Source organism: Comamonas kerstersii, assembly GCF_008801935.1.
GTDB lineage: Bacteria > Pseudomonadota > Gammaproteobacteria > Burkholderiales > Burkholderiaceae_C > Comamonas > Comamonas kerstersii.
The window spans coordinates 222,936-278,258 of record NZ_VZOT01000001.1 but is presented as its reverse complement, the minus strand read 5'-3'; the positions used below and the strand labels follow the sequence as shown (position 1 = coordinate 278,258).

Below are 55,323 nucleotides of genomic sequence, written 5' to 3'. Positions count from 1 at the left end.
TGATATCCGGCTGCCTCTGAGAGCTTGCGCCCCTGCGGCCTGATACGCCACAGGGGGAATGCGGAGCAACTGTCGCCTAGGTGCCTGATGTGCGTCAGTTGTTCATGGCATCCAGCAGCTGCTGCACCTGGGCTTCCAGTGCCTGCACGCGGGCTTCCAGCTCGGCCATGCGTGCGTCCTGATCGGCATTGGCCGGGGCGCTGGCTGCCACAGCAGGTACGGAAGGCGCACCGCACAGCAGTTGCGCCCAGCGTGCCTCGCGTGCGCCCGGTGCCTTGGGCAGCAGCTGCACCAGCGGGCCACCTTTTTCTTCGCTGCGCGATTGCAGCTCGTCCAGAAAGGCTTCCACCGAGCCGGTGTCGGCAAATTTGTGCCAGCGCTCGGCATTGGTGCGCAGCTCAGCCGCCGTCTGCGGGCCGCGCAGCATCAGCAGGCCCAGCAGGGCGCTGGCCTGGCTGGGCACGCCAAAGACGCGCTCAAAGTTGTGCTCCCAGCGCATGGCACGTTGACCGCTCACTTCCATCACAAGGGAGCGCTCGCGCAGGCTGTCCAGCGCGCTGAGGATCTCGGCCTCACTGAGGCTCATCACCGGGTCGCGGCTGGTCTTCTGGTTGCAGCCGCTGGCCAGACTGTTGAGTGTCATGGGGTAGCTGTCCGGCACGGTACGGGCTTTTTCCATGAGCGTGGCAAGCACGCGTGCTTCGGTCGGGGACAGCGGGTGTTTGTGGAGGTCAATGGTCATGGCAGGGATAATCGCGGGGCAATGAAAAACATCGTGATTTTGATCTCAGGCGGCGGCTCGAACATGGCAGCCATTGTGAAAACAGCCCAGCAGGAAAACTGGCAGCAGCGCTATGGTGCCCGTGTGGCCGCTGTGATCAGCAACAAGGCTGATGCCAAGGGGCTGGTGTTTGCCAAGGAACATGGCATTGCCACCGAAGTGCTGGACCACAAGCAGTTCGACAGCCGTGAGGCCTTCGACGCCCAGCTGGCCGAGGTCATTGACCGCTACGAGCCCGCACTGGTGGTGCTGGCCGGTTTCATGCGCATTCTCACCTCCGGCTTTGTGCAGCATTACGCAGGCCGCATGGTGAATATTCACCCTTCGCTGTTGCCTGCATTCACTGGCCTGCATACCCACCAGCGTGCGATTGAGGCGGGCTGCAAGTTTGCGGGCTGCACCGTGCATGAGGTGACGGCGGAGCTGGACGTCGGCCCGATTCTGGACCAGGCTGTGGTGCCTGTGCTGCCGGACGATACGGCCGATACGCTGGCCGCACGCGTGCTCACGCAGGAGCACATCATTTATGCACGCGCCATTGCCGCGTGGCTGGAAAAGCACTGAGGCGGTCTTAATCCGGGCGCATGGCATCGCCCAGCAGGGGCGTGCCAGCAGCGCTGACGGTCTCGGCTGCACTGCTGCGGTCTTCGGCGCTGCGGTTCTGGCTGAGCTTGAACTTGGCCTCGATGCGCTCGATCACGACCTCGATGCCGACGATGTGGGCCAGCATGGCGTCCAGATAATCCGGCGGTGCATCCTTGATCTTCCACGGGCCTGCAGCCTGGGGCAGGGCAGACTGGGCGTGAGCTTCGTGCGTGCGCGTGAGCTTGCCAACGGCGCCGAGCACCCACTTGCGGTCATCGTGCAGGCACACCGTGCCGTGCACATGCACCACGCGGTAGTTCCAGGTGGGCACCTGCCGATGCGTAGTGTGTTTGCTCGGATACCAGTTGGGTGAGACATAGGCCTGCTCTGCCTGAAAGATCACCAGCACCGCCGCGCCATCGTGCAGCTGGGTGCACAGCGGATTGGCACGTGCCACATGGCCGATCAGGCGTGCGGGGCCGCCTTCGGGCATTTCCAGTTCCCAGGGAATGTGGTTGGCATCCAGCCCGCCGCTGTGCAGATGCACCAGCGCACCCAGCGGGTACTGGCGTATCAGTGCAAGAGCATCGGTATGGCTGGCGGCAAAGTGGGGTGGCAGGTACATGCGGGCAGTCAAGCAAGTGCCATGCCGCAAGCTGTTACTGCGGGTCAGCCGTGACGGACAGGCTGTCCGGCCCACAGTGCGTCTGGTCCTTGGCATTGGTGGTGCAGGTGATGCCTGGCATGTCTTCCAGCTCCTTGATCACCTGTTTTTCGTGGGCAGTGCAGGCTGCCAGCAGCAGCGTCAGGGGCAGGGCAAGCACAAGCGTGGGGCGCAGCATAAGAAATCCTGTTCAGTCAGAAGATGGGCAAACCAGCTGCCAAGCGGGCAGCCGTGGCTGGCATGGTATCAAGCTGTAGCTGCGTCACTGTCGGCGCAGCGCGCAAAGCGGGGCTGTTCTACACCGTCAATCACCACGGTTTCATTGAACATGGCGGCTGGGCGCACCCACAGGCCTCGCTCGCCGTACAGGGCGCGGTACAGCGTCATGGGCTCCAGTGTTTCGCTGTGGCGCACGGTGTCCATCACCTGGTACAGATTGCCTTTGTAGTGGCGGTACAGGCCGGGCGGGGTGACGATCAGGGGCGGCAAATGGGCGTCAGACATAGAGTGCTTTCAAATTAATAGCTTCTAGCGCTTGTGTAAAAAGGGTTTTACATAGAAAACCATTCAAAAACAAGCAAATACAAGCGCTGGCAGCTATGTTTATAAGAGAGGTGCAGCATCCAGCGCCGTACCGGGATTTGGCAGCAGTGGGACAATAGGGGCTATGCATCCCAAAGCCCTTCTCGACGCTTGCGCCGAACTGGTCAAGCTGACCCTCCAATTCCAGCACCCGGCAGACGCCGTGGTGTCTCGCTATTTCCGCGACCACCGTAACCTTGGCCCCCGCGAACGTGCCACGCTGGCGGAGACCGTCTATACGGTGCTGCGCAAGAAAACCCTGTTTGAAGCACTGGCCCGCTCCGGCTCCGGCCCCAAGGAGCGCCGTCTGGCCATTCTGGGCTTTCACGCGCCCCGCAACTTTTTGCAGGCTGCGCTGAGCGATCAGGAAGCCAAGTGGCTCAAGGACTGCGACGCGGTCAAGCCCGAAGAGCTGCTCCCCCAGCATCGCCACAACCTGCCCCAGTGGATGGCCGACAAGCTGCAGGCCCAGGTGGGCGATCAGTTCGACGCACTGGCCGCCAGCATGCTCGAGCCCGCGCCGCTGGACCTGCGCGTGAACGCGCTGAACGCCAAGCGCGACGCCGTGCAAAAAGAACTGGCTAAGGAAGGCATCAAGGCCGAAGCCACGCCTTTCTCCCCCTGGGGTCTGCGTGTGCAGGACAAGCCTGCGTTGACCAAGCTTGAAGCCTTCAAGGAAGGCCGCATTGAAGTGCAGGACGAAGGCTCGCAGCTGCTGGCCCTGCTGCTGGACGCCAAGCGCGGTGAGATGGTCGTGGACTTTTGCGCCGGTGCCGGTGGCAAGACGCTGGCCATTGGGGCCCAGATGCGCAACACCGGCCGCCTGTATGCGTTTGACGTGTCCGCTCACCGCCTGGAAGCGCTCAAGCCCCGCCTGGCACGCAGCGGCCTGTCGAACGTGCACCCCGCAGCGCTGGCACACGAGCGTGATGAGCGCGTCAAGCGCCTGGCAGGCAAGATTGACCGCGTGCTGGTCGATGCGCCTTGCTCCGGCCTGGGTACCCTGCGCCGAAACCCTGACCTGAAGTGGCGTCAGGACGAAAAAGCCGTGGCCGAGCTGACGGAAAAGCAGCTGTCCATCCTGACCAGCGCCGCGCGCATGGTGAAGTCTGGCGGCCGTCTGGTCTATGCCACCTGCTCCGTGCTGCCTGAAGAAAATGAACTGATTGCCGAAGCCTTCCAGAAAGCGCACTTTGACTTTGTGCCGCTGGATGCGGGTGAAGTGCTGGACAAGCTCAAGGTGGAAAACGCCGCCGCTCTGTGCGCCGGTGGCGAAACCGGTACGCAATATGTACGCCTGTGGCCCCATGCGCATGAAACCGATGGTTTCTTTGCCGCTGTGTGGCAGCGCAAGTAAGCCAAGTCAATCCGTGCTGACACCGCAGATGTGCGGACGGCACTGAGCCAAGATCCCCGTGACCTTCTGGGTGCGGGGATTTTTTATAGGAAAGCGGCATGACCACTCAATACGAAAACCTGGCCACGCTGGATACGTGGAACGACTTTTTCAAAGTTGCTCCTGCAGAACTGCCCGCAGAGCCCCTGATGCGCGCGCGGCGCATGTCGGGCTTTATCCGTGGCCATGTGCTGCCAGAGCCTGCAGCAGCAGAAGTGCCCGCCAGTGATGCCACGGCAGGCAGCAGCAAAAAAACGGTGCGTGTAGCGCGCGAGTGGGTGCCCGCGCAATGGGGCTTTGTGCCCAGCTGGGTCAAATCTGCCAAGGATGCCAAGCTGCGTGCCCCCAAGCTGCTGGTGGCGCTCAATGAAACCGTGAGCACGGCGCAGGCCTTCCGTGAGGCCTGGCTGGCCGGGCAGCGCTGCATCATTCCCATGCAGGCTTTCTATGTGGATGACATGCGCACCGGCAAAGCCATTCCCACGCGCATTGCACGTGTGGATGGGCAGCCCATGGGTGTTGCCGGGGTGTGGGACCGCTGGGTAGACCCCGAAACCGGGGCTGAACTGATGAGCTATGCCGTGCTGACCATCAACGCCAACAGCCATGCGCTGATGCGCCGCTATGGCCCGCAAGGGGCAGAGCGCCGCATGCCCGCCATTCTGGGGGAAGGCACGTATGACGCATGGCTCACCGCGCGCCAGGAAAAAGCGCGTGAATTCATGCGTGCCTATCCGTCCAACTGGATGCTGGCCAATCCGGTGGAAAACAAAAAAGACAAATAAACGCAGCAGTGCTGGCGTCTAGGCGTCCTGCCCATCTTCCTTGCCGCGCAGGCGCTGCAGACCGGAGGTGGTAGAGCTGCGTACCTGCGAGGCCGCGTTCTTGACGCTGTCTGCCGCAGCCTGCGCCGTGCTCAGCACGCCCTGCTTGATGCGGCCATAGACGGCCTGCGTCACCTGCGAGCCCGATTCCTTGACGATAGCGCCCAGCAGCTGCGCCGCACGGCGTGTGCTGCTCTGGCGAATCTGTGCGCGCTGTGGCGTGTGCTCGGGGGCGCAGTAGGCATCGGCAATCAGGCCAACGCGCAGCGTCAGAAACGCATTGGCTGCGCCGCTGGCCAGGCTGTTGGTCAGCAGATTGCCCATGGTGCCCAGGCCGGGAATGCTGCCCAGCGCCGCTGGCGTGGCGGACTGCACGATGGGTGCGGTCAGCTCTGCAAAGTCCACATCTTCCAGGCTGCTGGCAATCAGCATGCATGCGCCCACATTGCCGTACAGATAGCTGATCTGCCGCAGCGAGGGGCGCAGCCCATAAATGCGCGCAATGCGCCATACCAGCTGCACCTGGCTGCACAGCACCACCAGCGCATCAAGCTTGCCGTTTTGCAGCAAGGCGGTACTGACCAGCACGCTGGCTGCTGTGCGGCGGGTCTGCGCTTCTGCATCCGCACGCAGCAGCTGCAGCGCCTGGTGCACGGCCTCTTCAGAATCCAGTGCCACGCCAGACAGGCGCGGCAACCGGGCCAGGTGGGCGCGCAGGCGTTGCTGGTACTCCTGTGCCGCAGCCAGATCGCCCTCGCCGGGATAGCGCAGCGCCGCTGGCAGGCGCAGCAGCCAGATGCTGGGCAGCAGCACCGTGGCCACCAGCAGGGCCAGCAGCACCCAGAACAGCCCGATGCCAGCGCCTGCGTGCAGGCGGTCCGCAGCATCGGCCAGCTGGCTGATCATGGCAATGGCAAAAACGCCGCACCAGCCCACAAAGAGCAGGGCGCAGCAGACAAGCAGGCGAGAGGTCCAGGAAGGCATAGCAGGCAGTGTAGCCAAGCATGGCCGCGTGCGTGTGCGCCGGGAAACTGCACCAAAACCCTGTGTCTGGAAAGACATTGGAGCGTGCGCTCACTGGTGTGATTCGTGCTTCAGGTACGCTGTTTCCTCGTTTGACAGCATCATGACCATGTCCATACCTTCTGCACTTGCTTCGAAGCTGGCGGCAGCGTGGCGGCCCTGCGGCGCCAGTTACGTGGCGGTGTATGGCACCTTGCGTGCAGGCGCGACCAATGACATTGCCAGCCTGCGGCCCGGCATTGCCATGGCCGGACACACCATCCTGCAAGGTACGTTGTATGACTTTGGCTGGTATCCGGGGCTGCAGCTGCAGGGCCAGCAGCCAGTGCTGGCCGAGGTCTATCCGCTGGACCCGGTGCTGGAGCGTGTGCTGGATGCCTATGAAGGCGTATGGCCCATGGATACCGGTGAATACATCAAGCGCCTGGTAACGACCGATGTACAGCTGCTGGCAGGTGGTGTGCAGCGCCTGCAGGTACTGGTCTATGAAGCGCAGGCTGAGGGCGCAGCCCATCGGCCCACAATTGATGCCAGCGACTGGCTGAGCTGGAACCGGGCCCGCCAACCTGAGGCCGCAGGCTAATGCTGCTTTGAAAAATGAAGCGGTTAGCGCTTGGAAATACTGGTTTTCAGAGGTATTCCATTCTGAAAATCAATAAACACAAGCGCTGAAAGCTATTAATTTGATTGTGTCAGCGGTTTCAAGGCTTGGGCGCAGGGTGGTGCTGGCGAAAGAAGTCCCACTCATCCACTTCACGCCCATCGGGCAGGATGCACAGCATGCGCTCGCCTTGCGGTGTCTTTTCCATACGCAGCTTGCCACCTTGCTGGATGCAGAACACCGAAGCCGGGTTGGCAATCTTGACGGGCTGGGGTGCCGCCGGTGTCTGCGCAGGTGATGGGTTGCCGCCTGATGCACAGGCGCTGAGCAGCAGGGCGCTGGAGGCAAAAACATAAATGGCTGGGCGCACGGCGCAGGTCTCCATAGGACAACAAAAAAGCCCGGAGCCAGTGGCACCGGGCTGCTGATGGTCAGCGGCGCCTTTGCGCGCGCGCTGCTTCATACAGGGGAAGCACCTTGGGTACATGGGCTTCCAGTTCCCGGATGCGCTCTTGACCTGCCGGGTGGGTGCTCAGAAAGGCGGGGCCATTGCTGCCGCCACTGGCCTGCAGCATTTTCTTCCACAGCGAAGAGGCATTGCGCGGGTCATAGCCTGCGCGGGCCATCAGCTCCAGACCAATCACGTCGGACTCCAGTTCCATGGAGCGCGAATTGGGCAGGTGAATCAGCATGCTGGAGCTGGCATCCATCAGCTCACCGGGCACACCGGTGGCCGCGGAAATGGCGCTGGTCACCAGCCCAGTCAGCGCCTTCTGGGATACCTGTTCGCGGGAATGTTCGCGCAGCGCGTGGGCAATCTCGTGCCCCATGACGGCGGCCAGCTCATCGTCTGTGAGCTTGAGCTTGCGCACGATGCCGGTGTAGACGCCAATCTTTCCGCCCGGGGCGCAGAAAGCATTGATCTCGTCAGAGTCAAACACATTGATTTCCCAGTCCCACTTCAGCGCATCGGGGCGGAAGACGCCGACCTGCGCAATCAGATCCTTGCCGATATTGCGCACGCGCTGCGTCAGGGCAGCATCGTTGTTGAGCTTTTGCTTGCTGCGTGCATCGGCCGTCAGCTGCTGAAAACCTTTGGCTGCCTGGGCATTGACGGTGTCGCTCGAGACGATCAGCAACTGGCTGCGGTTCAGGCCAATCGCACCACCGCTGGTGGTGTTGGCGCAGCCTTGGATGAACAGCGCAGTGAGCAGCAAGCCTGCCCAGCGCAGCAGGGAGGAGGGGGCCTTCCAGACCATGTGTGATTCCTTTTTAACGTGCCAGAGCATGGCGCGGATTCAAACACAGCTGGCTATCACAGACAAGCAGCAAAAAGCCGCCAGAGGGCTGGCGGCCTGCCTATCAAAAGCTGCGCGGCGGCATTACTCGATGTTCAGCGTCACCGCCTTGTCCACGGGCTTCTTGCGCGCCAGGGTCAGCGTCAGCACGCCCAGGTCCAGCTTGGCGCTGGAGGCCGCCACATCAATCTCGTGGGGCAACTCCCAGCTGCGGCGCACCTGGCGGGGAGCATCTTCCACGCTTTGCAGATACACCATGTTGTCCTCCAGACGCAGCTGCAGCTGATCGCGGCGCAGCCCGGGCACGTCTACGGACAGGATGGTGGCTTCCTCATTGCTGGAGAAGCTGAAGTCACCATTGAGCTGCTGTACCGCTGCATTGGTGGCAGCCTGCATGAAGCGCTGCAGGGCAGCGTCAGGACGGGATACGTGACGGATGATGGGGGTTGCGAGAAACATGTGAAAACTCCTTTGTCTGTGTGGCGCTATCCGCGCTGTCATGCTTCCCAGATGTGTACCTCGCAGGGCATTTCAAGCACTTTTTTCGAAGAAAATTTTTCGCTAAAAGCTCTTGAAAAGATGGTAAGTGTCGCTATTGGCTGCTAATTTTTATGGGTGAGCGAGTTGTAAGTTGGTGGGTAGGCGTTTTGCATTGGGATACAAAATGTGACGATGTGCGCCATCATGCTTAATATCCAGGCAGTTTCATACAGCTACCATACCCTAGCAGTCGCACACAGCGTTTGAAGGTCAGCGGCTGCAAGGTGGCCTGTGAGTGCCCGGGTGGCAACTTCGCTGGTGAGTCTGTCGTGCAAGAAATCCACAATAGTGATCTCAAAACCATCATTCATTCCAAACGAGCAAACATTTACTTGCTTGAACACTGCCGTGTGCTGGTCAACGGCGGTCGTGTGGAATATGTGACGGATGCAGGCAAAAGAAGTCTCTACTGGAATATCCCCATCGCCAACACCACCAGCATCTTGCTGGGCACTGGCACCTCTATTACCCAGGCCGCCATGCGTGAGCTGAGCAAGGCAGGGGTCTTGGTTGGTTTTTGTGGAGGTGGCGGCACACCGCTCTTCAGCGCCAACGAGGTGGATGTGGAAGTGGCCTGGTTTCAGCCGCAGAGCGAATACCGCCCCACGGAATATTTGCAGGCTTGGGTACGGTTCTGGTTTGACGATGCATTGCGGCTGCAAGCTGCACGGCAACTGCAAACCTTGCGCCTGCAGCGCATCCTCCAGCAATGGCAGACACGGGCACTTTGTGATGCAGGCTTTGCGGTAGATGGCCATCGCCTGCAAGCCCTGGTCGAGCAGTTTCAGCCACTGATTCAGCGTGCTCCCGATGTGATGAGCTTGCTGACTGACGAAGCCCGCCTGAGCAAAGCCTTGTTCAAACTGGCTGCAGATACTGTGGGCTACGGGGAATTTATACGCGCCAAACGAGGCACAGGCACCGACCCAGCCAACTGCTTTCTAGATCACGGCAACTATCTGGCTTATGGGTTGGGTGCCACTGCGACATGGGTGCTCGGTTTGCCGCATGGACTGGCTGTGCTGCATGGCAAGACAAGGCGCGGCGGGCTGGTGTTTGATGCTGCAGACCTAGTCAAAGACGCCACTATCTTGCCGCAGGCCTTTATCTCTGCCATGTGTGGCGACGATGAACAGCAGTTTCGCCGCAGCTGCATCGAGGGGCTGACCCGCTCGGAATCGCTGGACTTCATGATCGACAGCCTCAAAGCCATCGCCTTGCAGATGGGGCGTCTAGTGCAGGCCAAGGCTGTGCAGGAGTCGCAGCCATGAATGTGTTGTTTGTCTCGCAATGCACCAAGCGAGCCCTGACCGAAACGCGCCGCATCCTGGATCAGTTTGCAGAGCGACGAGGTGAGCGTACCTGGCAAACCTCTATCACCCAGGCGGGGCTGGATACTGTGCGCAAGCTTCTGCGGCAGACTGCCCGTAAAAACACCGCCGTGGCCTGCCACTGGATTCGAGGCCGTGACCACAGTGAGCTGCTATGGGTGGTGGGCGATGGCCGTCAGTTCAATGCGGAAGGAGCTGTCCCCACCAATACCTCCAGCCACGATATTTTGCGCAGAGCGGATGAAACCACTTGGCATCACCTTCCCTTGATCACTGCGCTGTCTGCGCTGGCAGCTTTGCTGCATGACCTGGGTAAAGCCACCCAAGCGTTTCAAGACCGTCTGCGCAAGCCCAACATGCGAGAGCGCAGCCACTATCGCCACGAATGGGTGTCAGTGCGCTTGTTGCAAGCCTTTGTTGGCGGTGAGGACGATGCGGGTTGGCTGCAACGACTGGCAGCCTGTGCAGAAGATGAGCAGGACGCGCAGTCATTCGAGGCGCAATGGCTGCAAGGTCTGCATTGTGATGGCATCACAGATGCACGCTGGACGGCAGCTCAGAAACGAGCTGCCAACCCCTTTGCTAGTCTGCCACCTTTGGCACAAGCCGTGGCGTGGCTGGTGCTGACGCACCACCGATTGCCGTGTTTGCCCAACCGGCAAGGTAATGACGTAAACGATGCCGAGCACGATGCAGAGCGGCGCATCTTCAGACCATTTGGCTCCAAGCCGGCGAACGTGGCTAACGCACAATTGCAAGACCTGCTGGCGCAGGTCGATGCGGATTGGAACGAGCCACGCGAAACCGTGACCCAGGCAGCACGTGCGCAGTACTGGCGTTTTCCGCACGGCTTACCAGTGTCACAACTGGCATGGCGCAAACAGGCTGCGCGTTATGCCCGCAAGCTGCAAGCATTAGCGCTGCACTACGGGACGCAGCCTGTTTTGCATGATCCCTTCACCATGCACCTTAGCCGCATGTGTCTCATGCTGGCGGATCACCATTACTCCAGCATCACGGATGAGGCGCGGCGCAAGCCTTACCGCAACAAAGACTACCCACTGTTTGCCAATACGGCTAAAAGTCATAGCTACGAGCGCTTGATAGATAAGGCCTACAAGCCAATTTTTAATCAAACCCTCGATGAACACCTGCTGGGCGTGCAGGCCCATGCCTGCACCATCACCCATGCGCTGCCCAGCCTGGCGCGCAGCCTGCCCGCACTGCAAAACCACAAAGGGCTCAAAAAGCGCAACCAGAACACAAGGTTTCAGTGGCAGGACAAAGCGGCAGATTTGGCAGCCAGTGTGCGTCTATCAGCCGCAAGCCAGGGTGCATTCATTGTCAATATGGCCTCGACGGGCTGCGGCAAGACGCTGGGCAATGCGCGCATCATGAACGCACTGGCCGATCCGGCACTGGGCATGCGCTGCGCGTTTGCCATTGGCCTGCGCACGCTGACCATGCAGACCGGGCGCAGCTTTCAGCGCGATCTGGGTCTGAGTGACGAGCAACTGGCCATCCAGGTCGGCGGTGCAGCCAGCCGTGAGCTGTTCGAGTACTGGGAACAGCAGGCAGAGGCCACCGGCTCGGCCTCCAGCCAGGCGCTGCTCGATGAAGGCGGGCAAGTGCTGTATGAGGGCGATGACCGCCATCCCCTGCTGGAGCGCCTGACCGATGATGCCAATGCCCGACGCCTGATTGCTGCGCCGCTGCTGGTCTGCACCGTGGATCACCTCATACCTGCGACAGAAAGCCTGCGCGGCGGGCGGCAGATTGCCCCCATGCTGCGCCTGCTGACCAGTGACCTGGTGCTGGACGAGCCGGACGACTTTGACATGGCCGATCTGCCTGCGCTGACACGGTTGGTGCACTGGGCGGGGCTGCTGGGCTGTCGTGTATTGCTATCATCGGCCACCTTGCCACCGGCTTTGGTGCAAGGGTTGTTTCTGGCCTATTGCGCAGGGCGGGCCGTGTTTCAACAGCACCGCAGCGAGCGCCCACATGAAGCTGTCAATGTGTGCTGCCTGTGGGTGGATGAGTTTCAGCAGACCGCTGTGGTGTGTGCAGACCAGAAGCAATTTGCTGATGCACACACCAAGTTTGTGCAAAAACGTGTGGCCCAGCTGACCAAAGCCGATATTCGGCGCCAAGCGCGTATCGTGCCGTTGCCTGCGCAGTGGTACGGCATGGAAAAAAACGTGCGCCGCACAGCATTTGCCCAATTTGCCTTGGAGTCCGCATGGAAGCTGCACCAAGACGCTCAGAACCATAGTGTTGACCCCAGCAGTGGCAAGCAGGTGAGTTTTGGCCTTATCCGTATGGCCAATATTGATCCGCTGTATGCCGTGGCGCTGGCCATGTATGCGCAAGGTGCACCCGCGCCCAATGTGCGTATCCACCTGTGTGTGTATCACTCGCAGTTTCCACTGCTGGCACGTTCGCTGATTGAGCAGCACTTGGACACCATACTCAACCGCAGAGGCGCAGACCACGGCGCTGACCCCGCCTTGCAGCACCCCAGCATCCGTGCATTGATCGACAGCCACCCCGAGCAGCACCAGCTGTTTATCGTGCTTGGCTCCCCAGTCACTGAAGTGGGCCGTGACCATGATTACGACTGGGCGGTGGTAGAGCCTTCGTCCATGCGCTCGCTCATCCAGCTGGCAGGCCGTGTGCGTAGACACCGCAGTGCGGCAGTGGGTGGTGTCAATGTGGCGCTGCTGGACAGCAACTTGAAGCACTTTGAGCGCCACGGCAGCCATCAGGCCGCATTTTGCAAGCCCGGTTTTGAAATGGACCGGCATGACGACGGGGGCAGTGACGCATCACGCAGCTTTAGTTTTGATGCTCACAGCTTGCAAAAGCTGCTTTCACGCCAGCTGAAAGAATGGGCGCAAGACGCATGGCCAGTCGATGCCCGCCCACGTATTGCTCGCACAGAAAAAGACCTCAAGCCCCGCCGCAACTGGGTGGACCTGGAGCATGCCCGCATGCGCGATGCCATGCTGCCGCGAGACCCTGAAAGCAGTACCACCACGGCTTTGCAACGCGCAGCATATGCCTGCTGGCATGCCGTGCCGGATGCTGTGCCTTACAGCGTCACCTTGACAGGCGTTCTCCCCCAATACCAGCGCTTTCGCGAAGACCCACAGCGTCGCGTGGATGTCGTGTTTTTGCCGGATGAGGATGAAGAAAAACTGCTGCTGCACCGCGTGGACGATAGCCCGCTCCATAGGGAATCGCTGTATGTCCGCGTCCAAGACAGCATGGTGCACGCTGTGCCAGACACCCAGCTACGCCCCACACCTACGCTCAGCGTCCAGCCGTGGATGCAGCTGAACTTAATGGATGCCTTGCGCGATCTGGCCCAGGACCTGACGCTGGAGCAATGTGCCAAGCGCTATGCCACGGTCAGCCTGCCTGATACGCAGCAAGGCTGGTGTTGGCATCCGGTGTTAGGTTTTAGTAAAGCAGAAAGCAGGTAAGTCACTACAACCAAGCCAAGGAGGAGAGCCAATGGCAGAGACGGAAAAGGTACCGATTCATGACAGTTTCCATGCTGCGGTACGTGGGTTTATTCAATTGCGGTTGCAAGCAAAGCTGGAAAAGCTCAATCCTGATGATCCCAAAAGGCAAGAGCTGATCGCGCAGCATGAGCCTGCAATATGGCTGGAAGATGCGGCCCGCCGTGTTCAGCAAATCCAGGCCGTCACCCACTCTCTCAAGCCTATTCACCCAGATGCACGTGGCACCAATATCTATGTGGAGCCCGCACAGCTAGCGCCGCTGCAAGAGCTGGGTAGCTATGCGTTGGGCCATGACTTCGCCAGTGATGTGGTGGGCAATGCTGCCGCACTGGATGTGTACAAATTGCTCAAGCTGCAAGTGGGGGGCAAAAGTTTGCTGGCAGCTTTGCTGGTCAACGATGCCTCGGCCCTGCAAGCCTTGCACGAAGATATGCAGCAGGCACGGGTGCTGCGCGATGCCTTTATTTCCATTACAGCGCCGCGTACAGGTGGTCCCAGCAGCCATACGCGCGCCAAGCAGCTGTATTGGTTAGTGGGTGACGATGCCAGCGACGACACGCAATACGAACTGCTGGCACTGCTCTATGCCACCTCGCTGGCGCATGCCGTGTATGGCGAAATTCAAGAGCACCGCTTTGGCGAAGCCAACAAGGCAGCCCGGCTTGCGCGACGCGAGCGCAAAGCCCATGACGGGGTGTTTCACGATTACCCCGGCTTGGCCGTGCAAAAGATGGGGGGCACCAAGCCGCAAAATATTTCGCAGCTCAATAGCGAGCGGGGTGGGGTTAACTATCTGCTGTCCTCTCTGCCCCCGGTGTGGAAACTCAGCGCCGTACGCTTGCCTGTTGGAGCCAGTTCCATCTTTGACAAGCTATTCATCGCACGCCCAGAGGTGCGTAGCACGCTAAAGGTCTTGCGCAAGTTTCTGGAAAGTGATCCCGCTCCCAACCTGGAAACACGGGAACAGCGCGAAAGTCTCATCGATACCTTGGTGGACGAGCTGGTGGCCCTGGCTGGCGAGTTGCAACAGGTCATGCCTGCAGGTTGGACCCTGGAGACACAACGCTTTGGTGAGCTGAGCCGCGAAGAGCAGCTATGGCTTGACCCACTGCGTGCAGAGCTGGCCGAACAAGATGATTTCGCGCAGGAGTGGTTGCGCATGGATTGGCCTGCGGAAATCGGCAAACGCTTTGGCCGCTGGCTCAACCAGCAGTTGCAAAACCGTCTGCCCGTTGGCGATGTGGAGGCGCGTGTGTGGGCCAAGGAACTGTTGGCAGATGAAGATGGTTTCAAATCACAACTGCGTGAGCTACGCCATCGGCTTGAAAAGAACGGAGCCTACGCATGAGCCAGCCACAACCCCAAGCCATTTTGACGCTGCCGCATCTGCGCGTACAAAACGCCAATGCCATCTCCAGCGCACTCACGCATGGCTTTCCTTCCATCACTGCGTTTACAGGCCTGATGTGGGCCTTGCAGCGCAAGCTGGCACAGGCGTGCATCCCGCTGAAATTGCTCAGTGTGGGCGTGGTGTGCCACCACCATCAGGAACAGGTCAGCCAAGGCTATGTGCGCACCTTTAGCCTGAGCCGCAACCCGATCGACAAAGACGGTAGTACTGCAGCCATTGTGGAAGAGGACCGTATGCACCTGCAGGTGTCGCTGGTGTTTGGCGTGGCCCTGCAGCCGGGCACCGCAGCCAGTGCTTTGCATAGCGACGAACAACAAAAAGAATGGGCAGCGCAAATCAGCGACATCGTTGCGCAAATGCGGGTGGCGGGTGGCACGCTGCTGCCTTCCCGCCCTATACCAGGCAAAAAAGTCAGACCATGGATGGCGGTCATCGCTGAAAGCCCAGAGCAAAGGAAAAAAGACTTTCGCTTCTGGCGCAGGCAATGGTTGCCAGGCTTTGCGCTGGTAGCGCGGGACGATGTGCTGGCAGATCGACTGGCCTGTCTGCGCCAGAGCCAGCCTGATGCCACGCTGCTGGACGCCTGGTTGCACGCCGCACGCTTTAACTACCAGCCCGTATCAGACGCACAAGTGCCTGACGGCAAAGTGGAGTGGCAAGACCCGCAGCGCGGCAAAGGTAGTGGCTGGCTGGTACCTATTCCTGTGGGTTATGCCGCCCTCACGCCACAGCATGCGGCAGGCACGGTTGCCAATGCGCGTGACATGCACACGCCTGTGCGCTTTGTGGAGTCGGTGTATTCCATGGGCGAGTGGATCAGCCCACACCGCCTAGAGGACGTGCAACAACTGCTGTGGTGGGCCGATACCGATGCCTCCACCGGCTTGTACCGCTGCCGCAATGGCTACAGCGCGCAGAGGTTGGTAATGACTGCCAGCGATGGCCCAACCGACGATGAATGGGACGAGGAGGACGACGACTATGTCGATGACTAGACCGTGCTGTCCGCACCTTCTCTGTATGGCTTCTTGATTTTTTTGAACCTATCACCCAAGGAAATTCACCATGTCGACTACTTTGAAAACCGCATCCGTCCTGGCTTTTGAGCGCAAGCTGGACCCCTCTGATGCCATCTTCCGTGCAGGCCGCTGGGAAGCGCGTGCCGCTTCTGACAGCTGGGCCCCAGTCAAAATCAATGAAAAATCGGTGCGAGGCACCATCAGCAACCGCCTTAAAGCCAAAGACCAGGACCCAGCCAAACTGGATGCCGCCATTGAAAACCCCAATCTGCAAACCGTGGATGTGGCCGCGCTGCCTGCCGATGCGGACACGCTGAAAGTGCAGTTCACCCTGCGCGTGCTCGCCGGTGCGGGCGTGCCATCAGCCTGCAATAACGCGGACTACCAGGCCAAACTGCTGCAAACCGTACAGGGCTATGTGAATCAGCACGGCTTTGCCGAACTGGCCAACCGCTACGCAGCCAATCTGGCCAATGGCCGTTTCCTGTGGCGCAACCGTCAAGGCGCCGAAGCTGTAGAGGTACAGGTGGCATTGCTGCATAACGGCAGTGTTGAAAAATCATGGTCTTTTAACGCTCTAGCTCTTAATCTGCGTGCACTGACAGCTATTAATAGTGACGTTCAGGCGCTGGGTGCTGTCATTGCCGAAGGGCTGGCTGGAAAGCGCCATGTACTGCTGCAAATCACGGCCTTTGTGCGCATAGGGGCAGGCCAGGAAGTCTTTCCCTCGCAAGAACTGATTCTGGACAAGGGCAGCAGCAAAAAGAGCAAAACGCTCTATCACGTGGATGGCATGGCTGCCATGCACTCGCAAAAAATCGGCAATGCCATTCGCACCATTGACACCTGGTATGAAGGTGCTGACGAGCTGGGCCCGATCGCCGTGGAACCCTATGGTTCCGTCACCACCCAGGGCAAGGCTTACCGCCAACCCAAGCAGAAAATGGACTTCTACACCTTGCTGGACAACTGGCTGCTCAAAGACCAGATGCCTGCTGTCGAGCAACAGCACTTTGTGATGGCTGTGCTGATTCGTGGTGGCGTGTTTGGTGATGCAAGCTAAGCGGTGGTGCCACCATGACTACGCATTACCTCGACATCACCATCCTGCCAGACCCAGAGTTCAGCCACGCACATCTGATGGGCTCGCTGCTGTCCAAACTGCATCGCGCCCTGGTGCAGCATGGCAAAGGCGATATTGGCGTGAGCTTTCCGCTGCATGTGGATGCTCTCGCCACCAAGCGGACGCTGGGTTCTATCGTGCGTCTGCATGGCACACCACAGGCACTGCAAGCGCTGGAGGCGCTGAACTGGCTCAAAGGCATGCGTGACCATATTGCGCTGGGTAGTGTGCTGGCTGTGCCTGCAGGAGCCAGCCACAGGCAAGTGCTGCGTCGCCAGTTCAAAACCAGCGTAGAGCGCCTGCGCCGCCGTCGTATGCAGCGCAAAGGGGAAACGGCCGAGCAAGCAGCACAGGCTATCCCAATGCATGTGGAGCGCAAGCCCAACCTGCCTTTTGCCAATCTGCGCAGCCTGAGCACAGGGCAGATTTTTGCCTTGTTCATTGAGCATGGACCGTTGCTGCCACAGCCTGTAGATGGCAGCTTCAACACCTACGGCTTGAGCCAAGGCGCCAGCATCCCCTGGTTTTGACCCTTTTTTCATGCCGTGATCGCAAGGCTTGAAAAACAAGGACTTAGCGAATCCCCTTGAAAAAAGGTGGTTCGCTAGTTTTGGTCGAAAGCTCATTAAAAATCAATATTTGAAGGCGTTATGCTCTTGTTCGCTGCCGCACAGGCAGCTCAGAAAATGCGGTCGGCCAAGGTGCTGACGATCAGCGTGTTCGCTGCCGCACAGGCAGCTCAGAAATCAACATTGCAGCAAGTAGCAGGCAAAAAGTTGTTCGCTGCCGCACAGGCAGCTCAGAAACAGAGAAAGAGGCCAAAGAGCAGGCCGCAAAGTTCGCTGCCGCACAGGCAGCTCAGAAACTGCCCTATAACGCTCAAACAGGTAAAGAGTAGTTCGCTGCCGCACAGGCAGCTCAGAAATGACAGTACCGGGATTGTGGTTGCCGGTCAGAGTTCGCTGCCGCACAGGCAGCTCAGAAAACCGGAGAACGCTATGCCTTCGCGCACTTATTGTTCGCTGCCGCACAGGCAGCTCAGAAATGCTGCACCTTTTACAACCTCAACATTGCAGCGTTCGCTGCCGCACAGGCAGCTCAGAAAGGTCGTGTGCAGTCCCCAGCCGTTCGCTTAGTGTTCGCTGCCGCACAGGCAGCTCAGAAAAGCTTTGCCCGTTCTTCTGGTGATGCCTTCTCGTTCGCTGCCGCACAGGCAGCTCAGAAAGCACGGAATGGGCGCGAGAACGGCCCGTAATAGTTCGCTGCCGCACAGGCAGCTCAGAAAAATTCGTGACGAAGAAGGCAAGCCAAAGATGGGTTCGCTGCCGCACAGGCAGCTCAGAAAACGCTTTCCAGCTTGGGGCACCAGTCCTGTTTGTTCGCTGCCGCACAGGCAGCTCAGAAATGACAGTACCGGGATTGTGGTTGCCGGTCAGAGTTCGCTGCCGCACAGGCAGCTCAGAAAAATGGATAACGGCGTAGTTTTGAGGCTTCAATGTTCGCTGCCGCACAGGCAGCTCAGAAAAACACCGGCAGCAGCTCCGACAACCGACGCACGTTCGCTGCCGCACAGGCAGCTCAGAAATTCACGGCTTTTTTCCGAATAGTAAAAGTCGGGTTCGCTGCCGCACAGGCAGCTCAGAAAAGAGCCACGAGTAAGGGCAGAAGCTATAGAACGTTCGCTGCCGCACAGGCAGCTCAGAAAATATTTGGCGGCCCGGCGCGAATGGAACGAACGTTCGCTGCCGCACAGGCAGCTCAGAAAAAGTCCAAGCGGGTGATCTTTCCATGCAATTCGTTCGCTGCCGCACAGGCAGCTCAGAAACTCTTGGTCATCGTCGGTCGCAATGTAGATGCGGTTCGCTGCCGCACAGGCAGCTCAGAAAGTGCCCGGCAGGCCGCCGAGGCGGCCGATCAGGTTCGCTGCCGCACAGGCAGCTCAGAAAACAATGGGTTTGCTGCCACGGGCGGCAAAAATGTTCGCTGCCGCACAGGCAGCTCAGAAATTGTAGAGCGCGTGCAGGATCAGCCCTACCAGTTCGCTGCCGCACAGGCAGCTCAGAAACACTTCTGCGGCGTGGCCCTGATAAGTCACCACGTTCGCTGCCGCACAGGCAGCTCAGAAATTAGCCATCTTTCGCAACCCATGTGCGCAGATGTTCGCTGCCGCACAGGCAGCTCAGAAACAGACCAAGCCGAAGCGCCGCAAGGTCGTCTTGTTCGCTGCCGCACAGGCAGCTCAGAAATCGAAACGAATCTGCGCCCAGTTCTTTAAGGCGTTCGCTGCCGCACAGGCAGCTCAGAAATCGTCCACGCCCGTCACAGGACGGCCGAGAACGTTCGCTGCCGCACAGGCAGCTCAGAAAAGTCATCGACGAGCGCACAGCCGCCGCCGGAGGTTCGCTGCCGCACAGGCAGCTCAGAAATCACTCACAGCAGATCAGGGCTGGCTCATTGCGTTCGCTGCCGCACAGGCAGCTCAGAAATTCTGCACGCTGCGTAGCGATTCGCTCACCAGGTTCGCTGCCGCACAGGCAGCTCAGAAAAGTGGCCCAGCTCATGCAGCGCGGTGGCGTAGGTTCGCTGCCGCACAGGCAGCTCAGAAAGTTCGGTTCCGAGGGCTACGCCCGCGAAGAATGTTCGCTGCCGCACAGGCAGCTCAGAAATGCTATCAACTTCACTTGTGGCCACTTTTCTTGTTCGCTGCCGCACAGGCAGCTCAGAAAAGCAGTGAACTCGCGTATCGCTACGCGGGAATGTTCGCTGCCGCACAGGCAGCTCAGAAACAGCACATCGCCAAGCATGACGTCATCCCCTCGTTCGCTGCCGCACAGGCAGCTCAGAAAATCCAGTGGTGGATGCAGCAGTCTCAAGAAGCATTCGCTGCCGCACAGGCAGCTCAGAAATTAAATCGCTCGGCTACACCGTCGAAGACATGGTTCGCTGCCGCACAGGCAGCTCAGAAATCGCACCCGGTGACTGCGAGGATTCCGGCGTAGTTCGCTGCCGCACAGGCAGCTCAGAAATCTTGGCGTGACTGGCAGCAACGGACAGGAGAGTTCGCTGCCGCACAGGCAGCTCAGAAAGTGACCGGCAGGCCCTTGCCGCCGAGGTACTGGTTCGCTGCCGCACAGGCAGCTCAGAAATCACCAAAGAGCTGAGCACCTTTCTCATACACGTTCGCTGCCGCACAGGCAGCTCAGAAATGATCGACGCCAACGACCTACCCGAATACGACGTTCGCTGCCGCACAGGCAGCTCAGAAAAACAACAGTGCGACCGTCACAGGCGTTGGCACGTTCGCTGCCGCACAGGCAGCTCAGAAAGCACGGAATGGGCGCGAGAACGGCCCGTAATAGTTCGCTGCCGCACAGGCAGCTCAGAAATTTACCAGTATATTTCCCCAAAAAATAATCAGGTTCGCTGCCGCACAGGCAGCTCAGAAACAGACAACAACAACGACCACAACAGCAAAAAAGTTCGCTGCCGCACAGGCAGCTCAGAAAACGCCGTGCCCAGTGCAGCGACTGCGCCAAGCGTTCGCTGCCGCACAGGCAGCTCAGAAAATCAACAACCTCGCTGCTGCCTGCGTTGCCCTGTTCGCTGCCGCACAGGCAGCTCAGAAACTCTTGGCGTTTTAAGGCATGCACCTGCTTTTCGTTCGCTGCCGCACAGGCAGCTCAGAAAAATAGTGCCTCATCCTTTGCGGTGAAGAGGTAGTTCGCTGCCGCACAGGCAGCTCAGAAAAGCCCAGTCGCCAGCCACGCCATCATTCGTAAGTTCGCTGCCGCACAGGCAGTTCGGAAATGATTGATTGGTAATAGAGGCTTTGCTGATGGGTGGGCAAAGCTGGTCATAGCAATCTAAATGTGGGAGGTGTTGGTAGAGGGGGGAAGCAAGAGCTGCTGCGGTACAAAAGCCTAAAGGCCTACAGCGTCAGGGCGCGTTGCGCATAAAGGCAGGGCTGGAGATAAAGATGTGGCTGGTATCCCGGACAGGAATCGAACCTGTATCTATTTCTTAGGAGGAAATTGTTCTATCCATTGAACTACCGGGACATCGGCGCAGTTGATGCTGTGCAGCAGCTTGGCTGCAGCAGGATCAGGGCGGTATTGTAAATGCCGTGGGCCTGCTGCCAGCCAAGTTTGTGCGTCAGCGATCAATCCTTGACCCGGGTGTAGATCAGATCGACCGCGCTGTTTTCGCCAGTCTGGGCGCGCAGCGTCAGGCGGCGTGAGAGGTCGTAGAAGATAAACAGCGTGCCCATGGCGCCGTTCAGGCTTTGTTCATAGGCCACATACAGGTCCTTGGACAGGCGCTTGCCCACGGTCAGTGCTGCGCCGCGTTCGCCGTCTTCGCTGGGGCCGCTGAAGCCAATTTCGTCAAAGCCCAGCTGGGAGGCAAAGTTGCCGCCGCTGCCACCACCGCTGAGCATGGCCAGTGCGGCCTGTTGCAGCAGTGCCGATTCCGCACCACCGCCCGAGGCACCGCGGCCCATGACAATCCAGGAGAGCTTTTCCGCATCGGACATCTCTGGGTCAGAGAACAGGGTGATGCGCGGGTTGTTGGCGCTGCCTGTGACCTTGACGCCGGCACGCACGTCGATGTTGGGGCGAATGGCCACGATGTCCAGCGCCGGGTTGTCATAGGGGCCGTTGAAGCGGATCGTGCCTTTTTCCACGTCCATCAGCTGTCCCCATGCGCGGTAGCGGCCATTGACGGTGTGAATTTCCCCGGTGATGCGAGGCCCACCGGAAATACTGAGTTCGCCCTTCAGGCGTGTGGTGATGCCGTAGCCCTGCAGCGCGAAGTCATCACCCAGATTCAGCTGCACATGCAGGATCGGTGGCTTGCTGACTTGCACGGAGCCTCTGGCCTGGGCGGCTTCGCGGGCGGCTTTTTCTGCTGTGGCCTTGCGGGTAGCGGCCGAGGTGATGTGCACGTCATCCCCCAGGCTGGGGGCTGAGTCGCTGGCCAGAATGATGGCTGCGCGATCAATGGTGAGCTTGCCATCCAGTGTGAACTGACCTTGCTCCAGCAGGGCCTTCAGGTCGCCACTGACGCTGAGCTGGCGGTCTGCACGCACCAGTACCTGCAGGTGGTCAGCTACGGCGCGCAGGTCCATGCGCAGGCCGGAGCTGCCTTCCGGAGCCAGTGGGTCATATTCAATGACGCCAGAGCCTTTGAGTGTGCCGCCGCTCTTGGGCGCTTTCGTCAGGTTGCCGCTTTGGCCGGTGATGCGGGTGCTGCTGCCTTCTCCGCCTTGCAGATAGATGTCGGTGATGTTGATGCGTGAGCCCTGCAGCGTGGCGCGCAGGTAGCCATCTTTGAGGTCAACGCCATCGAGCAGGGACTGCACGCTGAGCTTGTCTGCCTCGATCTTGCCGCGCCAGTCGGGGGCCTTGCGGGTGCCGAACAGGTCAAGGTCTGCCATGAGGCTGCCAGAGACACGCCAGCCGGGTGGTGCAAAAAAGGCCCAGACGCCCAGGTTGGGCAGCGCGGCATCGATGGTGCCTGACAGTGGTGCACTGTCCGGCCAGACAATGCCAGCAGATGTGGTTTGCACCTTGCTGCGGATGTCTGCATGAATCTGTCCGGCGCGCTCGGTACTCCAGTGCAGCTGGGCGCGCACGTCTTTGTCATTCGCATCGAACAGCACGCGCATCTCCTGCACGCGTGCGCGAACGCCACGGCCAGCCGTGAAGGCGCGTGACTGTACCTGGGTGGAGTTGGGGCTGCGCTGCTCACTGGCGCCAGAGCTGCGGATGATGGTGACGTTGGCTGCATTGCTGTCTTCGGCGGTGAAGCGGATGTCGCCGCTGGCGCGTTCGACCAGGGCATGGGCGCGCAGCTTGCCGCCAGTGGTGTCTACATCCCATTCGCCCTTGAACAGCAGATCGCCGCTGATGCCGATGGCGGCCAGCGGTGGGTGGTCGGGGTTCAGCACATCGGCCCACATCATGGGCAGATCGTGCAGGCTGCCCTTGCTGCGGATGGCCCAGTTGCCCTGCGCACTCTGGCGCAGGAGGACGGGTTCCCAGACGGCATAGGCCGCAGCTTCACCGGCATGTGCTGGGGGCTGTACGGTGAGCTTGCCCGCGCTGGTTTCGATGCTGGTGGTCTGCGTAGGGTTGCCGGTGGTGCGCTGCTGGATGCTCAGTGGCTCTGCCAGCTGCGCTTTCCAGGGCGTGGCGTCGCTGGGTGTCTGCCACTGTGCCTGCAGCTGGTTGATGCGGGCATACCAGTCCAGGGGATGGGCTTTGGCTGCTTGCTGCAGGCCCAGCACGGCCGTGGTCTGCAGGCGCAGGCTTTCATTGCCGACCTTGGCCTGTGCGCTCAGCTCGGTCTGCAGGGATTCAGGGCTGCCATCCAGTGTGAGCTTGAAATCTGCCAGGCTGGAGGTTGAGCCATCAGCGCTCTGGTAGCTCAGCTGTGGCACCTGCAGCTGTGCGTTCAGGTGCATCTGGCTGGCTTCGCGGGCAGCAGCAGGGTTCTGCAGCCGTTGCTGCAGCTTGCCCCAGCCGCCTTTCCATTGCAGTTTGGCCTGGGCATGGCCTTGCAGGCTGGCACCACCGAGCAGGTCGTGCATGCCGGTCAGTTGCTCCAGCCACTGCGTTAGCGTCTGCACGGCCTGGATGTTCAGCTGCAGCTGGCCCTGGCCTTCGGTGGGGCTGGTGTTCAGTGCCAGATCTGCCTGTGCGCCGGGCAGCTGGGCCTGCAGCTTGCCTTCGATGTGCTGGGTGTCGGTGTTAAAGCGGACGCTGGGGCTTTGCAGTGTGGTCTGCAGGGCTTGCAGATACAGCTGGCGCACCTGCAGCTCTGGTGCTTGCCAGCTGCCTTCCGCACGCGCAGCACCCAGATGCAGAGCGCCGCGCTGGCGGGCGTCAGGGGCCTTCAGGTCCAGCTTGAACTGCACCTGCTGGCTGGTGTCGCTGTGGGCCTGCAGGCTGCCAGACAGGGGGGCGCTGTCCAGTGTGCTGTAGAGCAGTGCGGGGTTGATCTCCGCAAACTGCACCTGGCCTTCAAACACCTGGCTGCTGGTATTGAACTGTCCCTGCGCCTGTACGTGGGCCGGGCCTTTGGGGCCAAGGTCGATACGCGCCTGCTCCAGTGTCCATTGCTGCTGGCCGTCAAACTGTGCCTGTGCGGTCAGATTGCGCACGGGCAAGGCCTGCTGGTCCCATGGCCCAGCCAGCGGGTTTTCTACGCTGGCCTGCAGTGCCCAGCCATTGTCCTTGGGGCCAGCCTGCAGGCTGCCGCTCAGGTCAGTCTGCGGCCCATCGGGCAGGAACCAGGCGATGTTGATGTGCTGCAGCGTGGCATCTGCCTGCTCCAGCACCTGGGTGCTCCAGGGGGCAATGGTGGCGGAAATGTCTGCGGTAGAGGCCGCCTGTGCAGCATCTGAGTGCTGCTCACCTTCGGTGCTCGTGCTGACGGTGGTGGTATTGGCCTGGGCGGTGATCTGCAGACGGGCAGCCTCTGTGGCCAGCGTGCCCTGGATCTTGGCCTGAGCCTCAACCTTGAGGGCTTGCTCTGCCTTGCCTGGCAGTGTGGTCTGCAGATGGCCTTGCAAAGAGGCCTGCAGCTGCATGGGGGCTGCACCTTGCAGGCGCAGCTGTGCCTCATAGCTGCCATCGGCATAGCGCAGGCTGCGCACGTCCAGCTGGTGTTCCTTGCCGGTGTAGCGGTACAGGGCATCCAGTGCATGGATTTCTATCTGTGGAGGGCCTTCCCAGATGAGCTGCTCGATATGTACGGGCAGATCAATGCGCACGGGCAGCTCCAGCGACTGCAGGGGCTCGGTGGGTGTTTCATCCTTGGGGCCTGGTGTGCTCTGGATGCGCAGCTGCTCCATGTTCACCTGACCAAAATGCACGGTGCGCGACAGCAGGGGCGGCAGCTGCCAGCCGATGTCTGCCTTGGTGACTTCCACCTGCATGGTGGGGCTGCTCCAGCGCAGCCAGTCAATCTGCCCGCCGTTGCGCAGCGTGCCCTGCACACCGCGTGCTTCCAGCTTCTGGTCTGCGGGCAGCCAGCGCTCTACATATTCGAGGGTGCGCTGCAGCGACTGGCTCTGACCTGACCACCACCAGGCAGTGCCCAGCAGTACGACCACGCCCAGCAGCAGGATGAAGACGCCGAGCAGCATGCGCCGCAGCCAGCGGCGGCCCGAGGAGGTGGATGGAGAGCGGGGAGTGCGGGCTGCAGGCATGAAATCAGAAGTTAAAACCTAAACGCAGGTGCAGACGGATTTTTTGGGTTTGCACACCATAGGCCACGTCGATTTGCATGGGGCCTACGGGACTTTTCCAGAGCACACCAGTGCCAATGCCGGTGTAGATCTTGGTGTCACTCATGTTGTCGGTCACCGTACCGGTATCAATAAAGTAGGACTGCTCCCAGTCTGAGTGGTTGCCGGCCACGGTGATGGGGCGTATCCAGGCCACACTGCCGGTGAGCATGTAGCGGCCACCGACCAGGGCGCCATTGTCCGTACGTGCACCGATGCTCTGGTAGCGATAGCCCCGGATGGAGTTGTCACCACCTGCCAGAAACAGCAGGGTGACGGGGATGGTGGCATCCTGGCGAGCCAGCACGGCACCGCCATTGGCGCGCAGCGCCAGACGGCTGCGGCGGCCCGTTTCTTCGTCACGGGACAGCGGCAGGAAGTACAGCCAGCGTGCGCTGATGCGGCCAAAGGGTTCGTTGTCCGGGGTGAGCGTGGAGCCAGCGCCCAGCTCAATGCCGAAGCCATAGCCACGGGTGGGGTTAAGCGTGCTGTTGAAGTAGCGCCCCGTCCAGCTGTAGTTACCTGTGAGCGCCGAGCTGGAGGGCAAGTCATCGTTGCCCTGTGGCTTGGCCATGTCGTACTGCAGGTAGTAGTTGCGGTCGATCTTGTCTTCGCTCTTGCCGCGGCCTGCCAGCAGCGAAATATTGTTGACGGAGTAGTCTGCCAGCTTTTCGCGCGCAGCCTTGCCGCCAATGAAGTAGTTCCAGCCGCTGTAGTCGGGCAGAGAAGTCAGACGGGTAGAAATCTCGGGGTACTTCTTGTCCAGCTGCAGTTTGCTGACCGCACGCCAGTTCAGGAATGGGTCTTTGTTGTGCGTGTGGTCAATCGAAAAACGCGTGCCCGTGTCGGTGCTGAAGCCCAGACCATAGACCCATTTTTGCAGCTTGGCTTCACGCACTTCGGCAATCACGGGGGCGTGCACTTCGGCCTCGCCGGGCTTTGCCACTTCAGTAGCCAGTGTCAGGAAGACGGAGTCGTAGTAGCCACTGGATGCCAGGCGCTGTTGTGCATCGAGCAGGCTGCTTTGGCTGTAGACCTGCCCGACGGGCAGGCGCGCCAGACGAATCAGACCTGCGGGGTTGTAGCGCTCTACGCCCTCAATTACCAGAGGGCCGAAATAATAGGCCGAGCCAGGCTCGTAATTCACCTTGAGCTCGGCTTCGTTGGTGTCGGTATCAATGTTGGCACTGCTGCTGAGCAGCTGGGCCGTGGGGTAGCGGCGATTTTGCAGGCTGCGCAGCCCTTCGTTTTTGGCGCTGCTCCACTCAGACTGGCTGAAGGTTTCTCCCACAGGCAGGTCCCAGTTGCGCTCAATGCTGCGGCGTATGAAGCTGCCTTTGGGGTCATCGGCATTGGTGCCGCTGAAGCTGATGTCCACACGGGAGATCTTGGTTGCAGGGCCGGGGTCGACCTTGACGATCACTGTGGGGGGAATGCCAGAGTCGCGCGGCTGTTCACGCAGCTCCAGTTCAATGGTGGGCGAGAAATAGCCGATGCTGCCGAGCAGGTTACGGATATTGCCGTCGGAAGCGCCCAGCAGTCGGCGCAGCTCACTGGGGCGCAGCCCGGTAAAGTGGCGGTAGCGTTCCAGTTCCAGGTACTTTTCCAGCAGTTCGCGTACGTCCTTGGGGGCATCGACCTCGATGGTGAAGCTCTCCGGCTCCTGGAATATGTCCCCTGCCTTGTTTTTGGACAGCAGAGAGCACCCGCTCAGCAGCAAGGCGGTGGTCAACAAAAAAGCCGGGACAAGAACCGGCGTTTTTGTGCGAGATGGCTTGGACATGGATTTATTTTGACAGCAGCCTCATGGTTTCTTCCAAACCCTTCAAAGTCAGGGGGTACATGCGCCCGCCCATGAGCTGGCGAATGATCTCAATGCTTTGACGGTATTGCCACACACCCTGAGGCTCAGGGTTGATCCAGGCGTGGTGCGGGAAGGCGTGGGTCAGGCGTTGCAGCCACTCCGCGCCGGGTTCCTCATTGTGATATTCCACGCTGCCGCCGGATTGCAAAATTTCGTAAGGGCTCATGGTGGCATCGCCCACAAATATCAACTTGTAATCCTTGTTGTATTTGCGAATGATGTCCCAGGTGTCGAACTTCTCGGAAAAGCGGCGTTGGTTGTTCTTCCACATGAAGTCGTAGACGCAGTTGTGGAAGTAATAGAACTCCAGGTGCTTGAACTCGCTCTTGGCGGCGGAAAACAGCTCTTCCACGCGCTGGATGTGGTCGTCCATGGTGCCACCCACATCCATGAGCAGCAGCACTTTGACGTTGTTGTGGCGCTCTGGCACGAGCTTGATGTCCAGCCAGCCCGCGTTGGCCGCCGTGCTGCGGATGGTGTCCGGCAGGTCCAGCTCCAGCTCGCCGCCCTGGCGCGCGAACTTGCGCAGGCGGCGCATGGCCATCTTGATGTTGCGCGTGCCCAGCTCCTGTGTGTCGTCATAGTCGCGGTAGGCGCGTTGCTCCCAGACTTTGACGGCGCTGCGGTTGCGCCCTGGCCCGCCAATGCGCACGCCCTGCGGGTTGTAGCCACCGTGGCCAAAGGGGCTGGTGCCGCCCGTGCCAATCCATTTGTTGCCGCCTTCGTGGCGCTCCTTCTGCTCTTCGAGGCGCTTCTTGAGCGTCTCCATGAGCGTGTCCCAGTCCATCTTCTCGATGGCGGCTTTCTGCTCGGGGGTGAGTTCGCGCTCCAGCAGCTTGCGCAGCCATTCCTCGGGCAGCGCTTTCTGGAAGTCGGTCACCATTTCTACGCCCTTGAAGTAGGCGGCAAAGGCGCGGTCGAACTTGTCGTAGTGCTTTTCGTCCTTGACCAGCGTGGTGCGGGCGAGGAAGTAGAAGTCGTCCAGGCTCCAGCCATCGCTGCTGCGCGGGCCCACCACACCGGCCTGCAGCGCTTCCAGCAGCATCAGGTATTCCTTGACCGAGACTGGCAGTTTGGCGGCACGCAAGGTGTAGAAAAAGTCAATCAGCATGGGTCAATATCAAAAAAGAAGCTGCTAGCGCTGGTAAATATTGGTTTTTAAAGCAATTTATATTGAAAACCAAGCATTGGCGGGCGCAAGCAGCTGTAATTTTTGCAGCAAACGCTGGCGTGCAGCGGGCCACTCTGCGGCCAGCATGCTGTACATCACGGTGTCGCGCACACTGCCGTCCCAGCGTGTGGTGTGGTGGCGCAGCACGCCGTCTTTGCGTGCGCCCAGGCGTTCAATGGCCTGCTGGCTGCGGGTGTTCAGAATATCGGTGCGCCAGCCGATCACGCCGCACTGCAGGGTCTCAAACGCATGCTGCATCAGCAGCAGCTTGCAGGCGGTGTTCACGTGGCTGCGCTGGGCGCTGGCGGCGTACCAGGTGTAGCCAATCTCTACGCGCCGCGCCCCGGGCACGATGTCGTGGTAGCTGGTTGTGCCCAGCACCTTGCCTGTGTCCGCTTGCAGCACCACAAATGGGCAGCGCGTGCCCTGTGCCTGCATGTCCAGCGCTTTCTGGATATAGGCCCGGGTTTCCTCCGGCTCGGGCACCCAGGTCACGCGCAGCTTCCAGAGTTCACCATCAGCCGCTGCTTCCTGCAGCCCGGCCATGTGCGCCATGCGCAGCGGGGCCAGTTGCACACCCCAGCCGTGTAGCTGTACGGGCGTGGCAAATGAGGTGGTGGCGTGCGAGGGCTGAGGTGGTGTGTGTGCTTGCAGCATGGCTTAGTCAGCTTCGCGTGAAGCGGCGTTTCTGGCCTGCGTGCGCTCACGCCAGATACGTGCCAGGTGTAGCCCCGCGCCGCCTGCCAGACCGACGATGACAATGCCCACAATGCTGGAGCCGCTGTAGCCATCGGCAAAAATGTCCATGCCCAGCGCCAGCGTCAGGCCGTAGCCTGCGAGTGCGCCCAGCATGAAGCACACCGCATCCGATACACCTTCGAGCAGCAGTTTTTGTGCAGAAGCCATGCTCCATATCTCCCAGAGTAGGTGGTGGTTCAGGCTGTAACGCTAGGGCAAATGCCGGGCCTGCACATTGGGGCAAGTCAGCATGGCCGGGGCCGTATCAGCGGTTGCGCTGGTTCATGAACACCAGTTTTTCAAACAGGCTGATGTCCTGCTCGTTCTTGAGCAGCGCGCCCACCAGCGGCGGGACAGAGATTTTCTGGTCCTGTGAGCGCAGGGCATCCAGTGGAATGTCTTCAGCCACCAGCAGTTTGAGCCAGTCGATCAGCTCGCTGGTGGAAGGCTTTTTCTTCAGGCCCGGCAGATTGCGCACTTCGTAGAAGGTCTGCAGCGCCGTGGTCAGCAGCTCGCCTTTGAGACCGGGGAAGTGCACGTCCACGATCTGGCGCATGGTGTCTGCGTCCGGGAACTTGATGTAGTGGAAGAAGCATCGGCGCAGGAAGGCGTCGGGCAGTTCTTTTTCGTTGTTCGAAGTGATGAACACCAGCGGACGGTGCTTGGCGCGAATCATCTCGCGGGTTTCGTAGCAGTAGAACTCCATACGGTCGAGCTCGCGCAGCAGGTCATTGGGGAACTCGATGTCGGCCTTGTCGATTTCGTCGATCAGCAGCACCACGGGCTGATCGGCCGTAAAGGCCTGCCACAGCACGCCCTTGACGATGTAGTTGCGGATGTCGCGGGTGCGCTCATCACCCAGCTGGCTGTCGCGCAGGCGCGAGACGGCGTCGTATTCGTACAGGCCCTGCTGGGCCTTGGTGGTGGACTTGATGTGCCACTGCAGCAGCGGCATGCCCAGTGCGGCAGCCACTTCCTCGGCCAGCATGGTCTTGCCCGTGCCGGGCTCGCCCTTGATCAGCAGCGGACGCTGCAGCTGTATGGCCGCATTGACGGCCAGCATCAAATCTTGGGTGGCAACGTAATTGTCAGAACCTTGAAATTTCATGAGCGTGCAGAGAACGTGAGTGGATGCAATGTCTGGCAAATTGTGGGAGCACCATGCATGGGCTGCGGTGCGGCAGCTGTCACGTGGGTGACGGCGTCAGGGGCAGCCGCTGTCTCAGTGGCTGCGCTGCCCCGGGCGCTTGGCAGGCTTGGAACTCAGTCGCGTGTGGCGCGGCGCTGCACGGCGGCCACGTACTGGTTGCCATCGGGTGGATGGCCGTTGCGCTGGCTGTCGGCCAGCATCTGGCCCAGGCATTCCATGGTTTCGTGGTGCGCCTGGTGCAGATCCCCCCGGCGCTTGGCCAGCAGCTCCACGGCCTGGCGGATGCCGCGTGGCTGGTCAATGCTGCATTGCTCGCTGATGGACAGGTGCATGGACAGGTGCAGGAAGGGGTTGGTGCGCTCGGGCTCCAGGTCGTAGTTGCGCTGGACAGCGGCTTCCACGTCGTCCAGCTCCGCAAAGTACTCAGGGTGTTCGGCAATCCAGAGGCTGGCCAGTGTCTCGATCGCCTCCATGGGCGCGTTGTTCTTCATCTTGCTGCGCACGCTACAGAAAAAGCGGCGCACGTCGGCTTGGGTCGGGTTGAAAAGCATGATGTCTCTCAGCGTAGCATGCTGGGTGCAGGCCTGCGAACCAGCGGGGATCAGGGCGTAAGATGCGGCGCTTTGCAGCGCAGCATCAGACAGCAAGATGGATTTTCATACGTGGTTGGCCTTTTTTTCGGCATGTGTCTTTATCGCGATTTCGCCGGGCTCGGGCGCCGTGCTGTCCATGAGCCATGGGCTGGCCTACGGCGTGCGCCAGACTTCGGCCACGATTGGCGGGCTGCAGCTGGGACTGCTGCTGGTGCTGCTGATTGCCGGCGGCGGCGTGGGGGCGGTGCTGATTGCTTCAGACCTGGCCTTTACGCTGGTCAAAGTGCTGGGGGCGTGTTACCTGATTTATCTGGGCTGGAGCCAGTGGCGCAGCGTGGGCAATGGCATTGATGTGGGCTATCTGCAGGCCAAGCCCATTTCCTGGCAGCAACGCACGCTGGCGGGTTTTCTGACCAATGCCACCAATCCCAAGGGCATCATCTTCATGGTGGCGGTGCTGCCGCAGTTCCTCGCCCCGCAGCGGCCTTTGTGGCTGCAGCTGCTCATCATGTCGGTCACCTGCCTGGGCGTGGACACGGTGGTCATGCACGGCTATGCAGCGAGTGCCAGTGCCCTGCGCCGCTGGATGCGCAGCCCTGAGGCCGTACGCTGGCAGAACCGTATCTTTGGTGGTGTGCTGATGCTGGTGGGGGTGGGGCTGTTCTTTGTGCAGCGCCATGCTTGATAAAAATATAGCTGTCAGCGCTTGCTGCATAAGCGCTGGAGGCCAATTTTTATCTGAAAACTTCGGGAGAACCCCTGTCGCAGGACAGACAGACGCATGGCCGCCATGCCGCCTAGATTGGGCGGTATGCATATCTTCCATTCCTATGAAGCGCTGCGTGCCTGTGTGGGCCAGGAAGTGGCGGTGACCGGCTGGCGCACCATCACGCAGGAGCAGATCAACCTGTTTGCCGAGGCCACGGGCGATCACCAGTGGATCCATGTGGACGTCGAGCGTGCGGCGCAAGGGCCGTTTGGCGTGCCGATTGCGCACGGTTTTCTCTCGCTGTCGCTGCTGCCATGGTTCTTCAGCCAGGCGGTGCGTATAGAAGGGGAGACCATGGCTATCAACTATGGTCTGAACAAAGTGCGCTTTCCTGCGCCTGTGCCTGTGAACAGCCGTGTACGTGCCAGGGTGGCGCTGCAGGAGGTACAGACCGTGGAAGGCGGTGGCGTACAGATCACCTGGCAGGTCACGGTCGAGCGTGAGGGCGGCGACAAGCCGGTGTGCGTGGCGGAATCGCTTTCGCGCAGCTACGGCGCGCCTTTGTGACTTGGTGAGCGAGAAGTCAGACAACCGCCGAACCCGGCAGGGCACGGCGGTTGCTGCAAGCGTCGGGACTGTGCCGCAGATGGCACGGGGCATCAGAATTGGTCGAAGTAGCGATCACCCATGGTGTGCCAGCCCGCATCGCGTGCTGCGGTGGCTTCAGTCAGCACCTTGGCGCGGTCAACAGGTGGCTGTGTGGTCACAGCAGGCGCAGGCACGCTGAGTTCACCATCCATGATGCGGCCTGCATCACGGGCTGCCTGGTATTCGGCAATGACTTGAGCGCGGGTCAGCTGGCTGTCGGTGCTGAGTTCGTCAGCACGCCACTGGACTTGTTCACCGGCAAAAGCAGTGGCGGCAGCAGAGAAGGCAATAGCTACACCAATGGTGCGAATTGTAAGCATGTGTTTTCCTTTCAATCTTTTTAAAAGTAGCGTGCAACGTGCTCGCCGTAATTGATAGAGAGGAAAAATGCTTGCAGAGTTCAGCTTTTATTGCCGTATATCGCAATACGCACTGTTCTATAAATGGTGCTAATTAAATCCCGACTCATCAAAGCCCGGGCTTCAGGCTTTGATGCATGGGCCTTCAGCGGGCAGCTTCGCCGGAGGGGGTGAGAAAACCGTTTTGCCTCCAGGCTTCGAACACCGTCACCGCTACCGCGTTAGACAGGTTCAGGCTGCGCTGGCCTTCGACCATGGGCAGTCGCAGGCGCTGGGTGGTGGGGAAGGATTCACGCAACTCGGGCGCCAGGCCGCGGGTTTCGCAACCGAACACAAACCAGTCGCCGGGCTGGAATTGCAGTGCATGCGCAGGCTGGCTGCCGTGCGTGGTCATGGCAAACATGCGGCTGCGCTCAGGCTGCATGGCATCCAGAAACGCCTGCCAGTTGGCGTGGCGCTGCACACGCGCGTACTCGTGGTAGTCCAGACCGGCGCGGCGCATGTGGCGGTCTTCCATGGAAAAGCCCAGGGGCTCGATCAGGTGCAGCTGGCAGCCGGTGTTGGCGGCAAGGCGAATGATGTTGCCTGTATTCGGTGGAATCTCAGGCTCTACGAGGACGATATGAAACATGGCGGCGTATTGTCCGCTTTTGCGCTTTTCCCTGCGCTCATGGTGTGCGCGCCACGCACAGCACATCGACCTGTGCTGCACCGGCCTGCAGCAGCGCCCGCGTGGCAGCGTGCAAGGTGGCGCCAGTGGTCATGACATCGTCCACCAGCACAATGCGCTGACCGCTGATCTGCGCCCGGTGCGCCTCTGCCACGGCAAAAGCATGCCGCAGATTGCGCAGCCGCTGCGCGCGTGTCGAGCTGCTTTGCGCGGTGGTGTGCTGCACACGTTGCAGGCTGTGCAACTGGCATTTGGTGGCGTCCAGATGCCGCGCCAGTAGCGCGGCCTGGTTATAGCCGCGCTCGCGCATGCGGATGGGTGATAGCGGCACGGGAATCAGCACATCGGCAGCGGCAATGCGCTGCGCAATGGCGGCATGTGCCCGCATCCAGCGGGCCAGATGGGCGGCCAGTGCAGGCTGGCCTGCAAACTTCCAGCGTGGGATGAGCTGGCTCCATGGGTAGCCATAGTCCACCCAGGCATGGGCGCTGTGCCACACCGGTGGCTTGCGCAGACAGGCACCGCAGCGTGACTGCTCAGGGCTGAGCCCGGGCAGGGCCAGTGCGCAGCCGGTGCAGCGAAATACTGCAGGTGCAAAGCGCTGCAGGCAGTCTGGGCACACCACATCGGTACTGGGCCATGAGCGGCAGACCAGACACTGGTTGGGCAGCGACGGGAAAGATTTCACAAAGTGGAAGAACCACACTGGCCAGCGTTGCAGCATGAAATCAATATACTGCGGCGGCCCCTGTCTCTGTCATGCCGTATGACGGACGGGCGGTTTTGCTAGTGCCTCATGTCTGAACATCAACCTCCCACCATTGATCCCGTCGCCGCTGCCCGCTGGCAGCAATCAGCCCCTGCGCAGTCGCCCTGGCTGCATGAGGAAATCGGGCGGCGCATGCAGGAGCGCCTGCAATGGATGTGCCATACCCCCAAAACCTGGTGCGACTGGCAGCCCGTGCGCGGCGGCATGCAGACGCATGCGCTGATTGCCGAGCGCTATCCCCAGGCCCAGGCCTATGTGGTGGAAACGGCGCCACGCATGCAGGCGGTGGCGGCTGCCAACTGGGCCAAGCCATGGTGGAGCCCAGCACGTTTGCGTGGCAAACACACCGTGGTGGGCATGCCCCCTGCAGGCAGCGTAGACATGCTGTGGGCCAATATGCTGTTGCATCAGGAGGCGCAGCCTATGCAGATGCTCCAGGCCTGGCATGACGCGCTGGCCGTGGATGGCTTTGTGATGTTCTCCTGCCTGGGGCCGGACACTGCCCGTGAAATGCGTGCACTCTACGAGCGCATGGGCTGGCCCGTGGCCGGGCAGAGCTTTACGGACATGCACGACTGGGGTGACATGCTGGTGCATGCCGGTTTTGCCGAGCCGGTGATGGACATGGAAACCATCACGCTGACTTTCCCCACACCGCAGCGCCTGCTGCAGGAGCTGCGTGAGCTGGGGCGCAATCTCCACCCCCAGCGCTTTGCTGGCCTGCGTGGCAGGCAGTGGCTGGAGCAGCTGCATGCGGCCATGGGCGAGCATCTGCGCCTTGACAGCAGCGGTGGGCAATTGGCACTGACCTTTGAGGTGGTCTATGGCCATGCGCTCAAGCCTGCACCCCGCATGAAGGTGCAAAGCGAAAGCGCGGTCTCGCTGGACCAGATGCGCACGATGCTGAAGCAAGGCCGTACGCCAACGCCTTGAAAGTGCTTGATCTGGCGCGGTCCATGCGCCGGCTTGGCAGGTCATAGAACTGGCAGGCTGACTCAGTCTTTGTTTTTGCCGTTATGGTTGTGGCTGGAACCGCGATGCTTTTGACTGAGACTGCTATGCAAAGAAGACGTGTACTGAAAAATCTGGTGCTCAGTGCCTCGGCACTGGCTGCAACGGCCTTGCTCATGGGTTGCAAGCCCAAGTCCACCAGCCTGGAAGGGGTGGATATCTCTGGCGCTGCCTATGGCAAGGACTTCCCCTTGCCCGATGCGCAGGGCAAACATCGCTCCATTCAGGACTTTGCAGGCAAGGTCGTGGTGGTCTTTTTTGGCTATACGCAGTGCCCCGATGTGTGCCCCACGACGCTGCAGGAGCTGGCCGAAGTCAAGGAACTGCTGGGTGCACAGGGCGACCGGGTGCAGGGCGTGTTTATCTCTGTCGACCCCGAGCGCGATACACCGGAAATTCTGCAGGCCTATACGCAGGCCTTTGACCCCGGCATGGTGGCGCTGACCGGCACGCCTGAGCAGATTGCCGCTGTGGCCAAGGATTTCAAGGTGTTCTACAAAAAGGTGGAAGGCAAGCAACCCGGCAGCTATACCGTAGATCACTCTGCTGGTCTGTATGTGTACGACCCCAAGGGCCAGCTGCGCGTTTACCACCGCTACGGGCAGGGCGCACAGGCGCTGGCCAAGGATGTGCAGGCACTGCTGAACGAATCCACCTCGTGATGCAACAAAAAAAGATCCACCGCAGGGTGGATCTTTTGCTTTTGAGGGCCAGTAGATGGGTGCGTCTTACTGGGTGCTGATGTGTTGCTCTTTGATCAGACGGCTCAGTGCTTCCGTGTCTTTCTTCACGCGGTTGGCCAGCCCTTCAGGCGATGTGGCCACGGTTTGCCAGCCTTGCTGGTACAGCTTTTCGCGCACTTCAGGGGTGCGTGCAATCTCGATCAGCATGTTGGCCAGCTTGGCGCGGGTGGCCTCGGGCATGGAGTAAGGGGCTGCAAAGGCGTTCCAGATCTGCAAGTCAAAGTCTGGCACACCTACTTCGGCCAGGCTGGGCACATCAGGCGCCAGAGGGCTGCGGCCGCCGGAGGTCACGCCAATCAGACGCAGCTTGCCCGCCTGTGCCTGGCTTTGTGCCAGTGCGGGAGGCAGCAGTGCCATCTGCAGTTGCTTGCCCAGCATGGCGGTAGCCACCTGTGGGTAGCCGTTGTAGGGCACGTGTACGGGGTTGATGCCGCTGCGTGCCTTGAGCAGTTCCGTGCCCAGATGGCCAATCGTGCCTACGCCGGGGGTGCCGTAGTTCCACTGGTCGCCAGCGGCCTTGGCGGCGGCAAAGAAGGCCTTGCCATCGGCATCCCTGGGTACGCCGGGCTGCTCCACCGGAGCAGTCAGCACCAGGGGCGAGACGCCGATCAGCGTCAGCGGAGCCAGGTCGGTGAGTGGGTCGTAGGGCGTGGCGGGGTTGAGGATCTTGGCAATCGTCATATTGCCGTTGATCATCAGACCGATGGTGTGGTCATCCTGCGCACGCGCGACTTCTGCTGCGCCGATGTTGCCGCCTGCACCCACCTTGTTTTCCACAATGACGGGCTGGCCCAGCATCTTGGACAGCGGATCGGCAAAGGTACGCGCTGTCAGATCGGGCGAAGAACCACCGGGAAAGCCCACCACAATGCGTACCGGCTTGCTGGGCCAGTGTTCCGTAGAGGATGCGGCAAAAACAGCAGGGGCAGCCGCGCTGGCCAGCAAGGCAACGCCGGAAGCCAGAACGCAGCGACGGGCAAGAGAAGAGATGGATGTCATGGCTTGTAAAGCGTGAAATCTGCAGAAGGCGATGATTTCTTGCAGGAAAAAAGAAAGCCCGGAGATTATCCGGGCTTGCTCAAACATGAATCTGGCATTTTTCAGCCAGCGTGTGCAGGAACGTTCTCAGGCAAATTCTGCCAGCGCTTTTTTCATCTTTTTCATAGCGGCCACTTCAATCTGGCGAATGCGCTCAGCGCTCACGCCGTATTCAGCAGCCAGCTCATGCAGCGTCATGCCGCCGGAGCCATCGTCGTTCACCTTGAGCCAGCGTTCTTCCACGATGCGGCGGCTGCGCGCGTCCAGCTGCTCCAGTGCCTGGGCAATACCGTCGGTGGCCAGCACATCACGCTGACGGCTTTCGATCATCTGCGTGGGCTCATGCGAGGCGTCCGACAGATAGGCGATAGGACCGTAGGCCTGCTCACCATCGTCACCAGGCGTGGGGTCCAGCATCACGTCGCCACCCGAGAGACGGGTTTCCATTTCCATCACTTCTTCAGGCTTGACGTTGAGCTTGGCAGCCATGGCGTCCACCTGCTGTGCAGTCAGGGTTTCGCGCAGGGACAGATCATCGTCCATGGCAGCATCAGCCTGCATGCCCTGCTTGAGCGAGCGCAGATTGAAGAACAGCTTGCGCTGGGCCTTGGTGGTAGCCACCTTCACCATGCGCCAGTTCTTCAGAATGTATTCGTGAATCTCGGCCTTGATCCAGTGAATGGCATAGCTGACCAGACGCACGTTTTGCTCTGGGTCAAAGCGCTTGACGGCTTTCATCAGCCCGACATTGCCTTCCTGAATCAGGTCGCCGTGGGGCAGACCGTAGCCCAGGTACTGGCGGGAAATCGACACCACCAGGCGCAGGTGGGACATGATCAGACGCCCGGCGGCGTCCAGATCGTTGTGTTCTTTGAGCTTGCGTGCGTAGTCACGCTCCTCTTCCTGGGTCAGCATGGGCAGACGGTTGACAGCCGCAATGTATGCATCCAGGTTGCCCAGCGGAGGAACCAGAGACCAAGGATTTGCAGGTGCCAAGGCCGAAGCAGCATGGGTGCCAGTTAGGTTTGTCATTGCAGTCATCCTTTCATCCATTGCTTCATATTAGCACTGTGTTTGAGAGAGTGCTAAACCAAAAGTTCCCCAAAGGTTTATAGGGGCTGTGCTAGCAGTGTAGCTGCGGGAATCGGCAGGCTGTTGTAGGGCAATGCCAATGCAAGTTGTTTGAGCAATAAGCCCTTGGGGTGGAAGGTATTGGATTATCTTGGTGCATATGGCTTGCGCTATGGTCAAGTATTTGTATGTGTCATAAATAATCAGCTGCTGGCATATTGGTGCTCATGCAAAAGATCTTATGGGGAGAGGTCGTCGATGGTGAACAAAATGGGTGATGTCACGCTGCACCCTAATTCCTGGCTGAAGGAAATGGCGCGCCTGAATCCATCCAAATGGAATATGAGCCGCTCCTGCCGCGCCTCGCTGGCGATTGCATTACCCATGCTGGTGGGCTATTACACCCACACCCTCATGTACACCATGTGGATTTCCATGGGCGCCATGTTCCCCTCCATTGGCGAGCGGGATGCGCCTTATGGGTTCACTGTGCGAAAAATTCTGATTTCTGCACCCATAGGGGTGTCAGGCTTTCTGATGGGCTATCTGAACACCTGGGGGCTGGATTGGGGCTGGATCGTGCTCATCATGAGCGCTGTGGGCTTTGCCATGGCCATTGCCAGCAGCTACAGCGCCACGATCTCGATTGGCTGTCTGCAGTTCATGGTGATGGCCGCAGTGTCGCTGGGTAATCCGGAAATTGGTCATTTCTGGATGTCCTCGCTGCTATTGCTGGGTGGTGCCTCGTTTTATCTGCTGCTGCTTTATCTGGAGAAATGGATTTGCCCACACCATATTCGCCGGGATGCGATTGAGCAGGTATTGCATGCCTTGATTGCGCTGTGCCAGAAAAAAATAGAACAGGCTGATGTGGAATCTGCACGTCTGCAGTTCAATATGAAATATGAAGCGCTATATACATTGATGCTGCAAAAGCGTTATCAGGCGCTTGGTCACAATATTGTGTGGGACCAGACCGCAGAGGTGGTTCAGAATATGGACAACCTGTTTGCCATCATTATGGCTACGCAGAACCGGGATGAGATTGCGCAGATTCAGACCTGTCTGCAGCAAATGGTGCAGGCGCTGGTGCAGGATCAGCGCCTAGAACCGGGGCACCCCGATGGCTTGGCGCAGTGGCAGGCGCTCAATGATCTGACGCTGGCCCTGTGGGGCCGAGCACCGGTGTCTGCTACCCCCCAGAATCTGCCGCAGCGCGCACTGAATCTGCGGCTGACGCTGCAAAAACTTTCTCCGGGCCGTGCGACGGTGCGCTCTGCGCTGGCGCTGGCGCTGTGTACGGCGATTGGCTATGCCATCCGCTGGGTGGATGATGTCTCGCATTGGTACTGGGTGCCGATGACCGTCTCCATTGTGATGAAGCCAGAGCTGGGCTCCATCTTTGTGCGGGCCGTGCAGCGCACCGTGGGCACGGCGGCCGGGGTGGTACTGGGGGGGCTGCTGCTGGCGCTGGTGCCTGTGGGGCCACTGTTCATTCTGATCATCGCAGCCATCACCTTTGTGCTGCCCTGGCTGGCACCACGCAATTACGCGCTCACGGCCTTTGCCATTACGCCGCTGGTGCTGGTGCTGATCGACTTTCTCTCCCCTGCGCGCAGCGGCATGCAATATGCCGATCTGCGGCTGCTGGATACCTTGATGGGCTGCGCCATCGTGCTGCTGTTTGGTTATCTGCTGTGGCCGCGCCGCCATGCGAGTGAGCTGCAGGAGTCCATGGCGCAAGCGCGCCAGGCCATTGCCCACTATCTGCAGCTGGTGCTGGACCACCGGCTGCAGCCGGAAAGTGCCGATGTCAGCGAGGCACGCCGCGCTGCCTACGGCAAGCTGGTGGACATGCGGGCAGCGCTGCAAAAGTCCATGGCTGAGCCACCGCCTGCCGGTTATGAGGCGGCAGCCTGGTTCCCGCTGGTGGCCTGCGCAGCGCGGCTGTGCGATGCCATTACGGTGTACTCAGCCAGTGCCAGTGCGCAACCTGACGAGCAGGAGTGGGCCTGGCTGCAGCAGATGCCGCAGGCGATTGCGGGGCTCCAGTCTCTGCCTGAGCTACCTGCGCAGTTGCTGGATGGGCACAGCCCCGAGTCGCAGCTGATTGCCAGCATCCGCAAGGAAACCCACACTCGCGAGCGGCTGTACGAGAAAGCGGTGGCACCGACTGCAGCTGCTGCGACCTGAGCCAGCGTTACAGTAGGGTCTTTCAGACATTGCTCCCATGTACACACCTTCCCGCTGGGGCGCGTATGGCTGTCTGGCGCTGAGCATGGCGCTGGTAGGCAGCTATGTGGCGCTGTCCAAACCTCTGGCTGCACTGTTTCCCATCCTGCTGCTGGCATGGCTGCGCTTTGGCATTGGCGGCGTCGCCATGCTGCGCTGGCTGCGCCGTGCGCCGGGTGAAGCGCCTTTGCAGGCGCGCACGCGCTGGCTGCTGTTTCTGGAGTCTTTCTTCGGCAACTTTCTGTTCACGCTGTGCATGGTCACGGGCGTGAGCCTGACCAGCGCCGTCGCTGCGGGCGTGACCATGGCTGCCATTCCCGTGGCCGTGGCCGTGCTCAGCTGGGTGATTCTGCGCGAGCGCATTGCACCGCGCACCTGGGTGGCCGTGGCGCTGGCGGTGGCCGGGATTGCGCTGTACGCCTGGGTCAAGCCCGAAGAAGCTGCAGACAGTCGCAGCCCTTACGCCTGGCTGGGGCAGTTGCTGCTGCTGGGGGCCGTGCTGTGTGAGGCCACCTATGCTGTGCTGGGCAAGCAGCTCACGGCCTCGGTATCGCCCAAGCGCATCAGCGCCATCGTCAACCTCTGGGGTTTTGCGCTGACCACGCCGTTTGGCCTGTATCTGGCCTGGCAGTTTGACTTTGCCAGCATCAGCCTGCCGAACTGGACGTTGCTGCTGTTCTATGCGCTGGCCGCCTGTGTGTGGACCGTCTGGCTGTGGATGACGGGTCTGCGCGTGGTGCCTGCCGCACAAGCGGGGGTGTTTACCGTCATGCTGCCGGTGAGCGCTGCCGTGGTGGGCGTGGTGGCGCTGGGTGAGCCTATCACCGGCCTGCAGCTGCTGGCTCTGGGCATTGCGTTGCTGGGTGTGCTGGTGGCGACCTGGCCCAGCAGGCGCTAGGGCGTGTTCACATAAAGCTTGAGATTCGCGTTGAAGGCTTGGGGATGGGATGCTAGGCGCGGTGGCGCAGCAATGCCGAGCGCCTTGCAAGCCGCCGCAACAACGCAGACCGCCCCAAGCCTTCAACCCCATTTGTGATCTCCATAATCAGGGGCAGCCACGACAAGGCCGCCACTGCATTGTTGCCCACCTTGCGCGGGTGCGCACCCGCGCTGCGCCGTGCGTCGCGCATTGCCAGCCTTGTCGTGGCTGCGCGAACCCAATGTTTATGTGAACACGCCCTAGACGCAGGACAATGCAGCCCATGGAGATTGCAAACTGGAACAACGTGGCGGTGCTGACCAGCACCGTAGACAGCGCGATCGATGCCGAGCGCCTGGCACAGACCGCCGTGCAGGCGCGTGTGGCGGCCTGTGTGCAGATAGAAGCCATCCATTCCCACTACGAATGGCAAGGCAGCCTGGAGCGCAGCGCCGAGTGGCGGCTGGTTTTCAAGACCTTGCCCGAGGCGGTGGATGAGCTGCTGGCCTGGCTGAAGGCCGAACACCCGTATGAGGTGCCGCAGCTGTTGCTGCGCATGGAGGCTGCGCATCCGGACTATGCAGGCTGGGTGGCGGCACAGGTGGACATCAAAAAAGTGAGCTGCCAGCGCTGATAAAAAAATGACTTCAGATACTTTTGTATCTGAAGTCCTTGTTATGCAAGCGCAAGGCGCTATGAAAATTCTAGAGCCTTAGGTCAGCAGCGCCTGGGCAAACTCCTTGGCGTTGAAGGTTTCCAGATCTTCCAGCTTTTCGCCCACGCCGATGAAGTACACGGGAATGGCGTGCTCCTGCGCAATCGCGGCCAGCACGCCGCCCTTGGCGGTGCCGTCCAGCTTGGTCACGATCAGGCCTGTCAGGCCCAGGGCATCATCAAAGGCCTTGACCTGATGCAGCGCGTTCTGGCCGGTGTTGCCGTCGATGACCAGCAGTACTTCGTGAGGAGCAGAGTCATCGGCCTTGGTGACCACGCGCTTGATCTTCTTGAGCTCTTCCATCAGGTGCAGCTGCGTAGGCAGGCGGCCTGCAGTGTCGACCAGCACGACGTCCTTCTTGCGTGCCTTGCCTGCGCTCACGGCGTCAAAGCTCACGGCAGCGGGGTCGCCCCCGGTCTGGCTGATGATTTCCACGGTATTGCGGGTGGCCCATACGCCCAGCTGCTCGCGGGCAGCTGCGCGGAAGGTGTCGGCTGCGGCCAGCAGCACAGACTGGTTGTTGTCCGCCAGGTGCTTGGTGAGCTTGCCAATCGATGTTGTCTTACCTGCGCCGTTCACGCCGGCCACCATGATGACGGTGGGCGTGTGCTCGCCGATGGTCAGCGGCTTTTCCAGCGACTGCAGCAGGTCAGCCAGGGCATCGGCCAGCAGTGCCTTGACGGCAGCTGGATCGGTGGTCTTGGTTTCCTTGACGCGGCGCTTGAGGTCTTCGAGCAGATACATGGTGGCTTTGACACCGGTATCGGCCATGAGCAGTGCGTCTTCCAGCTCTTCGTACAGGGCATCATCAATCTTGGTGCCCGTGAATACGGAGGTAATGCTGGTGCCGGTCTTGCGCAGCCCCGCTTTGAGGCGGTCCATCCAGCTGCCGCGGTCGGCAGGCAGTGTGGGCTTGGCCTGGGGTTCTGGTGCTGCCTCAAAGGCTTCGGGCGCAGGGCTGGAAGGAACTTCTTCCTTGCCGCTTATTCCGAAGGTATTGCGAAGCCAGCCGCCGACAGAAGCTGTCTTGGCTGCAGGGGTGGAACTGTCCTCGGCCTGGGGGGCAGAGGTCGTAGATGCGACGTTCTCAGCCTGCTCAAGCGCAGGCGTGGTGTCGGCAGATGGGGCTTTTTTCTTGAAAAAACTGAACATTGGCGGGTTCTTAGAATCCTTCATTCTATGAAACGAACTTTATCCCTCCTAGCGCTTGTGGCCAGCCTGAGTGCGATGGCCGAGAATTCGCAGCCCGTGGGCGCGTCATCCATGCCTGCGTCCCAGGCTGCCAGCACGACGACGGCGGCCAGCCCAGCGACAGCTGCGCAGCAGTTTACTTTGAGCAACGGCATGCAGCTGATCGTTCAGCCAGATCACCGTGCACCCACTGCCATCAATATGGTGTGGCTGCGCGTGGGTGCCATGGATGAAGTCGATGGTACGACCGGCGTGGCCCACGTGCTGGAGCACATGATGTTCAAGGGCTCCAAAGAGCTGGCGCCGGGTGAGTTCTCGCGCCGCGTGGCTGCGCTGGGCGGGCAGGAAAACGCTTTTACCAATCGTGACTACACGGGCTACTACCAGCAGATTCCTGCCAATCGCCTGCGTGAGGTGATGGCGCTGGAAGCAGACCGCTTTGCCCACAACCAGTGGCCAGACGAAGAGTTCACCAAGGAAATCGAGGTGGTCAAGGAAGAGCGCCGCATGCGCACGGAAGACAATCCGCGCGCCATGCTGTTTGAGCAGCTCTCGGCCGCGGTCTTCCATGCCAATCCCTATGGCCGCCCGGTGGTGGGCTGGATGAGCGATCTGGAAGCCATGACACCCGATGACGTGCGCGAATTCCACCAGAAGTGGTATGTGCCCGAGAACGCCACCGTGGTGATTGCCGGTGATGTGGACGTGGACCAGGTCAGGCAGTGGGCAGAGGAAACCTACGGCAAGATTCCTGCCCGCCCCGCGCCGGTGAGTAAGCCGCGCGAGGAGCCGCGCCAGCTGGGCATGCGCCGCATTGAAGTGAAGCAACCCGCGGAGCAGGCCTATGTGGCCATGGCCTACCGCGTGCCTTCCATCCGTAATGTGCAGAACCTGACGGCTGAAGACAAGGATGCGCTGGCGCTGCTGGTGCTCTCTGCCGTGCTGGACGGCTATGACGGTGCACGCTTGGAGCGTGCGCTGGTGCAGGGCAAAGACCGTGTGGCTGATGGCGCAAGCAGCTCCGCAGGCGTGATGGGGCGCGGCCCCGCGCTGTTCATCCTCTCGGGCGTTCCTGCGCAGGGCAAGAGCACGACCGAGCTGGAGCAGGCCCTGCGCGCCCAGGTGCAGCGCATTGCCAGGGAAGGGGTGACCGATGCCGAGCTGCAGCGCGTCAAGACCCAGTGGCGAGCCTCGCAGGTGTATGAGCGCGACTCTGTCATGGGCCAGGCACAGAGCCTGGGCAGCTACTGGGTGATGGGCATGCCTGTGAATGCGGAAGAGTTGCTGCTGGATGCGCTGATGCAGGTCACGCCTGCCGATGTGCAGCGTGTAGCCGGCCAGTACTTTGGCGATGACCAGCTGACCGTAGGCACGCTGGTGCCACAGCCACGTGCGCTGGGTGATGCCCCCCGTGCTGCAGTTGCCGTTCCCCACAAGCATTGAGAGCGAACATGAGAAAAGTAAAAAACATAGCTGCCAGCGCTTGGCTGGTGGGCGCTTTGGCCGGTTTTGGCATGAATTCCGCGTGGGCGATTTTGCCAATTCAGCACTGGACACAGCCCTCTGGTGCCCAGGTCTGGCTGGTAGAAAGCCCGAACATCCCCATGGTGGATGTGCAGGTGATGTTTGATGCCGGTGCACGCCGCGATCCTCAAGAGCAGGCCGGGCTGTCTACCGCTGTCAGCATGATGCTGGACAAAGGGGTGAAGGCCGAGGGCAAGCTGCCAGCGCTGGATGAAAACGCGCTGGGCGAGGCCTGGGCGGACCTGGGAGCTTCCTTTGGTGCCAGTGTGGACAGGGATAGCTTTGAGTTTTCACTGCGCAGCCTGACAGAGCCTGAGCTGCTGCAGCGCTCGGTCGAGCTGGCTTCGCGCCAGATGGCCAACCCCAGCTGGCCTGAGCAGATCTGGCAGCGTGAGCGTGCACGCTGGACGGCTGCGATTGCGGAGTCCAACACCCGCCCCAGCACCGTGGCAGGCAAGGCCTATGCGCAGGCTGTGTATGGCGCTCACCCCTATGGTCAGCGTGCGACAGCGGAGTCACTGCAACGCGTTGACACTAAGGCCATGCAGAACTTCTACCGCGACATGTTCCAGGCCTGCCGCGCCAAGGTCAGCGTGGTGGGGGCGGTAGACAGAGCGCAGGCCGATACGCTGGTGCAGCAGCTGCTCTCACGCCTGCCCAAGGACGATGGCAAGGGCTGTGCACCACTGCCTGCCGTGCAGGAAGTGCCAGTGCTGGAAGCTGCCAAGGACATCCGCATTCCCTTTGCATCCGCTCAGGCGCAGGTGTTGATTGGCCAGCCCGGCATCAAGCGCAATGACCCGGATTTCTTCGCCCTGCTGGTGGGCAACCACATTCTGGGCGGCGGCGGACTGGTGTCCCGCCTCATGGAGGAAGTGCGTGAAAAGCGCGGTCTGACCTATGGGGTCTCGAGCAGCTTCTCGCCCGGCCTGCATGCAGGCGCCTTTACCGTGGGCCTGCAGACGCGCCCCGATCAGGCCGAGCAGGCCCGCCAGGTGGCCCACGAGACACTGAAAAAATTCATTGCTGAAGGCCCTACAGAGCAAGAACTGCGCGATGCCAAGGACAATCTGGTCGGCAGCTTTGCGCTGCGTATCGACAGCAACCGCAAGCTGTTGGCCAATGTGGCCAATATCGCGTGGAATGATTTGCCCCTGGACTATCTGGATCACTGGACTGACCGGATCGAAGCCCTGACGGTGGACGAGGTACGCAGTGCCATGCAGCGTGCGATCCAGCCTGATCGCATGGTGACCGTCGTGTTAGGGGAAAAGAAATAATGGGCCGCAACAGTTATCGCAATATTGAAGAAGCATTGGCGCTGGAAGCGCGCCTGAAACGCCGCGAAGCCTACAAGCAGGCGGAGGCAGAGGCCGCCGCCGTTGCCGCAGGCAAAAAGCCTGGCAGCAAAGCCCAGGGTAAGTCTGCCAGGCCCGGTGCAGGTGGTGCGGGTGAAGTGCGCATCATCGGTGGGCAATGGCGTCGCACCCGTCTGGCGGTGGCGCAACGCCCTGGCTTGCGCCCCACACCAGACCGTGTGCGCGAAACCCTGTTTAACTGGTTGGGGCAGGATCTGGGCGGCTGGCGCTGCCTGGATGCCTTTGCGGGCACCGGTGCGCTGGGTTTTGAAGCCGCTTCACGCGGTGCCGCGCAGGTGCGCCTGATCGAGCAGGATGCTGCGCTGGCGCAGCAGCTGGAGCGACTGACCCAGCAGCTCAAGGCAGACGCCGTACAGGTGCAGCGTGGCGATGGTGTTGGTGCACTGAACCACAGCGTGGCAGGCCACTGGCATGCCGTGTTTATTGATCCTCCGTTCGCCATGGAGGCATTGTTTGCCCCTGCGCTCAAGGCCGCGGCCCATGCGGTGGCCGACGACGGCTTTGTCTATCTGGAAGCACCCAAGGTCTGGGATGATGAGGCGCTGGCGGCATTGGGCCTGCAGCAGTACCGCTATCTGAAGGCAGGCAATGTGCACGCACACTTGCTGAAAAAACGCGCAGACTGAGGACTGAATCTCGGAATTGATAGCTTCCAGCGTTTGCTGCATGCGCGCTGGAAGCTATTTTTTTGCCCCAAATCCAGGGCAGGCATAATCGCGCGCATTGCAATGCACACCACATGGAGATCGCTATGGCTGAGCACGTAGTTGCCGTGTATCCCGGCACGTTTGACCCCATCACGCTGGGGCATGAAGACATGATTCGCCGGGCGAGTCAGCTGTTTGGTGAGGTGGTGGTCGGGGTGGCCATGGCGCACCACAAGAAGACCATGTTCACGCTCGAAGAGCGCATGGCCATGGCGCGCTCCGTATTCAGCGATGTGCCCAATGTGCGCGTGGAGAGTTTTGACGGTCTGGTGCGTGACTTTGTGAAGCAGCAGGGCGCCAAGGTGATGGTGCGCGGTCTGCGTTCAGGCACGGACTTTGACTATGAATTTCAGCTTGCTGGCATGAACAAGCATTTGCTGCCGCAGGCCGAGACAGTGTTTCTGACGCCCAGTGCCGAGACCATGTTCATCAGCAGTACGCTGGTGCGTGAAATTGCCACGCTGGGGGGCGAGGAAGTGCGCAAGTTTGTGTCACCCACGGTGCTGAAGGCCTTGCTGGCAAAGCTGGCTGCCTGACGCAAGCGCACACAGGAACAGCACAACACCACCAGCGGCGGTGGACGGACCGCTGGTGGTGCTGGAAAGCGTAAGACAGGATCGCAGGATGGCTGCCTGATGCCCGCGATCTCGCAACCCTCAGGGGCGAACCACAATGTTGTTGCGCACCGCGACCACGCCATTGACACTGCGTGCAATGGCACCAGCGCGGTCTTTTTCAGCCTGGCTCTTGGCAAAACCGGACAGTTGCACGGTGCCCTTCATTGTTTCTACGGAAATGGCGGTGGCAGCGACGGTCTTGTCTTCTGCGAACTTGGCCTTGATAGCGGCGGTGATGCCAGCGTCGTCTACATAAGAGCCTACGGACTGCTGATCACGGAACACGGAGCAGCCTGTGGCACCGATGATGGTGGCGCCTACCAAGGTGGCGAATGCGATGGCACGTGTAGTTTTCTTCATAGACGTCCTTTGAATTCAGAGGAAGGTTGGGTGCGCAATGATGGGTCCCTTGGCATGCGCACCATGAGTGCCACGGGCTGAAAAAATGGAGAGAAGCTCGTTCAGCGGCGGCGGCCAAGCATCATCAAGGCCGCTGCCGTGACGGCAGCCCCTACGGCGGCAGCCATGATCAGCGCTTTGCCGGGCCGCTCGACCATGTAATGCGTGGTGGTCTCGGCTGCTTCCAGCATGCGGCGGCGGGCCTTGTCAGAACTGTCTGCACAGAAGGCAATGCTGCGGCTGCAGAAGTCCTGTGCCCGGGTTGCCAGCTGTTCAATCGCAGGGGCCAGCTCTTTTTCCACAGCCTGCAGGCCTTCCTGGGCTTTGTTCCGTGCACTGCTGGCTGCTTCCCGTGTGCTCTTGATGGCTTCCTGTGCCATGTCTTCGGCGTCATCCGCCATCGCTTTGGCTTGGGATGCGGCGTCTTGCGCAGCATCCTGCAGGCTGTCCTGTATGTCATCGACGGCTTCTGCAATGGCTTTCTTGCTGTGTTTGGAGGTGCTGCTCATAGTTTTCATCTTTCAATGTGTCAACAATGCGTCGCGGTGAGCTATGAGCTCGGACCTAGCCTTTTTTCTTGAGCAGGCCCAGAACAAAGGTGACGATCGCCATGACCACGAAGACGAAAAACAGAATCTTCGCAATACCCATGGCACCGGAGGCAATGCCACCAAACCCGAATACGGCAGCAATCAATGCAATCACGAGAAATACGAGGGCGTAATGCAGCATGTTGTCTCCTTGGTATTTGTTTCAGTTTGTACTCACTTTGTTTTTAAGCTTTTATATATAAGCAATCGAAGTTCGATGTGCTCAATGTAGTGCGGCAGAAAAACTGTGAATGCCAGATGTGGCTAGGGGCTGGTGTCAGCATATGACTGGGCGGCCATGTGCTAGCAGGACTACATGTGCCGCTTTTGCTGGTGGCGCAGGCAGGCGCAGCGCATGCATGTGTCATGTCGACAAATGCTGGTTTGAAAATAAAAAAGCCCTATGCAGCATGGCTGCAAAGGGCTTTGGCGCTATTGCGCTGTTCTTGCGGTTAAGGCCCGTCAGGAAGGCTGTACGGCCTCGTCCTGGGTGCTTGGCTGGTTGTCGCTGTGCTGTGCTGCCGTCGGGATGATGGCCGAGACCCGTTGTGCCTTCGCCAACCGTAGATTGAATGGTCAGGCGGCCGCCTGCAGCCTCTACGCGGTGGCGCATGCCAGCCAGTCCATGCGAATTGGGGCGGATGCTGGAGGTGTCGAAACCGCGCCCATTGTCTGCAATCTGTACTGCGACATAGGTGGGGTAGTTGTGTACGGAGACGTGGACGGTTGTGGCTTTGGCATATTTGCCGATATTGGTCAGCGCTTCCTGTACCAGGCGGTAGATGGTCAGCTCTGTGGCTTCGCCCAGTTCCACGGGCTCCAGATGGGCTTCTAGCGTCAGACCGCTGCGCGTGGAAAACTCGCTGGTCAGAATTTCCAGTGCAGTGGACAGCCCCAGATTCGCCAGGGACGAGGGGCGCAGGTCTTCCACGATCCGGCGCTTGAGTGCAATACCGCTGTTGAGCGTTTCCGTCAGGTGCTTGACGCGGTCGGCCGCTTCCGGGTTGTTCATGTCGATCTTGGACTTCAGGCGTGCCACATCGAGCTTGGCAGCAGTCAGCAGTGCACCCAGTTCGTCATGCAGCTCCCGTGCGAGGTGGCCGCGTTCATCTTCTCGCACCTGCTGCAAGTGAGTCGCCAGCTCGGTCAGCGTAGCTGTGCGCTCACGCACCAGCTGCTCTAGGCGTGAACGCTCTTCGGACTGCAGCGCCTGCTCACGGCGGTGCAGACGTGCCACCAGCTTGTTCTGGCGCAGGTACAGGTAGAAGGCAAACAAGCCGATCAGGGTGATACTTGTCACGCCAATATGCGCCCAGAGCAGGGAAGTCTTGATGCTTTGCTCGTACTGCTGCACATCGCTGGCCATCATGGCATCGAGCTGGCGTGCCAGGGAGCGGATGCCGTTCATGTCCTTGTTGCCCATATCGGTGAACATGACGAACTTCAGTGCATCTGCATTGCCTTCTTCAAAGAGCTTGAGGCTCAGATCCATCTCGGCCGTTTTGCGCTGAATGGTCTGGGCCAGAGGAATGAACAGCGCCAGCTTCTGGGGGGTGTTGTCCACCTGCTGACGGATGACTTCCAGTGACTGGTGAATATGCGAGATGGCATTGCTGTAAGGCTGCAGGTACTGGGCATCATGCGTGAGTAGATAGCCGCGCAAGCCTGTCTCGGCATCCAGCATGTCCCGCAGCAGCGTGCTGGTCTCAGTGCGAGTGTCGTATGTATACGTCAACTCCGACAGCGATTTGCTGGTCTGCTGATACCCATACTGACTGGTGCCAATCATGAGGCCTGCCGCTAATATGGCCAGTGGCATGCCAATTGCCAGGTGTCGGAATTTTCTCCAGTTCACTTCAAATCCTCCAATTGCGCGCCAGTGTGGGCCAGATATTGCTCATAATCAAGATGAATCGGGATTTGCTTCTATGGTGCACTGAATGATTTCGGTGAAATATGGCAAGCGAGTATCCACTCCTTTAACTAAAAGAGGCATCGATGATCAAAGTAGGTATTGTGGATGACCACGCTATTGTGCGTTCAGGTCTGCGCCAGTATTTGTCGGAACACGTGGATCTGCGCGTGGTTGGTGAAGCCAGTAACGGGCGGGAAGCCATCGATCTGGTTCGACAGCAGGATATTGACGTGCTGGTGATGGATCTGTCCATGCCCGGTCAAAGTGGTCTGGATGCCTTGGCCATGCTGCGGGCCAAGGCCCCGGACATGGGCATTCTGATTCTGAGTGGATATCCCGAAGAGCATTACGCCATCAACCTGATTCGCCAGGGTGCCAGCGGCTATCTGAACAAGGAATGCGAGCCCAAGGAAATCGCTGAAGCGATCCGCACCATCGCACTGGGTCGCCGCTATCTGACGCCTACAGTGGCTGACTTGCTGGCCCAGCAGCTCAACCGCAAGGACGATGTGCCGCCGCACGAGCAGCTGTCTGAGCGTGAGTTCCAGGTGTTCCTGAAGCTGGCCAAGGGTGAGACAGCGGGAGAGATTGCCAAGTCCCTGTCGCTGAGCGTCAAGACGGTGAGCACATACCGCACCCGTCTGATGGAGAAGATGGGCCTTTCCTCCAACAGCGATCTGACCTACTACGCCTTGAAAAATCGTTTGATTGACTGATGTGCCGCCCGGCCTTGCCACATAAAAAAAAGCTGACCACTGGGTCAGCTTTTTTTTATGTCATTTCCATGCAGAAATCGAGCAGGGCATCAATCTCGTTCGACTTGTCAAAGACGGCATCAACGCCCAGTTCACGGCATCGATGGCGCACGTCAACCGTTGCATAGTTGCTCAGCACGATGACTTTCTGCTCGGTGCTACGGCCCTGGCAGGCTGCCACGACACCCAGACCACTGCCCTGGCGCAGAAACAGGTCAACCACGGCCAGATCCCATTGATTGTGAGGATTGGTCAGCCAGGCCGTGCCCTCTGCTTCGGTTTCTGCGAAACCCACTGGTTCGATATCGGCCAGCTCAAGCAGGGTGTCGATGAGGTTTTCGCGAATTGTGGGGTTGTCTTCCACAAAGAAAGTTTTAAGTTTCACGGTTTAGCAAAGGCCAGCAGAGAGTGGAGTATTTTTGGGCAGAAAGTCATTGTGCATAGATCAGAGGGTGGGTAATGTAGTCCTACTCCTACTTGTGTAAATGCATTGAATGGGTATTGCATACCAGACAGTCAGAATTCCGGCTGGTTTTCATGACTGACCATTCCATGCTTTTACCATCCAGCATAAGCAACTTTCCTGCAAGCGAATTGCCGATGTTGGCAATAATCTTTAAAGATTCAGCAGCTTGCATGCAGCCAATGATGCCGACCAGCGGTGCAAAAACGCCCATGGTGGAGCATTGCACTTCTTCAAAGCTTTCGTCCGGGGAAAACAGACAGGCGTAGCACGGAGAGGTGGTTTGACGGGGGTCAAACACCGTAATCTGGCCATCAAAACGAATGATCGCACCGGCCACCAGCGGTACGCGGTGCCTGACGCAGGCAGCATTGACCGCCTGACGGGTCTGGTAGTTGTCGCAGCAGTCCAGCACCACCGTGGCCTGGGCGACCAGCTGGTCCAGCAGCTCGGGCGTGGTGCGTTCCTGGATGCAGCGCACCTGCACATCAGGATTGATGGCGTGCATGGCCTGCGCAGCTGACTGCACTTTGGGCTGGCCGACACGATCCGTGGTGTGGGCAATCTGGCGCTGCAGGTTGGTCATGTCCACCTGGTCGTGGTCCACGATGGTGATTTGCCCCACTCCAGAGGCCGCCAGATACAGCGCGGCAGGCGAGCCCAGGCCGCCAGCGCCGATGATGAGTACATGTGCATCGAGGATAGCCTGCTGGCCTTCGATGCCGACTTCATCGAGCAGGATGTGACGCGAATAGCGCAGGAGTTGATCGTCGTTCACGGTGTTCTCCAAAGCAAAAAGCCGGGCATCCAGGGCCCGGCTGCTATTAGATAAATAGCTTTTAGCGCTTGTATTTGCTTGATTTCAGAATGCTTTTATCTTGAAGGTCAATCCATACAAGCGCTAGCTGCTATCAATATTTAGTCTTCGTCCTTTTTCTCTTCAGGACGCTCGCTCAGTGTCTTGCTGACCTTCACGGGCAGGCCCTTGAGATGGTTCAGTGCCTGTTGCAGCTGGAAGTCCTTGTCCGAGCCAAACTCGGGCAGACGGCGCTCGGAAACCGGCTTCTTCGCATCTTCTTCCAGACGCTTGCGTGCTTCTTCGCGCAGCTTTTCGCGGGCCGCTACGGCTTCCGCTTCGGCCTTGGGGTCGCCATTGCCGATGTGCTTGTCCAGATCGGACTCGCGCATGCGCAGGGCGGCGTAGACATCGCCTTCCGCGGTTTCATCCACCATGATGTCGGGCACGATGCCTTTGGCCTGGATGGACTTGCCGCTAGGGGTGTAGTACAGGGCGGTGGTCAGCTTCAGGCCGGTATCTGGGCCCAGCGGACGCACGGTCTGCACCGAGCCCTTGCCAAACGACTGACTGCCCATGATGGTGGCGCGTTTGTGGTCCTGCAGAGCGCCCGCCACGATTTCGCTGGCAGAGGCCGAGCCTTCATTGACCAGCACGACCACGGGCACATCCTTGAGGGCTGTGGGCAGGCGCTTGAGCGGGTCACTGCCACGGCGTGCGTAGTACTCCGGCGAAGCCTTGAATACGGCCTTGCTTTCTTCCAGCTGGCCATCGGTGCTCACCACGGTGACGTCGGATGGCAGAAAAGCCGCAGAGATGGCCACGGCAGCGTCCAGCAGTCCACCGGGGTCATTACGCAGGTCCAGCACAATACCCTTGATATGGGGGTCTTCCTTGTAGATGTCTTCGATCTTGCGCACGAAGTCATCCACGGTGCGTTCCTGGAACTGGCTCAGGCGCACCCAGGCGTAGCCAGGCTCGACCAGCTTGCCCTTGACGGACTGGGTCTTGATTTCTTCACGCGTGATGGTGACGGGGAAGGTGCGGCTTTCGTCCTTGCGGAAGATGGTCAGCTCCACCTTGGTGTTGGGCTCGCCACGCATGCGCTTGACGGCTTCGTTCAGGGACAGGCCCTTGACGGCCGTGGTGTCGATCTTGGTGATCAGGTCACCGCTCTTCAGACCGGCCTTGTCGGCAGGCGAGCCTTCGATGGGGGAGACGATCTTGATCAGACCATCTTCCTGAGTAATTTCAATGCCCACGCCGACGAAGCGGCCGGTAGTGCCTTCACGGAATTCCTTGAAGGCCTTCTTGTCGAAGTATTGAGAGTGGGGGTCGAGGCTGGACACCATGCCGGAGATGGCATCGGTGATCAGCTTCTTGTCGTCCACAGGCTCCACATAATCAGACTTGATGATGTTGAAGACGGCGGACAGCTGCTGAATCTCTTCCAGCGGCAGAGGCGTCATGCCGCCGCGTGCGACGGTTTGCAGTGACACCGTGGTTAATGCCCCTGCGAGCACGCCCAGCGAGACCCATCCAGCGATTTTGAGTTTTTGGCTCATAGAGACTTTACTTTTATACCAGCGTCACAAATATACACGTGGCAGTTGCTGCGGGGGTGGGACGTCGCCCCAACCACCCGCAGGCATGTAGGGTGTTACAAAATCAGGCTTTGCCCTGGGCCGCTACGGCAGCGGCAGCCTTGGCGGCAGCTTCGGCATCACCCAGGTAGTAGTGGCGGATGGGCTTGAGGTTTTCGTCCAGCTCATACACCAGTGGAATACCGTTGGGGATGTTCACGCCCACGATAGCGTCATCTGCGATGTTGTCCAGATACTTGACCAGCGCACGGATGGAATTGCCGTGGGCGGCGATCACAATGCGCTTGCCGGACTGGATCTGGGGGGCCAGGGTTTCGGTCCAGAAAGGCACGACGCGGGCCACGGTGTCCTTCAGGCATTCGGTCAGTGGAATCTGCTCGGGCTGCAGATCGGCGTAGCGGCGGTCACCGCGTTCGCTGCGTGGGTCGGTGGCTTCCAGTGCTGGAGGAGGAACGTCATAGCTGCGGCGCCAGACCAGCACCTGCTCGTCACCGTACTGCTTGGCCATGTCGGCCTTGTTCAGGCCCTGCAGGCCGCCGTAGTGGCGCTCATTCAGGCGCCAGCTCTTGTTGACGGGCAGCCAGGTGCTGTCCATCTCGTCCAGTGCCAGCCACAGGGTACGGATGGCGCGCTTGAGCACCGAGGTGTAGGCTACGTCAAACTCGTAACCTTCGGCCTTGAGCAGCTGGCCTGCCTTCTTGGCCTGGGCGATGCCGGTGTCGGTCAGGTCCACATCGGTCCAGCCGGTAAAGCGGTTTTCAAGGTTCCAGGTGGACTCACCGTGGCGGATCAGCACGAGCTTGTACATGGCTTCTTTCTGAGCAAAAACACAAATGGGAAAAGGCTAAAGCTCGCTATTTTAGGCTGTGGCTTTTCGTGCTGTTAAGGGTATTGCAAGGGGCGATGCCTGTGCCTCTAGAATTGCATGCTTTGCTTACCCAAGGACTGTCGTGAGTTTCATTGTTCAAAACTGGTATCTGATTTTGCTGGCCGTGGTGTCGGGCGGCCTGTTGCTGGTGCCTGCGCTGAAGGGCGCTGCCAGTGGCTCTTTGCAACCCAACGATGCGGTCATCAAGATCAATCGTGAAAAAGCCGTGGTGGTGGACGTGCGCGAGCCTGAAGAGTACGTCAAGGGCCACATCACCAATGCCAAGAACATTCCGCTGTCGCAGCTCGATGAGCGTCTGCCGCAGGTGGCCAAGAACAAGGCACTGCCTGTGATTCTGGTGTGCGAAAGCGGTGCGCGTGCCGTGCGTGCGCAGCAGCAGGTGCGCAAGCTGGGCTATGAAAAGGCCGAGGCACTGGCCGGTGGCATGAAGGCCTGGCGCGCAGCCAGCCTGCCTGTGACAAAGGCTTAAGACAGCTGGGTTGCTCCAACTGTCCTACCATTAAGGGGTCTAAGAGGCCCCTTTTTTGTGGGCGCTGTTTTTGCAAAAGAAAAGGATGACTTCCATGCAAGCCGTGAAGATGTACACCACCGCCGTCTGCCCCTACTGCGTGCGCGCCAAGCAGGTGCTCAAGTCCAAGGGTGTGGAGCAGATTGAAGAAATCCGCATCGACAGCGATCCCGCAGCACGTGCACACATGATGGAGATCACTGGCCGTCGCACCGTGCCCCAGATCTTTATTGGTGACACCCACGTGGGTGGCTGCGATGATCTGATCGCACTGGATGCCAAGGGTGAGTTGCTGCCCCTGCTCAACGCCTGATCTGTTGGTGCAGGTCTTTAGCCTGCATAATGTTTGCTGAAGTGCCCGCTGCTGCAGCTTTGCACAGTGGGCCTTTTTATGAATGCACGCTTTGCATCCAAGCGAAAGAAAGACCGAGACCATGTCCGAACAAGCAACCCCTGTTTTCCAAATCCAACGTGTGTACCTGAAGGACGTATCGCTGGAGCAGCCCAATTCGCCCGCCATCCTGCTGCAGCAGGAGCAGCCCAATGTGGACATTCAGCTGGGCGTGGAAGCCACTCCCGTGGCCGAAG

54 protein-coding genes, 1 tRNA gene and 1 CRISPR repeat array (1 of these 56 cut by a window edge) are annotated in these 55,323 nt (G+C 60.0%); of the genes, 25 read left to right on the top strand and 30 right to left on the bottom strand.

The genetic code is table 11. The annotated features are described in order from the left end of the window. Positions 1-94: 94 nt before the first annotated feature. Positions 95-742 carry a YceH family protein gene (locus F7P80_RS01360; protein ID WP_054065103.1) on the bottom strand — a complete coding sequence of 216 codons (648 nt, stop codon included), beginning with the start codon at positions 740-742 and terminating at the stop codon, positions 95-97. A 21-nt stretch (positions 743-763) separates the two neighbouring features. Between F7P80_RS01360 and purN the strand changes: the two genes are divergently transcribed. Further along, entirely contained in the window at positions 764-1,345 is a 582-nt protein-coding gene (gene purN / locus F7P80_RS01355) for a phosphoribosylglycinamide formyltransferase (protein WP_151042228.1), read from the top strand. 7 nt (positions 1,346-1,352) lie between these two features. On the opposite strand, the gene F7P80_RS01350 is transcribed toward purN, so the two are convergent. From F7P80_RS01350 to F7P80_RS01340, 3 genes are all read right to left on the bottom strand, one after another. Next, entirely contained in the window at positions 1,353-1,991 is a 639-nt protein-coding gene (locus F7P80_RS01350; protein ID WP_151042226.1) for an FMN-binding negative transcriptional regulator, read from the bottom strand. Between the two features lie 34 nt (positions 1,992-2,025). Continuing rightward, positions 2,026-2,208, bottom strand: a complete 183-nt coding sequence (locus F7P80_RS01345) for a hypothetical protein (protein ID WP_151042224.1) — start codon at positions 2,206-2,208, stop codon at positions 2,026-2,028. 68 nt (positions 2,209-2,276) lie between these two features. After that, positions 2,277-2,534 (bottom strand): DUF1653 domain-containing protein, encoded by a 258-nt coding sequence (locus tag F7P80_RS01340; RefSeq protein WP_054065107.1) that lies wholly within the window; start codon positions 2,532-2,534, stop codon positions 2,277-2,279. A gap of 163 nt (positions 2,535-2,697) precedes the next feature. Between F7P80_RS01340 and F7P80_RS01335 the strand changes: the two genes are divergently transcribed. Both F7P80_RS01335 and F7P80_RS01330 read left to right on the top strand, forming a co-directional pair. Continuing rightward, on the top strand, positions 2,698-3,969 hold the full coding sequence (locus F7P80_RS01335) for an RsmB/NOP family class I SAM-dependent RNA methyltransferase (protein ID WP_054065108.1): 1,272 nt from the start codon (positions 2,698-2,700) through the stop codon (positions 3,967-3,969). Between the two features lie 98 nt (positions 3,970-4,067). Then, the gene (locus F7P80_RS01330; RefSeq protein ID WP_151042222.1) at positions 4,068-4,793 is read left to right on the top strand and encodes an SOS response-associated peptidase; all 726 of its coding nucleotides are present in this window, start codon (positions 4,068-4,070) and stop codon (positions 4,791-4,793) included. Between the two features lie 18 nt (positions 4,794-4,811). Here F7P80_RS01330 and F7P80_RS01325 read toward each other — a convergent pair whose 3' ends face one another. Continuing rightward, entirely contained in the window at positions 4,812-5,816 is a 1,005-nt protein-coding gene (locus tag F7P80_RS01325) for a DUF697 domain-containing protein (RefSeq protein ID WP_166669871.1), read from the bottom strand. Between the two features lie 148 nt (positions 5,817-5,964). On the opposite strand from F7P80_RS01325, the gene F7P80_RS01320 reads away from it, so the two are divergent. Further along, positions 5,965-6,438, top strand: coding sequence for a gamma-glutamylcyclotransferase family protein (locus F7P80_RS01320; RefSeq protein WP_151042220.1), 474 nt, complete (start codon positions 5,965-5,967; stop codon positions 6,436-6,438). Positions 6,439-6,556: 118 nt separating this feature from the next. On the opposite strand, the gene F7P80_RS01315 is transcribed toward F7P80_RS01320, so the two are convergent. The 3 genes from F7P80_RS01315 to F7P80_RS01305 form a co-directional block, all read right to left on the bottom strand. Beyond that, positions 6,557-6,826 carry a putative hemolysin gene (locus F7P80_RS01315; protein ID WP_249041345.1) on the bottom strand — a complete coding sequence of 90 codons (270 nt, stop codon included), beginning with the start codon at positions 6,824-6,826 and terminating at the stop codon, positions 6,557-6,559. 61 nt (positions 6,827-6,887) lie between these two features. After that, positions 6,888-7,715, bottom strand: a complete 828-nt coding sequence (locus tag F7P80_RS01310) for a M48 family metallopeptidase (protein ID WP_054065126.1) — start codon at positions 7,713-7,715, stop codon at positions 6,888-6,890. Positions 7,716-7,838: 123 nt separating this feature from the next. Then, on the bottom strand, positions 7,839-8,213 hold the full coding sequence (locus F7P80_RS01305; RefSeq protein WP_054065112.1) for an Hsp20/alpha crystallin family protein: 375 nt from the start codon (positions 8,211-8,213) through the stop codon (positions 7,839-7,841). A gap of 350 nt (positions 8,214-8,563) precedes the next feature. Here F7P80_RS01305 and cas1f point away from each other — a divergent pair, with 350 nt between their 5' ends. The 6 genes from cas1f to cas6f all read left to right on the top strand — a co-directional run bounded on the left by cas1f (position 8,564) and on the right by cas6f (position 17,238). After that, complete coding sequence (gene cas1f, locus F7P80_RS01300; RefSeq protein WP_151042216.1) at positions 8,564-9,565, top strand: type I-F CRISPR-associated endonuclease Cas1f; 1,002 nt, start codon at positions 8,564-8,566, stop codon at positions 9,563-9,565. Beyond that, the gene (gene cas3f / locus F7P80_RS01295) at positions 9,562-13,113 is read left to right on the top strand and encodes a type I-F CRISPR-associated helicase Cas3f (protein ID WP_151042214.1); all 3,552 of its coding nucleotides are present in this window, start codon (positions 9,562-9,564) and stop codon (positions 13,111-13,113) included. Before cas1f ends, cas3f begins: the two co-directional genes overlap by 4 nt. Positions 13,114-13,144: 31 nt before the next feature. Beyond that, positions 13,145-14,503: a type I-F CRISPR-associated protein Csy1 gene (csy1, locus tag F7P80_RS01290; RefSeq protein WP_151042213.1), complete on the top strand. Its 1,359-nt coding sequence runs from the start codon at positions 13,145-13,147 to the stop codon at positions 14,501-14,503. Beyond that, on the top strand, positions 14,500-15,561 hold the full coding sequence (gene csy2, locus F7P80_RS01285) for a type I-F CRISPR-associated protein Csy2 (RefSeq protein WP_151042211.1): 1,062 nt from the start codon (positions 14,500-14,502) through the stop codon (positions 15,559-15,561). The genes csy1 and csy2 overlap by 4 nt, the downstream gene beginning before the upstream one ends. Before the next feature lie 70 nt (positions 15,562-15,631). Then, entirely contained in the window at positions 15,632-16,648 is a 1,017-nt protein-coding gene (gene csy3 / locus F7P80_RS01280) for a type I-F CRISPR-associated protein Csy3 (RefSeq protein ID WP_151042209.1), read from the top strand. Between the two features lie 14 nt (positions 16,649-16,662). After that, positions 16,663-17,238 carry a type I-F CRISPR-associated endoribonuclease Cas6/Csy4 gene (cas6f, locus tag F7P80_RS01275; RefSeq protein WP_151042207.1) on the top strand — a complete coding sequence of 192 codons (576 nt, stop codon included), beginning with the start codon at positions 16,663-16,665 and terminating at the stop codon, positions 17,236-17,238. A 128-nt stretch (positions 17,239-17,366) separates the two neighbouring features. After that, a CRISPR array of direct repeats spans positions 17,367-20,515; the repeat unit is 28 nt; unit sequence GTTCGCTGCCGCACAGGCAGCTCAGAAA. A 176-nt stretch (positions 20,516-20,691) separates the two neighbouring features. Here cas6f and F7P80_RS01270 read toward each other — a convergent pair. The 8 genes from F7P80_RS01270 to F7P80_RS01235 all read right to left on the bottom strand — a co-directional run bounded on the left by F7P80_RS01270 (position 20,692) and on the right by F7P80_RS01235 (position 30,472). After that, positions 20,692-20,766 (bottom strand) — tRNA-Arg (locus F7P80_RS01270). A gap of 101 nt (positions 20,767-20,867) precedes the next feature. Next, on the bottom strand, positions 20,868-24,920 hold the full coding sequence (locus F7P80_RS01265; RefSeq protein ID WP_151042205.1) for a translocation/assembly module TamB domain-containing protein: 4,053 nt from the start codon (positions 24,918-24,920) through the stop codon (positions 20,868-20,870). A gap of 4 nt (positions 24,921-24,924) precedes the next feature. Then, on the bottom strand, positions 24,925-26,730 hold the full coding sequence (locus tag F7P80_RS01260) for an autotransporter assembly complex protein TamA (RefSeq protein WP_428840843.1): 1,806 nt from the start codon (positions 26,728-26,730) through the stop codon (positions 24,925-24,927). A 55-nt stretch (positions 26,731-26,785) separates the two neighbouring features. Beyond that, positions 26,786-27,973, bottom strand: a complete 1,188-nt coding sequence (locus F7P80_RS01255; protein WP_058880297.1) for a vWA domain-containing protein — start codon at positions 27,971-27,973, stop codon at positions 26,786-26,788. Between the two features lie 57 nt (positions 27,974-28,030). Then, positions 28,031-28,690 carry a GNAT family N-acetyltransferase gene (locus tag F7P80_RS01250; RefSeq protein WP_058880298.1) on the bottom strand — a complete coding sequence of 220 codons (660 nt, stop codon included), beginning with the start codon at positions 28,688-28,690 and terminating at the stop codon, positions 28,031-28,033. A 3-nt stretch (positions 28,691-28,693) separates the two neighbouring features. Then, complete coding sequence (locus F7P80_RS01245; RefSeq protein ID WP_054065747.1) at positions 28,694-28,939, bottom strand: hypothetical protein; 246 nt, start codon at positions 28,937-28,939, stop codon at positions 28,694-28,696. Positions 28,940-29,036: 97 nt separating this feature from the next. Beyond that, positions 29,037-29,879 carry an AAA family ATPase gene (locus F7P80_RS01240; RefSeq protein ID WP_054065746.1) on the bottom strand — a complete coding sequence of 281 codons (843 nt, stop codon included), beginning with the start codon at positions 29,877-29,879 and terminating at the stop codon, positions 29,037-29,039. Positions 29,880-30,034: 155 nt separating this feature from the next. Beyond that, complete coding sequence (locus F7P80_RS01235) at positions 30,035-30,472, bottom strand: DUF1841 family protein (RefSeq protein ID WP_151042201.1); 438 nt, start codon at positions 30,470-30,472, stop codon at positions 30,035-30,037. Positions 30,473-30,569: 97 nt separating this feature from the next. On the opposite strand from F7P80_RS01235, the gene F7P80_RS01230 reads away from it, so the two are divergent. Both F7P80_RS01230 and F7P80_RS01225 read left to right on the top strand, forming a co-directional pair. Continuing rightward, on the top strand, positions 30,570-31,199 hold the full coding sequence (locus tag F7P80_RS01230) for a LysE family translocator (RefSeq protein WP_054065745.1): 630 nt from the start codon (positions 30,570-30,572) through the stop codon (positions 31,197-31,199). A gap of 126 nt (positions 31,200-31,325) precedes the next feature. Continuing rightward, a complete protein-coding gene (locus tag F7P80_RS01225; RefSeq protein WP_054065758.1) occupies positions 31,326-31,790 on the top strand; it encodes a MaoC family dehydratase in 465 nt (154 codons plus the stop codon). Positions 31,791-31,882: 92 nt separating this feature from the next. On the opposite strand, the gene F7P80_RS01220 is transcribed toward F7P80_RS01225, so the two are convergent. The 3 genes from F7P80_RS01220 to F7P80_RS01210 all read right to left on the bottom strand — a co-directional run bounded on the left by F7P80_RS01220 (position 31,883) and on the right by F7P80_RS01210 (position 33,624). Beyond that, the gene (locus F7P80_RS01220) at positions 31,883-32,191 is read right to left on the bottom strand and encodes a DUF4148 domain-containing protein (RefSeq protein ID WP_151042199.1); all 309 of its coding nucleotides are present in this window, start codon (positions 32,189-32,191) and stop codon (positions 31,883-31,885) included. A 184-nt stretch (positions 32,192-32,375) separates the two neighbouring features. Continuing rightward, on the bottom strand, positions 32,376-32,861 hold the full coding sequence (gene trmL, locus F7P80_RS01215) for a tRNA (uridine(34)/cytosine(34)/5-carboxymethylaminomethyluridine(34)-2'-O)-methyltransferase TrmL (RefSeq protein WP_151042197.1): 486 nt from the start codon (positions 32,859-32,861) through the stop codon (positions 32,376-32,378). A gap of 37 nt (positions 32,862-32,898) precedes the next feature. Further along, positions 32,899-33,624, bottom strand: a complete 726-nt coding sequence (locus F7P80_RS01210; RefSeq protein WP_151042195.1) for a ComF family protein — start codon at positions 33,622-33,624, stop codon at positions 32,899-32,901. A gap of 72 nt (positions 33,625-33,696) precedes the next feature. Between F7P80_RS01210 and F7P80_RS01205 the strand changes: the two genes are divergently transcribed. Continuing rightward, positions 33,697-34,602, top strand: coding sequence for a class I SAM-dependent methyltransferase (locus F7P80_RS01205; RefSeq protein WP_151042193.1), 906 nt, complete (start codon positions 33,697-33,699; stop codon positions 34,600-34,602). A gap of 125 nt (positions 34,603-34,727) precedes the next feature. Beyond that, entirely contained in the window at positions 34,728-35,342 is a 615-nt protein-coding gene (locus F7P80_RS01200) for an SCO family protein (RefSeq protein ID WP_054065740.1), read from the top strand. Between the two features lie 66 nt (positions 35,343-35,408). On the opposite strand, the gene F7P80_RS01195 is transcribed toward F7P80_RS01200, so the two are convergent. Both F7P80_RS01195 and rpoH read right to left on the bottom strand, forming a co-directional pair. Further along, the gene (locus F7P80_RS01195; protein WP_151042191.1) at positions 35,409-36,422 is read right to left on the bottom strand and encodes a Bug family tripartite tricarboxylate transporter substrate binding protein; all 1,014 of its coding nucleotides are present in this window, start codon (positions 36,420-36,422) and stop codon (positions 35,409-35,411) included. A gap of 126 nt (positions 36,423-36,548) precedes the next feature. Continuing rightward, entirely contained in the window at positions 36,549-37,493 is a 945-nt protein-coding gene (gene rpoH / locus F7P80_RS01190; protein WP_054065738.1) for an RNA polymerase sigma factor RpoH, read from the bottom strand. A 297-nt stretch (positions 37,494-37,790) separates the two neighbouring features. Between rpoH and F7P80_RS01185 the strand changes: the two genes are divergently transcribed. The 3 genes from F7P80_RS01185 to cutA all read left to right on the top strand — a co-directional run bounded on the left by F7P80_RS01185 (position 37,791) and on the right by cutA (position 41,317). Next, complete coding sequence (locus F7P80_RS01185) at positions 37,791-39,725, top strand: FUSC family protein (RefSeq protein WP_151042189.1); 1,935 nt, start codon at positions 37,791-37,793, stop codon at positions 39,723-39,725. Between the two features lie 37 nt (positions 39,726-39,762). Then, a complete protein-coding gene (locus F7P80_RS01180; protein WP_151042187.1) occupies positions 39,763-40,662 on the top strand; it encodes a DMT family transporter in 900 nt (299 codons plus the stop codon). Between the two features lie 304 nt (positions 40,663-40,966). Further along, the gene (cutA, locus tag F7P80_RS01175) at positions 40,967-41,317 is read left to right on the top strand and encodes a divalent-cation tolerance protein CutA (protein ID WP_151042185.1); all 351 of its coding nucleotides are present in this window, start codon (positions 40,967-40,969) and stop codon (positions 41,315-41,317) included. 78 nt (positions 41,318-41,395) lie between these two features. Here the strand turns inward: cutA and ftsY are convergent, their stop codons facing one another. After that, entirely contained in the window at positions 41,396-42,550 is a 1,155-nt protein-coding gene (gene ftsY / locus F7P80_RS01170; protein ID WP_151042183.1) for a signal recognition particle-docking protein FtsY, read from the bottom strand. 27 nt (positions 42,551-42,577) lie between these two features. Between ftsY and F7P80_RS01165 the strand changes: the two genes are divergently transcribed. The 4 genes from F7P80_RS01165 to coaD all read left to right on the top strand — a co-directional run bounded on the left by F7P80_RS01165 (position 42,578) and on the right by coaD (position 46,735). Continuing rightward, positions 42,578-44,032, top strand: a complete 1,455-nt coding sequence (locus F7P80_RS01165) for a M16 family metallopeptidase (RefSeq protein WP_058880301.1) — start codon at positions 42,578-42,580, stop codon at positions 44,030-44,032. Between the two features lie 8 nt (positions 44,033-44,040). Continuing rightward, the gene (locus tag F7P80_RS01160) at positions 44,041-45,393 is read left to right on the top strand and encodes a M16 family metallopeptidase (RefSeq protein ID WP_151042181.1); all 1,353 of its coding nucleotides are present in this window, start codon (positions 44,041-44,043) and stop codon (positions 45,391-45,393) included. Next, positions 45,393-46,118, top strand: a complete 726-nt coding sequence (rsmD, locus tag F7P80_RS01155) for a 16S rRNA (guanine(966)-N(2))-methyltransferase RsmD (protein WP_080025208.1) — start codon at positions 45,393-45,395, stop codon at positions 46,116-46,118. The genes F7P80_RS01160 and rsmD overlap by 1 nt, the downstream gene beginning before the upstream one ends. A gap of 125 nt (positions 46,119-46,243) precedes the next feature. Beyond that, positions 46,244-46,735 carry a pantetheine-phosphate adenylyltransferase gene (gene coaD, locus F7P80_RS01150; RefSeq protein WP_151042179.1) on the top strand — a complete coding sequence of 164 codons (492 nt, stop codon included), beginning with the start codon at positions 46,244-46,246 and terminating at the stop codon, positions 46,733-46,735. A gap of 120 nt (positions 46,736-46,855) precedes the next feature. On the opposite strand, the gene F7P80_RS01145 is transcribed toward coaD, so the two are convergent. From F7P80_RS01145 to F7P80_RS01130, 4 genes are all read right to left on the bottom strand, one after another. After that, positions 46,856-47,176 (bottom strand): BON domain-containing protein, encoded by a 321-nt coding sequence (locus F7P80_RS01145; RefSeq protein WP_151042177.1) that lies wholly within the window; start codon positions 47,174-47,176, stop codon positions 46,856-46,858. Positions 47,177-47,277: 101 nt separating this feature from the next. Further along, positions 47,278-47,724, bottom strand: a complete 447-nt coding sequence (locus F7P80_RS01140; RefSeq protein WP_249041344.1) for a hypothetical protein — start codon at positions 47,722-47,724, stop codon at positions 47,278-47,280. 55 nt (positions 47,725-47,779) lie between these two features. Further along, positions 47,780-47,947, bottom strand: coding sequence for a DUF1328 domain-containing protein (locus F7P80_RS01135; protein ID WP_077344400.1), 168 nt, complete (start codon positions 47,945-47,947; stop codon positions 47,780-47,782). Positions 47,948-48,169: 222 nt separating this feature from the next. Next, the gene (locus F7P80_RS01130; protein ID WP_346265179.1) at positions 48,170-49,660 is read right to left on the bottom strand and encodes a CHASE3 domain-containing protein; all 1,491 of its coding nucleotides are present in this window, start codon (positions 49,658-49,660) and stop codon (positions 48,170-48,172) included. A 143-nt stretch (positions 49,661-49,803) separates the two neighbouring features. Between F7P80_RS01130 and F7P80_RS01125 the strand changes: the two genes are divergently transcribed. Further along, on the top strand, positions 49,804-50,436 hold the full coding sequence (locus F7P80_RS01125) for a response regulator (protein WP_054065593.1): 633 nt from the start codon (positions 49,804-49,806) through the stop codon (positions 50,434-50,436). A 55-nt stretch (positions 50,437-50,491) separates the two neighbouring features. Here the strand turns inward: F7P80_RS01125 and F7P80_RS01120 are convergent, their stop codons facing one another. The 4 genes from F7P80_RS01120 to gpmA form a co-directional block, all read right to left on the bottom strand. Then, positions 50,492-50,860, bottom strand: a complete 369-nt coding sequence (locus tag F7P80_RS01120; RefSeq protein WP_054065594.1) for a response regulator — start codon at positions 50,858-50,860, stop codon at positions 50,492-50,494. Positions 50,861-50,948: 88 nt separating this feature from the next. Then, positions 50,949-51,716 (bottom strand): HesA/MoeB/ThiF family protein, encoded by a 768-nt coding sequence (locus tag F7P80_RS01115; protein WP_151042175.1) that lies wholly within the window; start codon positions 51,714-51,716, stop codon positions 50,949-50,951. 140 nt (positions 51,717-51,856) lie between these two features. Then, positions 51,857-53,299 carry a S41 family peptidase gene (locus F7P80_RS01110; RefSeq protein WP_054065595.1) on the bottom strand — a complete coding sequence of 481 codons (1,443 nt, stop codon included), beginning with the start codon at positions 53,297-53,299 and terminating at the stop codon, positions 51,857-51,859. A 103-nt stretch (positions 53,300-53,402) separates the two neighbouring features. Beyond that, on the bottom strand, positions 53,403-54,146 hold the full coding sequence (gene gpmA, locus F7P80_RS01105; protein ID WP_054065596.1) for a 2,3-diphosphoglycerate-dependent phosphoglycerate mutase: 744 nt from the start codon (positions 54,144-54,146) through the stop codon (positions 53,403-53,405). A 142-nt stretch (positions 54,147-54,288) separates the two neighbouring features. On the opposite strand from gpmA, the gene F7P80_RS01100 reads away from it, so the two are divergent. From F7P80_RS01100 to secB, 3 genes are all read left to right on the top strand, one after another. Then, on the top strand, positions 54,289-54,696 hold the full coding sequence (locus F7P80_RS01100; protein ID WP_054065597.1) for a rhodanese-like domain-containing protein: 408 nt from the start codon (positions 54,289-54,291) through the stop codon (positions 54,694-54,696). A gap of 94 nt (positions 54,697-54,790) precedes the next feature. After that, entirely contained in the window at positions 54,791-55,048 is a 258-nt protein-coding gene (grxC, locus tag F7P80_RS01095; RefSeq protein WP_054065644.1) for a glutaredoxin 3, read from the top strand. Between the two features lie 121 nt (positions 55,049-55,169). Continuing rightward, positions 55,170-55,323, top strand: the 5' end (the start) of a protein-coding gene (gene secB / locus F7P80_RS01090; protein ID WP_151042173.1) for a protein-export chaperone SecB. The gene runs 302 nt beyond the window's last position; only the first 154 of its 456 coding nucleotides appear in the window; it begins with the start codon at positions 55,170-55,172; the stop codon falls past the right edge of the window.

Excerpts from the sequence above, each read along its gene's own strand:
- F7P80_RS01200 (WP_054065740.1), top strand. The coding sequence starts at position 34,728 with ATGCAAAGAAGACGTGTACTGAAAAATCTGGTGCTCAGTGCCTCGGCA.
- csy3 (WP_151042209.1), top strand. The coding sequence starts at position 15,632 with ATGTCGACTACTTTGAAAACCGCATCCGTCCTGGCTTTTGAGCGCAAG.
- F7P80_RS01330 (WP_151042222.1), top strand. The coding sequence starts at position 4,068 with ATGACCACTCAATACGAAAACCTGGCCACGCTGGATACGTGGAACGAC.
- F7P80_RS01225 (WP_054065758.1), top strand. The coding sequence starts at position 31,326 with ATGCATATCTTCCATTCCTATGAAGCGCTGCGTGCCTGTGTGGGCCAG.
- F7P80_RS01160 (WP_151042181.1), top strand. The coding sequence starts at position 44,041 with ATGAGAAAAGTAAAAAACATAGCTGCCAGCGCTTGGCTGGTGGGCGCT.
- F7P80_RS01340 (WP_054065107.1), bottom strand. The coding sequence starts at position 2,534 with ATGTCTGACGCCCATTTGCCGCCCCTGATCGTCACCCCGCCCGGCCTG.
- ftsY (WP_151042183.1), bottom strand. The coding sequence starts at position 42,550 with ATGTTCAGTTTTTTCAAGAAAAAAGCCCCATCTGCCGACACCACGCCT.
- rpoH (WP_054065738.1), bottom strand. The coding sequence starts at position 37,493 with ATGACAAACCTAACTGGCACCCATGCTGCTTCGGCCTTGGCACCTGCA.
- F7P80_RS01265 (WP_151042205.1), bottom strand. The coding sequence starts at position 24,920 with ATGCCTGCAGCCCGCACTCCCCGCTCTCCATCCACCTCCTCGGGCCGC.
- F7P80_RS01165 (WP_058880301.1), top strand. The coding sequence starts at position 42,578 with ATGAAACGAACTTTATCCCTCCTAGCGCTTGTGGCCAGCCTGAGTGCG.
- F7P80_RS01325 (WP_166669871.1), bottom strand. The coding sequence starts at position 5,816 with ATGCCTTCCTGGACCTCTCGCCTGCTTGTCTGCTGCGCCCTGCTCTTT.
- F7P80_RS01240 (WP_054065746.1), bottom strand. The coding sequence starts at position 29,879 with ATGAAATTTCAAGGTTCTGACAATTACGTTGCCACCCAAGATTTGATG.
- F7P80_RS01310 (WP_054065126.1), bottom strand. The coding sequence starts at position 7,715 with ATGGTCTGGAAGGCCCCCTCCTCCCTGCTGCGCTGGGCAGGCTTGCTG.
- F7P80_RS01230 (WP_054065745.1), top strand. The coding sequence starts at position 30,570 with ATGGATTTTCATACGTGGTTGGCCTTTTTTTCGGCATGTGTCTTTATC.
- F7P80_RS01350 (WP_151042226.1), bottom strand. The coding sequence starts at position 1,991 with ATGTACCTGCCACCCCACTTTGCCGCCAGCCATACCGATGCTCTTGCA.
- F7P80_RS01235 (WP_151042201.1), bottom strand. The coding sequence starts at position 30,472 with ATGCTTTTCAACCCGACCCAAGCCGACGTGCGCCGCTTTTTCTGTAGC.
- rsmD (WP_080025208.1), top strand. The coding sequence starts at position 45,393 with ATGGGCCGCAACAGTTATCGCAATATTGAAGAAGCATTGGCGCTGGAA.
- csy2 (WP_151042211.1), top strand. The coding sequence starts at position 14,500 with ATGAGCCAGCCACAACCCCAAGCCATTTTGACGCTGCCGCATCTGCGC.
- F7P80_RS01220 (WP_151042199.1), bottom strand. The coding sequence starts at position 32,191 with ATGCTTACAATTCGCACCATTGGTGTAGCTATTGCCTTCTCTGCTGCC.
- grxC (WP_054065644.1), top strand. The coding sequence starts at position 54,791 with ATGCAAGCCGTGAAGATGTACACCACCGCCGTCTGCCCCTACTGCGTG.
- coaD (WP_151042179.1), top strand. The coding sequence starts at position 46,244 with ATGGCTGAGCACGTAGTTGCCGTGTATCCCGGCACGTTTGACCCCATC.
- F7P80_RS01145 (WP_151042177.1), bottom strand. The coding sequence starts at position 47,176 with ATGAAGAAAACTACACGTGCCATCGCATTCGCCACCTTGGTAGGCGCC.
- F7P80_RS01210 (WP_151042195.1), bottom strand. The coding sequence starts at position 33,624 with ATGCTGCAACGCTGGCCAGTGTGGTTCTTCCACTTTGTGAAATCTTTC.
- F7P80_RS01195 (WP_151042191.1), bottom strand. The coding sequence starts at position 36,422 with ATGACATCCATCTCTTCTCTTGCCCGTCGCTGCGTTCTGGCTTCCGGC.
- F7P80_RS01335 (WP_054065108.1), top strand. The coding sequence starts at position 2,698 with ATGCATCCCAAAGCCCTTCTCGACGCTTGCGCCGAACTGGTCAAGCTG.
- F7P80_RS01250 (WP_058880298.1), bottom strand. The coding sequence starts at position 28,690 with ATGCTGCAAGCACACACACCACCTCAGCCCTCGCACGCCACCACCTCA.
- F7P80_RS01345 (WP_151042224.1), bottom strand. The coding sequence starts at position 2,208 with ATGCTGCGCCCCACGCTTGTGCTTGCCCTGCCCCTGACGCTGCTGCTG.
- F7P80_RS01110 (WP_054065595.1), bottom strand. The coding sequence starts at position 53,299 with ATGAGCCAAAAACTCAAAATCGCTGGATGGGTCTCGCTGGGCGTGCTC.
- F7P80_RS01135 (WP_077344400.1), bottom strand. The coding sequence starts at position 47,947 with ATGCTGCATTACGCCCTCGTATTTCTCGTGATTGCATTGATTGCTGCC.
- gpmA (WP_054065596.1), bottom strand. The coding sequence starts at position 54,146 with ATGTACAAGCTCGTGCTGATCCGCCACGGTGAGTCCACCTGGAACCTT.
- cas6f (WP_151042207.1), top strand. The coding sequence starts at position 16,663 with ATGACTACGCATTACCTCGACATCACCATCCTGCCAGACCCAGAGTTC.
- F7P80_RS01245 (WP_054065747.1), bottom strand. The coding sequence starts at position 28,939 with ATGGCTTCTGCACAAAAACTGCTGCTCGAAGGTGTATCGGATGCGGTG.
- F7P80_RS01125 (WP_054065593.1), top strand. The coding sequence starts at position 49,804 with ATGATCAAAGTAGGTATTGTGGATGACCACGCTATTGTGCGTTCAGGT.
- F7P80_RS01305 (WP_054065112.1), bottom strand. The coding sequence starts at position 8,213 with ATGTTTCTCGCAACCCCCATCATCCGTCACGTATCCCGTCCTGACGCT.
- F7P80_RS01255 (WP_058880297.1), bottom strand. The coding sequence starts at position 27,973 with ATGCTGATTGACTTTTTCTACACCTTGCGTGCCGCCAAACTGCCAGTC.
- F7P80_RS01205 (WP_151042193.1), top strand. The coding sequence starts at position 33,697 with ATGTCTGAACATCAACCTCCCACCATTGATCCCGTCGCCGCTGCCCGC.
- cutA (WP_151042185.1), top strand. The coding sequence starts at position 40,967 with ATGGAGATTGCAAACTGGAACAACGTGGCGGTGCTGACCAGCACCGTA.
- F7P80_RS01320 (WP_151042220.1), top strand. The coding sequence starts at position 5,965 with ATGTCCATACCTTCTGCACTTGCTTCGAAGCTGGCGGCAGCGTGGCGG.
- purN (WP_151042228.1), top strand. The coding sequence starts at position 764 with ATGAAAAACATCGTGATTTTGATCTCAGGCGGCGGCTCGAACATGGCA.
- F7P80_RS01180 (WP_151042187.1), top strand. The coding sequence starts at position 39,763 with ATGTACACACCTTCCCGCTGGGGCGCGTATGGCTGTCTGGCGCTGAGC.
- trmL (WP_151042197.1), bottom strand. The coding sequence starts at position 32,861 with ATGTTTCATATCGTCCTCGTAGAGCCTGAGATTCCACCGAATACAGGC.
- F7P80_RS01140 (WP_249041344.1), bottom strand. The coding sequence starts at position 47,724 with ATGAGCAGCACCTCCAAACACAGCAAGAAAGCCATTGCAGAAGCCGTC.
- cas3f (WP_151042214.1), top strand. The coding sequence starts at position 9,562 with ATGAATGTGTTGTTTGTCTCGCAATGCACCAAGCGAGCCCTGACCGAA.
- F7P80_RS01185 (WP_151042189.1), top strand. The coding sequence starts at position 37,791 with ATGGTGAACAAAATGGGTGATGTCACGCTGCACCCTAATTCCTGGCTG.
- csy1 (WP_151042213.1), top strand. The coding sequence starts at position 13,145 with ATGGCAGAGACGGAAAAGGTACCGATTCATGACAGTTTCCATGCTGCG.
- F7P80_RS01360 (WP_054065103.1), bottom strand. The coding sequence starts at position 742 with ATGACCATTGACCTCCACAAACACCCGCTGTCCCCGACCGAAGCACGC.